Origin of the sequence: Burkholderia sp. AU44665 (genome assembly GCF_030504405.1) — a bacterium.
Taxonomy (GTDB): Bacteria; Pseudomonadota; Gammaproteobacteria; order Burkholderiales; family Burkholderiaceae; genus Burkholderia; species Burkholderia semiarida.
The window spans coordinates 1-57,671 of the sequence record NZ_JAUJRI010000003.1; the positions used below are offsets into that span (position 1 = coordinate 1).

The following is a 57,671-nucleotide window of genomic DNA, read 5'->3' on the forward strand; positions in this document are numbered from 1 at the left end:
CCACGTGCTTCAGCTGCGTCGCGTTCGTGCCGTCGCCCAGCGTCACCGAACGGTAGTTCGGCGTACCGTCCGTGTTGCGGTCGTACGTGACCGCGGCGATCGCCTTGCCGTCGTCGCCGATCAGGCCCGAGCCCTTCAGCTGGCTCACGTTCACCGCGTCCTTGTCCGCGACGCCGGCCTTCACGTTGGCCAGCGTCGTGCCGTCCGTGCCGCCGCCCAGCGTGACCTTGTCCTTCGTCGCGCTGTCGTACGTCACCGCCAGCGACGTCAGGTTACCGCTGCCGTCGTCGCCCACCAGGCCCGAGTCCTTCAGCTGACCGAGGTTCAGCGCGTCGCTGTCTTCGGTTGCGTTCGCCACGTGCTTCAGCTGCGTCGCGTTCGTGCCGTCGCCCAGCGTCACCGAACGGTAGTTCGGCGTACCGTCCGTGTTGCGGTCGTACGTGACCGCGGCGATCGCCTTGCCGTCGTCGCCGATCAGGCCAGAGCCCTTCAACTGGCTCACGTTTACCGCGTCCTTATCTGCAACGCCGGCCTTCACGTTGGCCAGCGTCGTGCCGGCCGTGCCGCCGCCCAGCGTGACCTTGTCCTTCGTCGCGCTGTCGTACGTCACCGCCAGCGACGTCAGGTTACCGCTGCCGTCGTCGCCCACCAGGCCCGAGTCCTTCAACTGACCGAGATTCAGTGCGTCGCTGTCTTCGGTTGCGTTCGCCACGTGCTTCAGTTGCGTCGGGTTCGTGCCATCGCCCAGCGTGACCGAACGGTAGTTCGGCGTACCGTCCGTGTTGCGGTCGTACGTGACCGCCGCGATCGACTTGCCGTCGTCGCCGATCAGGCCAGAGCCCTTCAACTGGCTCACGTTCACTGCGTCCTTGTCCGCAACACCGGCCTTCACGTTCGACAGCGTCGTGCCGGCCGTGCCGCCACCGAGCGTGACCGAACCGAGGTTCGGCGTGCCGTCAGCGTTACGGTCGTACGTGACCGCGGCGATCGACTTGCCGTCGTCGCCGATCAGCCCCGAGCCCTTCAACTGGCTCACGTTCACCGCGTCCTTATCTGCAACGCCGGCCTTCACGTTCGACAGCGTCGTGCCATTCGCGCCGCCGCCCAGCGTGACGGAACCGAGGTTCGGCGAGCCGTCCGCGTTACGGTCGTACGTGACCGCAGCGATCGACTTGCCATCGTCGCCGATCAGGCCCGAGCCCTTCAGCTGGCTCACGTTCACTGCGTCCTTGTCCGCAACGCCGGCCTTCACGTTCGACAGCGTCGTGCCGTCCGCGCCCTTGAGCGTGACCACTTCGAAGTTCGGCGTACCGTCGCCGTTCCTGCCATAGGTCACCGCCAGCGGATCGGTGCCGCCGCCCCCGCCGCCCAGATTGGCCAGCGCATCGAGCGCATCGCCCACGTTGCGATAGGTGGTGCCGCCGATCGTGTACGTCGGGTTCACGATGGAACCGTCCGCGCCCACCGATGCATTGCCGCCGAAGGCCGCCACCGCGTCCTTCAACTGGCTCACGTTCACCGCATCGGTGTTGGCCGTACCGCGCGCGACATAAATGATCTGACGCTGCTGCCCCGTCGAACCCACCGAAATCGAGTTCAGTCGATCGGCCACCGAGCTCGCGCCCAGCGCGACCGAGTTCAATGCCGTGCCGGTGACGCTGGACTGGCGGCCGATCGCAATTGAGTTCGTGGCGAGCGGATCGACCTGCGCGCTCGTGCCGAATGCCAGGGAGTCAGCCGCATTGGCCCGCGCCGTATTGCCGAGCGCAAGGGCGTTGACGCCCGCGGCTCGCGCGTTGAAGCCCGCGGCAACCGCGTTGTTGCCCGATGCGTTCGTGCCATTGCCCAGCGCGAGCGCGCTCGTACCGGTCGCGACGCCGCTTCCGAACGCGACAGCACCCGTACCCGTTGCCGATGCACCCGCACCGAGCGCGACCGAACCGGAGCCCGTCGAACGCGACTGTGCGCCGATCGCGATGGCCGTATCGCCGGTCGCGCTGGCTTCCGCGCCAATCGCCACGCCATACGTGCCCGCACGAACGGATGCGTTGTCGCTGCCGTCGCCGAGACCGTCGACCTGAACATACGGATCGGTGCCCGCGAGCGTGCCGATCGCATCCAGTCGGTTGTTCACGTCCTGAATGGCTTGCGTGGTCGTCGTGCTGACGTTGTCGATGGCCGCCTGCGCGTTCGTCGACGCAATACCCATCAGGTCGTTGACCTGACCGACGGTCGCCGCATCGCTGTCTGCCTCGCCGTTCTGCACGTTCGTAATGCGACGTTGCAGGCCCGTTGCGCTGTTACCTACGGAAACCGTGCGGATCTCGTCCGCGACCGAGCCGAGGCCCAGCGCGATGGCATTGAGGCCCGTCGCCTGCGCGGCGACACCCGTGCCGCGCCCGCCGATATACGGGTTGCCGTTGGCCACGGTCTGCTGCAACTGCTGCACGTTGACCGCGTCGGTCGCCGCGACACCCGTGGCCACGTTCGACAGCGTCACAGGGCCGGCCGACTTGCCGCCGCCCAACGTCACCGCGTTGTAGTTCGGCGTGCCGTCCGCGTTACGGTTGTACGTGACCGCGGCGATCGCCTTGCCGTCGTCGCCGACCAGGCCCGAGCCCTTCAACTGGCTCACGTTCACTGCGTCCGTGTCGGCAACGCCGGCCTTCACGTTGGCCAGCGTCGTGCCGTTCGTGCCCTTCAACTTCACTTCGTCGAAGTTCGCCGAGCCATCCGCGTTCTTGCCATACGTCACCGCGAGCGACGTCACACCCGCACCCGGGTTCGTCGGATCGACCGGCGCAACGAGGCCCGAATCCTGCAACTGACCGAGGTTCACAGCGTCATTGCGGTTCACACCGTCCGCCACGTTCGACAGCGTCACCGGGCCGGTCGACTTGCCGCCGCCCAGCGTCACCGCGTTGTAGTTCGGCGTGCCGTCCGCGTTGCGGTTGTACGTCACCGCGGCGATCGCGCTGCCGTCGTCGCCGACCAGGCCCGAGCCCTTCAACTGGCTCACGTTCACTGCGTCCTTGTCCGCCACGCCGGCCTTCACGTTCGACAGCGTCGTGCCGGCCGTGCCGCCGCCCAGCGTGACCTTGTCCTTCGCGGTGCCGTCGTACACCACCGCCAGCGATTCGCCCGTGACCGGGTCGATCACGCCACCCCTCGCGAGCGAATCTTCCAGCGAACCGACGCGCGTGTTCGTCGCGAACAGTTGCGCGCCGTTTACCGCGTCCTTGCTCGTGGCCGACAGCGCGCCTTCCGCGACGTTGACGATCTTGCGTTCGTTGCCGGCGCTACCGACCGATACCGTGTTGTCCTCACGCGCGACCGACCCGTTACCCAGCGCGACGGCGTTGTTGCCGACCGCCACCGAATCGGCACCCAATGCAACTGCATTCGACGCGGATCTCGCGTTATAGCCGAGCGACGCGGCGTTTTGGTCCGCCGACGAATTTGCACCGACCGAAACGCCCCTTGCATTCACGGTCGATGCGCCATGGCCGATCGCCGCACTGTCCGTCGAAGCGATCGCTGTGTTGCCGATCGCGATGCCGTTGTTCGCAGCGGCATCCGCATTGCTACCGATGGCAATCGAGCCGACGCCGGTGGCGCTGGCGTCATCGCTGCCGTCACCGGCGCCATTCACCTTGACGTACGGATTGCTGCCGCCGACGTTCGCGATCGCGGCGTTCAGTTGGGCGACGTTCACCGCGTCGGTCCCGGCCGTGCCGGCCGCGAGGTTCGTGATCTGGCGCTGCTGCGTGGCCGAACCGACGGAAACGGTGTTGTTCCGGTTCGCGACGGAATCCATGCCGAGCGCGACCGAGTTGTCCGCCTGCGCATTCGCACGGAAGCCGATGCCGACCGCCCCCAGGCCGGTCGCGGCACCGCTCTGGCCGAGCACGGTCGCGTTGTCGCCCGTCGCGCGGGCGTTGCTGCCGATCGCGGTGGTATTGATCGCGCTGCCGGAGGCCGTATTGCCGAGCGCCACGCTGTTGTTGTTCGTGGTCGTGGCCCGGTTGCCGATTGCAACCGAACCCGTGCCGGTAGCCGTGGCGTTCGGGCCCGTCGCGACCGACGAGCTGCCCGCGGCGGAGCTCCCCGAGCCCACTGCAACGCCGGCACCGCCGCCCAGCGCGCTGGCGTTGGAACCCAGAACCGTCGCCCCCGAACCGGTATGTCTCGCGTTGGTACCGATCGCGATCGTGCCCGTTCCACCGGCCGTCGCGCTATTACCGATCGCGATCGAGCCGGTCGCGCCGGTAATGTCGCCGTCGATGACTCGAGCGTTGGTACCGATGGCTACGCCGCTCGTCGGAACGAAACGGTTGCTCTGGGCAACCGCTGCGCCATCGCCGAGCGCCACGTTGCTGTCGCCGACCGTACTCGCCGACGCGCCGATCGCGACGGAGTGAAAGCCGCCGGCTGCCGTTGCCGATCCGAGCGCCACCGAGCTGGAGCCGCTGGACGTCACGTTTTGTCCGATGGCAACCGCATTGGCGCCCGTCGCGTTCGCGTGACTGGCGCTCGTGCTGTTGACCATGAAATACGGATCGCTCGCCGCAATCGCGGCGTTCAGCTGATTCACGTTGACCGCGTCCGTACCCACCGTGCCGGCCGCGACGTTCGTGATCTGCCGTTGGCCCGTCGCCGTGCCGACCGATACGGTATTTGCACGATCCGCAAGAGAATAACTCCCGAGCGCGACCGAATTCCCCGCAGTTGCCGCCGCACCACGCCCCAACGCCGACGAGTTCTGCCCGGTAACCGCCGCGCCTACGCCAACCGCTGTCGTTCCGATGGCGGTCGCGCGCGCGAGCGTCCCGATCGCTACCCCATTATCTGCGCTAGCCACCGTATTGCCGCCCAGCGCGACCGCCGACGTGCCGGTAGCGCTCGCGTTTGCGCCGATGGCGGTTGCACTGCTGGCAGCGCTGGCGGCTACGTCGGCCGCATACGTGCCCGTGCTGATGGACACATACTTGTCATCCGTCGCGGCGATCGCGGCATTCAGCTGATTCACGTTGACCGCATCCGTGCCCGCCGTACCGGCAGCCAGGTTCTGGATGCGGTTGCTCTGCATGTTCACGCTACTGGAAAAATCCGCCGGGCCGGTGATATGCACACCAGCGCCGCCATGCAACACGAGGTGGCCGTCCTTGCTACCGCTGATGCCCGCCAGAGTGGCGGGATTCGCGATCCCGACGGTAGACCCGATCGCGGAACTGTCGTTGGTCAGCGCGAACGCCATGGGGCGCCCCTGGTAGAGGGCGGAGGAGGATGTCCCGTTACATGCGGTCAACCGGTTAAAGCCGGTGGATCCCGAGCCGAGACTGATGCCGGTCGTCGCGCCGCACAGCGCCAACCCGCCATTCCCGTTCGCGGCTGCCTGCGCGCCTGCTTCGACCGCAAACCCGCTTCCGCCGACACCCGCCATGACCGCGACCGCGGCCGTGACCGACGAACGCATCGTCGAGTTCGATTTCTTTCGCGCGCGCGCCGTTTCGGCCGCCGCGACCCATGTACCCGTCGTCGGATTCCAGACGGTGCGGTATGTCTTGTTCACGTTGATTGCCTCTATACGAAAGTGTGAGACGAGATTCGAGCTACGTGAGCCAATATATTTTTCGCAACGCCTTTCGATAATCAGACAGCCAGACGCGACAAAACTTATTTACTCAGACTGGTCCGAATATGACGATGCCTGACACTTCCGCGAGGAAAACGCGACACGGCACGCTCAAGAAACGCGCGATCGTTTGACATGCGCGCCGCTCGCGCCGTATAAACGCAGCGCGCAGGCTCGCCTCGACAATTAGGACCAGTCCTACCGCCGTCGCCGAATTGCTTCGGACTGCCCTACATACCGGCGGCCCTGCCATCACGATAATTGGCTCGTTCCCCGAGCCGGCAGTGCAATTGCCTGCCATTCCACACGGCTTACGGATATCGCTACGCGCGCGGTTCGCCGACGGCTTTCGCCGCTCGTCTCGCGCGCGGCCCCGATTCGCGCATTGACTTCACGGTATTCGTCCCATGCCCATCCGAAACCTGTTCGCGTCCCCGGTGGACGCCAACGCGCCGTTCGCGTCGATCGACGGCGAAGCGCGCGACCTGAGCCTGCTGCACCGCTACCAGCGCTTCACGCTGTACGGCGGGGCCGCGGTGCTGTCGCTCGTGATCCTGTTCGCGACGAGCGTGCTGCTCGACGGCTCGGTGCGCGACTACATCGCGAAGCGGCGCGAGCTGTTCGCCACGCACAAGGCGCTCGTCGAACTCGAGATCGACGCGAAACAGGCGTCGGTGCGGCGCTCGGTGATCAACGCGGAGCTGCTGTGGAACAGCCATCCGCGCCATTCGCACAGCGCGGCCGAGGCGCTCGCGCGCGACGGCCACGTCGTGCTGTCGCCGTTGCGCAACGTGAGCGAAATCTTCGTCGCCGTGACGCCCGACGCGCTGGCCGGCAACGAAACCGACGAATACGTTCAACTGATGGAGCGGCTCACGATCTCGGTGGCGGCCGCCGAACGGCAATCGGGGATGCCGCTGTCGGGCTACGCGTACAGCCCAGACCGCAACGTGCTCGCGATCACGCCGCCGCCGTCGATGCCCTATCGCGACGTGCTCGAGCGCATCGGCGTGGCCGACACGCGCGCGCTGATCGACCGGCTCGCGTTCAACGTCGCCGACTGGTCGAACCCGGCCGTCGCGCGCTACTGGCGCGCGACGCGGCGCATCGCGTGGGAGCCGCCCGCGATCGACCCGCTCACCGGCAAGAAGGTGTTCCGCCTCGTCGAGCCGGCGTTCGACGGCCCGCGGCATTTCATGACCTTCGTCAGCGATCTCGACGTGAACGTGCTCGACGACCGGCTCAAGCAGGCACCGGAAGACGCGGTGGTGATGCTGGTCGACCAGGCCGGCCGCGTGCTGCTGGACGAGGACCGCACGCGCGCGTCGATCGACGGCGCCGCGCTGATGCGTCATGCGCTCGCCGAGAACGGCTGGCGGCGCGGCCTCGACCGCTTCGACGAAAGCTATCTGCACGGCGTGTTCACGATCAGCGACCGGATCGCCGACACGGGCTTCGCGATCGTCTACGCGTACTCGTGGCGCACGATCGCGATCGCGATCTGGCCGACGATCGTGCGCGAAACCGGCGTGGCCGCGCTGATCCTGGCCGTGCTGTGGGCGCTCGTGATCGCATTCGACCTGAAGGTGTTCGCGCCAGTGTTCCGCCGCTCGCGCCGCGTGTTCGAGACCGATGAAATGAGCCGCGCGATCATCGCGACGTCGCCGTTCGGCATCGTGCTCGTGTCGCTCGACACCGACGCGGTGCTGCTGCGCAACCGGATGCACGAGCTGTACGAAAGCGCGGCCGGCGCGCCGCCCCTGTACGAGCGCCTGCTCGCGCGCTACCGGCAGGGCGCGGGCAGCGCGCCGGTGCAGCTCGACGTGGAATTCCCGGTGACGCTCGACGACGGCCGTGCGCGCGACCTGCTCGTCAACTTCGTGCGCGTGCGCTACCGTGGCAAGGACACGCTGCTGTGCGGTTTCTCCGACATCACGACGCGCGCCGACACCGAGCGCGCGCTCGACAGCGCGAACCGCGCGAAATCGACGTTCCTGGCAACGATCAGCCACGAGATCCGCACGCCGCTGAACGCGATGCTCGGCAACCTCGAACTGCTCGACAAGGCGCCCGACCGCAATCGCGAGAAATCGCGGCTGCACGCGGTCACGTCGGCCGCGCGGATGCTGCTCGACATGCTGAACAACGTGCTCGACATGACGAAGATCGAAGCCGACCGGATGACGCTCGAGGCGACCAGCTTCCGCATCGACGAACTGGCGCGCGACATCGCCGAGCTGTTCGAGCCGGTCGCGCGTGCAAAGGGCGTCGCGCTGCGCGTGGACGTCGATGCGCAGGCGGCGCGGCCGTATGTTGGCGATCCGCTGCGGGTGCGGCAGATCGTCGTCAATCTCGTCAGCAATGCGATCAAGTTCACCGATCGCGGCGCGGTCGCGCTGTCCGTGACGGCGCCGGTGGCCGACGGCACGCCGGTGATGATCCGCGTCAGCGATTCCGGCATCGGCATGACGCCCGCGCAGCTCGAACGCGTGTTCGAGCCGTTCGCGCAGGCCGACGAATCGATCGCGCGCCGCTTCGGCGGCACGGGCATCGGCCTGCCGCTGAGCAACAAGCTCGCGGAATCTATGGGCGGGCGCATCGCCGTGGACAGCGTGCCGAACGTCGGCTCGACCTTCGTCGTGTCGCTGCCGCTGCCGCTCGATCATCAGCACGGGATGCAGCCGGCGCCGGCTGGCGGCGACACGCCGGACCTGCGCGTGCTGTTCGTCGACGACAACCCCGTCAACCGCTCGCTCGTGCACGATCAGCTCGACGTGCTCGGCTATCGCGCCGACGTCGCGTCGAGCGTGGCGCAGGCGCTCGATCTCGTCGAACGGCACGACTACGCGATCGTGATGACCGACCTCAACATGCCGGGCCTCGACGGCTATGCGCTCGCTCGAATGCTGCGCGAACGCGGCCGCGCGCTGCCGATCCTGGCCGTGACCGCGCACGCGGAGCCCGACGAGTTGCGGCTGTCGAAGGAAGCCGGCATCGACGAGATCGTCACGAAGCCGACGTCGCTGCGCTCGCTCGAACAGGCGATCGCGAAATACACGGGCCCGTGGCGGCCGGGCCGCGCGATCGCAGCGGCGCCCGCGAGCACGCGCGGGCCGCTGCCGCGCGACCTGTGCGCGGCGCTGGTCGATGCGACCAACCGGGCCAATGCCGCGATCGTGCGCGCGCTCGAATACGGCGACCTGAAGGCCGCGCGCGCGGAGATTCACAGCATGCGCGGCGCGTTCGCGATGATCGGCGAGCGCGACGTGTCGGGCCTCTGCGCGTCGCTGGAAGCGCTGGCGCTGGCCGGCGACGCGGTGGCGTTCGCGCGGGAGTTCGAGCAATACCGCGGTTGCGCGCAAGCCGCGCTCGCGCGGCGCGCCGGCGACCACGCGCAGCAGCGTGGCGATCCGCTCGCGGCCAGGGCAGCGGCGGCGGGCACGAAGCAGGGAGCATGAAGGAGGCGCGAAGCGGGAGGACGGCTCGCTTCGCGTGATCTGAACGATGAGCGGAGGACGTGCGCGGCTACCGCCGGCGGGGAATCGACGCTCGCATAAGGCAGCGTGAGGAGTAGTGCTACAACCAACGTAGCTTCGCGCAACGGCCGGGCCCAGCGACCGCCGTCGAATCCATGCCACGGCACCGCGCGAATCAAGCTTAACGTGGCCGGCCCCTGCATCCAATAGGACTGAACCGATTCGTGTTGGGATTTCTTCCCGTCGGTGAAAACGGTTCGTCAGGGTGCGTCGACGCGGTCGATCGACACGCTTTTCAACACATCGGTGAAGAAACGACGAATTGGCCGGCCGGCGCAGCCGCCGCTAAATCGTTGAGCAGCAAGGACGCGAGGCACTGGCCCGATGGTCAACGCGGCCGAAACCGCGCGCACCCCTTGCCCGCGGCCGTTCAATCTTGGCTAAAGTAGTTGCACGTTTTCGCCTGGATGAAGTAACGATCGACATCCGCCGCGTCAACGAGCGCGGCCTGCGGGTGGGTAAAACACCTGCAGGCCGCTGACCACCACCAACTCAACAGAGGAGTTGACCATGGCTGACGCGAATCATAGCGCACCCATTCGTTTCCGGGACTGCTTCGTCAACACGCAAACATCCATTCAATCTCGCCGCGTCGTTCCGCATGTCAGGCTCGCCGATAGGGCGCCGCTCGATGCCGCGCAGTGTTCGGCGATCACGGGAGAAGCACGATGAATTACGACGATCAGGATGACTACACCGGCGACGTGCCGGCCGATTTCGATTTCTACGACGTCGGGGAGCTGGAGGCCAAGTCCGTCCTAGCGCTGAAACTCAACGCGCTGATTGCGTCGCGCGGCCTGAGCGACGAAGAGGCCGCGGCGCTCGCGGAAATGGTCCGGCCGGTGGTCACGCCCGAGCAGCGCGAGCGGCTCAGGAACGTGTCGCTGGATCAGCTGATGCTGACGCTGGCCGCGTTTGGCCAGCATGTGGAAATCGTGGTCCGGGCCGCGGGGGAATCGGGCCCGGCCGGTATCACGGCGACGGTCTGACCGCGCGTCGCGCAACGACGAACGGGGCGGCAGCCGAAGCGTGCCGGTGCACGTACGAGGCAGGCGCCCCTTTCGATTCAACGTCGCCGGTTGTCGCGTCCGATCGGGTCAGGCCTGAATCGTCGACGTCTCGCGCGCATTCATCGTCACGGCGAGCGGCGGAAAGGTGGCCGCGCTACGCATCGCGCCGTAGAACTTGTTCATCACGATGTCGATGCCGTAGTTGTCGAGCGTGCGGCCCAGCCCGTACGAGTAGAGCGTCTCCGGCCGCAGCGGAAAGCAGCGATCGAGCAGGAAGCGCGCGCCGGCCGGCGAGATCGTGTACGCACAGATCCCGTAGAACTCGAGCAGGTTCATCACCAGCACCGGGCCGCGGTCGTTCCGGAAATCGCCGATCGCATCGTCGAGCGCCGCTTCATCGAAGCGCATCGTCACCGGCGCGCGGCTGTTGAAGATCGAACCGCGCAAGATCGAATCGAAGTTGTAGCCCCATGCGATGAAATCGTGCCGGCCGCGATCGTCACGCAGGAATTGCAGCGTGGCGTCGTGGAAATCGGGCCGAAAGATCGCATCGTCCTCCGCGACCGTTATCCGCTCGCGGCCCGAGGCGATGTCGCTCCACAGCCGATGCGTGGTCATCGCGATGCCGAACGCACCGCGCGTGTACGGCAACCCGGGCGCGAACAGGCCGGATGCGGCGATTGCGGCGTCCGAGAGCGTGTGTCCGTCGATCGCGTCGACGAATTCGAAATCCAGATGCGGGTTGTTCGCGCGGAACGCGTGCCGGCGCGCGTGGCTGCGGCGCAGCGAAATGACCTTGACGGTCGGGCGCACGGCCGGGTCCGCCGCAAGCAGGGTGGGCGCGTTCGTCGCCATCATTGCCAGCTCGTCACGACCGAAATGCCGAATACGATGCCGAGCACGATACCCACCGCACGGCCTTGCAGGATCGGCCTCAACGCCTCGGGCTCGAAGAACGGATCGATTGCGTCCATCCGGTTGCGCCATGCGGCGAACGCTGGCGGCACGAGCAGCACGAACGCCATCAGCACCGCCGAGATCAGCGTCACCGCCAGGCCGCCGGCGCTCCAGCGCGTGCCGGCCTCGATCACGAAGTGCACGAGCGCGACGGTCACCGCGCTCGCGATCGTGCCGACCACCGCGCCCTTGACCACATTATCTGCATCACTCATCGATTGTCCTCCATCGCCAGTTCATGCCGCTTGATATCGGCGGATGCTGCGTATTACAGGCGAGTCGGACGCGAATCTCTATCGGACGGGTCTTATTGTCCGGCGGCGGAGCGAAGGAATCGGACCAGGCCTACACGGCGTGCCGGAGCCTATGTGGCCTGCTTCCCGGCCGGCGGGCCGCCAAGCGTCATCTGTCGACGCTTTTAAGACTGGGCCGATTGAGTGGCCGACAGCGTGTCCATAAAGTGGAACGCGTCACGGCGCAAGGCTGTCCGCCGCAACCGGCATGACGCCCGCGACGCCCTCGCATCGGAAACGTCTCGACACGAACGTCCTGACGGCGCTTCCCCGAAGCAATGTCTTTTCCCAACCGCGGCATTCGCCGCACGCAATCGGACGACACCATCATGAAACAACGCGCCACCGTCCTGTGCCGGCGCGGCGACCGGGTTCTGCTGGTCGCCCGACCGCACGCCCGCTGGACACTACCCGGCGGCCTACCCAAACCGGGCGAATCGCTGAGCGACGCCGCGCGCCGCGAACTCGCGGAAGAAACCGGGCTCGTCTGCCGGAACCTGCGCTACCTGTTTCGCGCGGCCGGCAAGCACAAGCTGCATCACGTGTTCCTGGCGGATCTCGATGCGCACGCTCGAGCGCGTCCGTCCGCGGAAGTCGCGCACTGCGCGTGGTTCGACCGGATGGAGATGGCGTCGATCGATTGCAGCGGGCCGACGCCCGCGATCGTCGAACTCGCACTCGACGGGACGCGCGTCGCCGGGCCCGTGGCCTTCATGATTCACGTCGAAGCGGAGACCGCAGTGGGATGACGTCGTTGCGGTTGGCGCACGGCGCGGTTCCGGTGGCGGGAAAAAGGCGGCCGATTGCCGGCGAAACGACGCACGGAACAAAAAAGGCTCGGCGGGCTCACAGCCCGCCGAGCCTCGTTTTCTTCGGCGCCTGTTACTGCTCGATCGTCGCCTGCGCGGCCAGCTTGTCGACCAGCGCGGCCATCGCGTTTTGTCGCGCCTGCTGCTCCAGTTGCTGTCGCAGCACCGGCTTGGCCTTGTCGAAGCTCGGCACGACCACCGGGCGCTTGTCGGCGAGCTTCACGAACGCATACGCATTGCCGATCTGCACCGGGCCCGACACCGCGCCCGGCTTCAGCGACGTCATGGCCTGCGCGAGCGGCATCGGCAGCCCGGCCGTGTGGCCTTCGGCAAGCGGCGTCTTCAGTTCGCTCCACTCGGCCACGCCAGCGTTCGCGGTCGTGTTGTACTTCTTCGCGACCGCGTCGAAGGTCGCGCCCTGCTTCAGCTCGGCTGCCACCGCATTCGCCTTCGCGGCATCGGCCACGGCCACCACTTGCGCGCGGTATTCGAACTGCGCGGCATTCGCGACGATGTAGTCGTAGCGCGCCTTCACCTGCGCATCGGTCACGCGCTGCGCGCCCAACGCATCGCGCAGATACAGATCGGCCGCCGCGCTCGCACGCGCGCGCGACACGATGCCCTGGACTTCGGGCCGGCTGCCGTAGTTCGCCTTGTCGGCCGCCTGCTCGATCAGTTGCCGGACGATCAGGTCGCGCTTCACCGCATCGCGCAACGCCGGCGTATCGGGCTGGCCCGACGCCTTCACGATGGTGTCCACGTCGCTCTGTACGATCGGCGCGTTGTTCACGACCGCGACGATGCCTTTCGGCAGCGGCGCCGCGCCGGCTTCGGCGGCGACCGCGCCCGTCATGCCGGTGGCGCAGACGAGTGCGATCACGGCGGGAATGGCTTGAATACGAGTCTTCATGATGGAGTCCTTGATAATTGACCGCGCACGAAGGCTGCGCGTATGAACGATGAAACGCGATGGCGCCGACGGCGTCGCGCGCTCGAGGGTGTATCGAAATCGTCGACGACGTCGCGCGTATTCCCTGTCTGCCCGCGGCGCGCCATGTTCGTTGCCGTGCGTCGAACACGGAAAAAGGACGCCGCCCCACCTCGGGCGGCGTTCGGAACGAAGACGAGCTTCGGATACGAGGTATCGAACGGATCACCATGCAACCGTTCGACCGGCACATTGTGGGCAGACGCAGACGACGACACAATCGGCCTGGTCCTACATCGGCGCACGTTTGCGTCGCACGCTTGATCCGCACGATCCACACGAATCGCGACGTGCCGCATGAATGGCGCTTGAATCAGACGAGTCTGATTGGAACGCATCGGGCCGACACGAATAATGAATTGATCCCGGCTTTCGGTCGCGCATGCATCTCGCGCCGGCCGCGAGCGATTTCATTTCATCTTCCCGTATCGAGGATCCCGTTTGAATCATCGAATCAACCTGACGCAGGTCGTCACGGCAGTCCGGCGCGCGGCGCTGCCGCTGTTCGCCGCGGCAATCGCGAGCGGCGCGACCGCGGCCGCCGCCGCACCGACGCAGGACCCGCGCGACTTCGATTACGCGCATCAGCAGGCCTGGCAGATCGAGTCGGGCGATTCGCAATCGCCGATCGACATCCGGTCGGGCACCGTCGTGCAGGCCGAACGCATGCCCGGCGTGAACGACGCGATCGTCGTGCACGTCGCCACGGGCGGCGCGACCGTCGTGGACAACGGCCACACCGTGCAGGTCGTGCCGAAGCAAAGCGACGTGATCATCCGCGGCCGTCACTTCCGGCTGCTTCAGGCGCACTTCCACGCGCCGGCCGAGCACACGATCGACGGCCGGCGCTATCCGCTCGAAGGCCATTTCGTGTTCCGCGCGCAGGACGGCCGGCTTGCCGTCGTCGCGGTGCTGTATCGCGACGGCAACGAGAACGCGCAGTTCGCGTCGATCGTGCGCGCGGCGCGGCGCGGCGTCACGTCGCCGCTGGCGTCGTTCGACGTGGCGGCGCTTATGCCGGACGATCTCGACAGCTATTACCACTACCTCGGCTCGCTGACGACGCCCCCGCTCACCGAGAACGTCGAATGGTATGTGCTGCAGGACACGATGGAGCTGTCCGCGGCCGACATCGACGCGTTCACGCGGCACTACTCGCACAACGCGCGCGCCACGCAGCCGCTGAACGGACGCCCGCTGCTGAAGTACCAGCGGCACTGAACCCACGCAACATCGCTCATCCAAGGAGAATGTCCATGTCGAACCCATCGAAGTGCCCGTTCAACCACACCGCAGGCAGCGGCACGACGAACAAGGACTGGTGGCCGAATCAGCTGAACCTGAACGTACTGCACCGGCATTCGGCGCTGTCCGATCCGATGGACCCGGATTTCGACTACGCAGAAGCGTTCAAGAAGCTGGATCTCGCCGCGGTGAAGCAGGACCTGCACGCGCTGATGACGACCTCGCAGGACTGGTGGCCGGCCGACTTCGGCCACTACGGCGGCCTGTTCGTGCGCATGGCGTGGCATAGCGCCGGCACCTACCGCACGGCCGACGGCCGCGGCGGCGCCGGCGGCGGGCAGCAGCGCTTCGCGCCGCTCAACAGCTGGCCGGACAACGTCAGCCTCGACAAGGCTCGCCGCCTGCTGTGGCCGATCAAGCAGAAGTACGGCCGCAACATCTCGTGGGCCGACCTGCTGATCCTGACCGGCAACGTCGCGCTCGAATCGATGGGCTTCAAGACCTTCGGCTATGCCGGCGGCCGCGTCGACACGTGGGAGCCGGACGACGTCTACTGGGGCTCCGAAAAGATCTGGCTGGAACTGAGCGGCGGCCCCAACAGCCGCTACACCGGCAAGCGCGAGCTCGAAAGCCCGCTCGCCGCGGTGCAGATGGGCCTCATCTACGTGAACCCGGAGGGCCCGGACGGCAACCCCGACCCGGTCGCCGCCGCGCACGACATCCGCGAGACGTTCGCGCGCATGGCGATGAACGACGAGGAAACGGTCGCGCTGATCGCGGGCGGCCACACGTTCGGCAAGACGCACGGCGCCGGCCCGGCGTCGAACGTCGGCCCCGAGCCGGAAGCCGCGGGCCTCGAAGAGCAGGGGCTCGGCTGGAAGAGCACGTTCGGCACGGGCAAGGGCAAGGACACGATCACGAGCGGCCTCGAAGTCACGTGGACGTCGACGCCGACGCAGTGGAGCAACGATTTCTTCAAGCACCTGTTCAGCTACGAATGGGAGCTCACGAAGAGCCCGGCCGGCGCGCACCAGTGGGTCGCGAAGGATGCGGACGAAGTGATTCCCGATGCGTACGACGCGTCGAAGAAGCATCGCCCGACGATGCTGACGACCGACCTGTCGCTGCGTTTCGACCCGGCCTACGAAAAGATCTCGCGCCGCTTCTACGAGAACCCGGCCGAGTTCGCCGACGCGTTCGCACGCGCATGGTTCAAGCTCACGCACCGCGACATGGGCCCGCGCTCGCGCTATCTCGGCCCGGACGTGCCGGCGGAACACCTGCTGTGGCAGGACCCGATCCCGGCCGTCGATCACCCGCTGATCGACGCCGCCGATGTCGCCGCGCTGAAGACGAAGGTGCTGGCCACCGGCCTGTCGGTGTCGCAGCTCGTGTCGACCGCATGGGCGTCGGCGGCGACGTTCCGCGGCTCGGACAAGCGCGGCGGCGCGAACGGCGCGCGCATTCGTCTCGCGCCGCAGAAGGACTGGGAAGTGAACCAGCCGGCGGCGCTCGCGGCGGTGCTCGAAACGCTCGAAGGCGTGCAGAAGGCGTTCAACGATGCGCAGACGGGCGGCAAGAAGGTGTCGCTGGCCGACCTGATCGTGCTGGCCGGCGCGGCCGGCGTCGAGCAGGCGGCGAAGAACGCGGGTGTCGCGATCACGGTGCCGTTCGCGCCGGGCCGGATGGATGCGTCGCAGGAAGAAACCGACGTCGACGCGATGGCCGTGCTCGAGCCGGTGGCGGACGGGTTCCGCAACTACCTGAAGCACGCGTACAAGACGCCGGCCGAGGCGCTGCTGGTCGACAAGGCGCAGCTGCTGACGTTGACGGCGCCGGAGATGACCGTGCTGGTCGGCGGCCTGCGCGTGCTCGGCGCGAACGTCGGCGACTCGAAGCACGGCGTGTTCACCGATCGTCCGGGCACGCTGACGAACGATTTCTTCGCGAACCTGCTCGACATGGGTACGGAGTGGAAGCCGGTGTCGGGCGCGAACGACGTGTTCGAGGGGCGCGACCGTGCGACGGGCGCGGTCAAGTGGACGGGCACGCGCGTTGACCTGATCTTCGGCTCGCACTCGCAGTTGCGCGCGCTGGCCGAGGTGTACGGCAGCACGGATGCGAAGGAGAAGTTCGTGCGCGACTTCGTCGCCGCCTGGAACAAGGTGATGAACCTCGACCGCTTCGATCTCGCGTGACCGACGGCTTCACGCCGCTCGCGTAGCAAACGAAAACGGCCAGTCTCGCGACTGGCCGTTTTCGTCATGGGTTCAACCTTGCGTCAGTCCGCCAGCCGCGCAGCCAGCGCCTCGACGCGCTGCGGATCCGCATTGACCGCCAGCGCGATCCTGCGGCCGTACTCCGGATCGGCCTTCTGGAAATACGACAGCATCGTGTACTTGACGTTCTCGTCCTTCACCTGCCCGAGATCGCCCGCGAGATTCGCGATCAGATCCTTGCGCGCGTTCTCCGGCAGCGATCGATAGAACGCACCGGCCTGCGCGAAGTTCCGCGTCCGCGCGATCGGCGCCTGCTGCGTCGTGCCGGTCAGCGGCAGCCGGCTGTACTTGTACCGCGCATCCGCCGACAGATCCTTCGCCGCGCTCGGCTCGTAGTTCACGGTGCCCTTGGTCATACCGCCGTTCATCGCGCCGTCCTGGTTGTGGTTCGCCACATCGGCGCGCGGGCGATTCACCGGCATTTGCAGCCCGTTCACGCCTACCCGATGCAACTGCGTATCCGCATACGCGAACAGGCGGCCTTGCAGCAGCCGGTCTTCCGACGGCTCGATGCCCGGCACCAGATTCGACGGCGCCATCGCGGCCTGCTCCGTTTCCTGGAAGATGTTCGCCGGATTGCGGTCGAGCGTCATCGTGCCGATCTTGATCTCCGCAACGTCGGGCCAGATCTTCGTGGCGTCGAGCGGATCGAACTCGAAGCGCGCGAGCTGCTCGGGCTTCAGCACCTGGATATACAGATCCCATTTCGGGAAGTTGCCGGCGGCGATGGCCGCCTGCAAATCACGCGTCATGTGATTGAAGTCCTTGCCCTGAATGCGCTCGGCTTCCTTCGCGTCGAGATTGTGTTCGCCCTGCAAGCTCTTCCAGTGGAATTTCACGTAGTGCACGTCGCCGCGCGCGTTGACGAACTTGTACGCGTGCACGCTGTTGCCGTCCATCTCGCGATAGCTTCTCGGCGTGCCGTAGTCCGAATAAAGGCGCGTGAGCATGTGCGTCGCTTCGGGTTGATGCGAGAAGAAATCGAAGAAGCGGTTCGGATCCTGGATGTTCGTGTCCGGCGCCGGCTTCAGCGAATGGACCATGTCCGGGAACTTGATCGCGTCGCGGATGAAGAACACCGGCAGGTTGTTGCCCACCAGATCCCAGTTGCCTTCCGACGTATAGAACTTCGTCGCGAAGCCGCGCGGGTCGCGCAGCGTCTCCGGCGACGTGCCGCCGTGGATCACGCTCGAGAACCGGACGAACACCGGCGTGTCGGTGCCCGGCGCGAACACCTTCGCCTGCGTGTAGTCGGAAATGTCGCGGGTCGCGATGAAGTGTCCGTATGCGCCGGTGCCGCGCGCGTGCACGACGCGCTCCGGAATGCGCTCACGGTCGAAACGCTGCAGTTTCTGGATCAGGTTGACGTCCTGCAGCACCACGGGGCCGCCGGGGCCGGCCGTCTGCGAGTTCTGGTTGTCACCGACCGGCGCGCCGTTGTCGCGTGTCAGTGTCGATGCGCTCGCGTCGAAGGTCAGGACGGTCGCGCATACCAGCAAAGCGGTACGCCATGCGGCTTGCGTGTTGTACATCTGTCGACTCCATGTTTGAAATGGGGCCTCACTGTAATTCGCATGTAAGCCGGCCGTGAATTGACTTATTCATATCGGCTCGATTGGCGATCGCTATCGTCGTGGTTCGCGGCGGCACGATCGGCGAGTGAAAAAATATGCGCCGGCTCGGACCGGTCCGAGCACCGGCCGATTTTCAGACTGGGCCGATTCATTTCACGCAGCCGCGCATTCGACAATGCCTGCACCCTGCCCGATCCGCTTGCCGGTCCCGCCGGCCGGGAACTCGACCACTCAGGAGCAAGCACCATGAACGATGCAGGATCGCCCATCCGCCATGCCGCCGACGTCGCGGCCGATACGCCGCACGATGCCGGCGGCCACACGCTGCAACGCGGCCTCAGCTGGAAGGACGCGTTCTGGGTCACGAGCGGCGTGCCCGCCGGCGTGCTGTTCACGATCGGCGGCGTGTCCGCGACGATCGGCCACCCGGCGTGGGCCGTGTGGATCGCCGCGATCACGATGGGGCTGATTCAAAGCGCGACCTACGCGGAGATTTCCAGCCTGTTTCCGCATAAATCGGGCGGTGCGTCGGTGTACGGCGCGATCGGCTGGGTTCGTTACAGCAAGCTGATTGCGCCGGTATCCGTATGGTGCAACTGGCTCGCGTGGTCGCCGATGCTCGCGCTCGGCTGCGGCCTCGCGGCGAGCTACGCGCTCACAAGTCTCTTTCCCGCCAATGCGGCGGTGCTGCACTGGCAGCTCAAGGTTGCGGATCTCGGGTTCATCAAGCCCGGTCTGTCTTTGCGAATCAACGCGACGTTCATCATCGCGACGATTCTGCTTCTCATCACGTTCAAGCTTCAGCACAGCGGTGCGTCGAAGGCCGCGCGTACGCAGCGCATTCTCGGCATCGCGTCGCTCACGCCGCTCTTGATCGTCGGCATCGTGCCGTTCGTCACCGGCGACGTGCCGATGTCGAACCTGCTCCCGCTGCTGCCGCTCGGTCACGACGCGCAGGGCAACCTCACGGCCGCGACCTTCGGCGCGTGGAACGGGCAGGGCGTGACGATGGCGCTCGGCGCGATGTTCATGGCCGGCTGGGCGTCGTACGGTTTCGAGACGGCCGTCTGCTACACGCGTGAATTCCGCGATCCGCGGCGCGATACCGCGAAGGCGATCTTCTGGTCGGGCGCGCTGTGTCTCGTCGTGATGACGCTCGTGCCGATGGCGTTCCAGGGCGCGCTCGGCACGCAGGCGATGCTCGATCCGTCGATTCGCGACGGTACCGGCGTGGCGGCCGCGATGGCAAAGATCGTCGGCGGCGGCGCGTGGGTCGCGAATGCGGTCGTCGTGATGCTGATGCTGTCGATCCTGCTGATCGTGATGACGTCGATGATGGGTTCGTCGCGCACGCTGTACCAGGCATCGGTCGACGGCTGGCTGCCGAAGTACCTGTCGCACGTGAACGAGCACGGTTCGCCCACGCGCGCGATGTGGACCGACCTCGGCTTCAACCTCGTGTTGCTGATGATGTCGGACTACATGACGGTGCTGTCGATCTCGAACGTGTGCTACATGCTGTTCGTATTCCTGAATCTTCAGTCGGGCTGGATCCACCGGATGGATCGCGGCAACTGGGATCGGCCGTTCCGCTGCCCGACGTGGCTGCTCGTCGCGGGCTCGATCTGCGGCTACGCGAACCTCGTTTATGCGGGCGCGGGCGCCGATCTGCAAGGCGAAGGCACGCTGCGCAACGGGCTGATCGCGATGTTGCTGATCGTGCCGGTGTTCCTGTATCGCCATTACTGGCAGGACCGCGGCCGCTTCCCCGCGCAGATGCAGCGCGACATGGAGCTCGAGGTGCCGACGCGCAGCATGTGGCTGAATCTCGCGCCTTACGCGGCGCTGATCGGCGCGGTGCTGGCGGTCGCCGGTTCCCATTACTTCGCGTGGGGCCGTTGAGCATTCGCTGCCGGCTTCCGGCCGGCGGCGATACGCGCGGCCTGCCGGGCCGGCCTTCGCCGGGACAAGACCCGGGAGCGGGCGTTCGATGGTGGCCGGTGGGCGCGGCCACGTCACGATTCACATGCTGATCGTGCTGCATGCTCCAAAACGCTGCCAGATGCGAGCATCGAGCGCCCGCCCCCGGGTCCACACGCGCGGACGATACCGATCTCCGCACGATGCTGTTTCATCGCGACGGCACGACATGGCGAACTCGCCGCACAGAACAGGACCAGTCCGACCGGCAAACGCTGCCGATCTTCCCGTTGCCTGATGGTCCCGCGCATTCCTCGTCAATAGAATGAGTCGAACGAATCCGATTCGCACCACGAATCATTCGTCCGATCTCGAATAACTTGACGTGAACCACCCGAGGCGCCTCCACACGGGTATCTCCATGCGGGCCGCATGGGCAAAGCCGGCATGTCGTGAGGCGACGTGAAATGCTGAAAAAACTGCTCAGAAACCGCGCGCTCGCCGTGCTCGTCGCCGACATCGCGATGATCGTCACGATCGCGGTCGTGATGCTGGACGAAACGACCATGTCGCTCGCGGCGCTGCGAACGGAAACCGTACTCGTCGCGACGAGCGTGCTGTGCGCGACCTTCCTGCTGGGCCTGATCGACCGCGACCTGAGCGACAACGGCGTGCGCATCGCGCGTTATCTGCTTCGCGCGCTCGCGCTATGGCTGATCGCCCAGGGCAGCGTGTTCGTCATGATGATCGCGATGGCCGCGGTCAATGTCGCGTCGTTCGCGTGGTTCGTTCGCTGGACGCTGGGCGTCGCGGTGTCGCTGATCGCGTTTCGCATCGCGCTGTTCGTATGGCGGTGCCGCCGCGTGCGCGCGCCCAAGCGTTATCGCGCGATCGCGCTCGCGGGGACCGACGAGCGCATCGCGCAACTGACGTCCGCGGTGGAGCGCATGGCTTCGCCGTACCGGTTCGTCGCGATCTACCGGGTTTCGCCGGACGCCGGGGCGAGCGTCGGCGAGCTTCCGGTGCACCGCGACCTTGCGACGTTTGCGAGACACGCGCGGCAGCTTCGCGCGAGCGAGATCTGGATCGCGTTGCCGCTGAGCGAAGAGCGCGCGATCGTCGACGTGATCGAGGAATTCCGTCACGACTTCGTCGATCTGCGGCTGCTGCCCGACGTGAGCCAGCTCGCGCCGTTCGGCAGTCAGGCCGACGAAGTGCTCGGCCAGCCGGCCATCTCGCTCGCCGTGTCGCCGCTGACGCCGCGCGCGCGAATGCTGAAGGCGGCGTTCGACCGGACCTTTGCCGCGGTCGCGCTGATCGCGCTGATGCCGCTGCTGCTCGTCATCGGCGTCGCGGTGAAGCTGTCGTCGCCGGGGCCCGTGTTCTTTACGCAGAAGCGGCGCGGCGCCGACGGCGAAACCTTCGACATCTACAAGTTCCGCACGATGAAGCTGCACGTCGAGCGGGATGGCACGGTCGTGCAGGCGATGCGCAACGATCCGCGCGTCACGGCCGTCGGCGCGCTGTTGCGACGCACGAGCCTCGACGAGCTGCCGCAGTTCATCAACGTGCTGCTCGGCGACATGTCGGTGGTCGGCCCGCGCCCGCACGCGGTCGAGCACGACGCGCAGTACCGCACGATCGTCGACGGCTACATCCATCGCTACCGGATCAAGCCCGGCATCACCGGATGGGCGCAGGTCAACGGGCTGCGCGGCGCGACCGAACGCGTCGAAAGCATGCAGTCGCGCATCGAGCATGACCTGTACTACCTGCGCAACTGGTCGTTCGCGCTCGACCTGCGCATCATCGGCGCGACCGTGCTGAAAGGGATCGTGCATCCCAACGCCTACTGAGCGGCCGGCTGCGTTCACGTGACCGGCGAACGCGGCGCGCACTCACCCGAACCCCGCTCGCGCCCGGCTACCCCGGGCCGGGCGCGCGCGGCCGCCGCACCCCGGCGCCGCCATCAAGGAATGATCAGATGAAGACCTCGAACGTTTCGACCGCGGCCGGCGTACGCCGGCGTGCGGTACACGCGATACGCACGGCCTCGCTTGCAGCGCTGGCCGGCCTCGCGCTGTCCGCGTGCGCGCTCGCGCCCGGCATGCGAATGGGCGATCACCCGTTCGTCCAGGAACTGCGCGCGACGCGCGCGCCCGATGCGGCGCCGGGCATCGCGCGCGCGGACGCACCCGCGCATCCGGCCGACGACGGCGCACCCGCACGCGCGGACGCGTCGCCTGCGCGCCTGCCCGTGCCGATCGTGCAGATCGACCCGCAGCTGATCCAGCGCCAGCGCGCCGAGAAGGCGGCCGCGACGGCCGCGCTGTCGGCGCTCGACGCCCCCGCCGCTTCGCGCTATCGGATCGGCCCCGGCGACGTGCTGCAGATCACCGTCTGGGACCACCCGGAGCTGGCCGCCGCCCAGCCCGGCTCGCCGCAGACGCCGCCGCGCGCGGCCGATCCGGTTGCCGGGTTCGTCGTCGACGATCGCGGCAATCTGACGTTTCCGTATGCCGGCAAGCTGAAAGTGGCGGGCCTGAGCGCCGCCGACGCCCAGGCGCGCGTCACGCAGGCGCTCGCGCGCGTCTATCGCGACCCGCAGGTGACGCTGCGCGTCGCGTCGTACCGTTCGCAGCAGGTCTATATCGACGGCGAAGTGCATGCGCCGGGCGCGCAGGCGGTCAACGACGTGCCGATGACGCTCGCCGACGCGCTCGCCCGCGCCGGCGGCTTCACGCCGGCGGCCGACCAGAGCGACGTGACGCTCGTTCGCGACGGTGTGCCGGTGCGCATCGACGTCGCGAAGATGATTCGCGAGCACCGCAATCCGGCCGACATCGTGCTGCGCGGCGGCGATCTGCTGAAGATCGCCGCGCGCGACGACAACGGCGTATACGTGATGGGCGAAGTCAACCGCCCGCTGCGCGCGCTCCCGAAGCGCAACGGCCGCCTCACGCTCGGCGACGCGCTGCTGCAGGCCGGCAGCATCAACTCGAACACGGCGGATGCCGCGCAGATGTTCGTGATCCGCGGCGACGCGCGCGGCACGCCGACCGTATTCCATCTCGATGCGCGCTCGCCGGTCGCGATGGTGCTCGCGAACGAGTTCGAGCTGGAACCGAACGACACCGTCTACGTCGACGGCAACGGCCTCGTGCGCTTCAGCCGCGTGCTCGCGCTGCTGTTGCCGAGCGTCAACACGGGCGCCGCCGCCGCGCTGGCAACCAAATGAGCGCGCGCCCGTCCCTGCTCGTCGTGTGCGAAGGCAATCTGTGCCGCAGCCCGATCGCCGCCGCGCTGCTGGCGGCACGGCTGCCGCACGCGACGGTCCGCTCCGCCGGCCTCGCGCCGCGCACCGGCCATCCGGCCGATCCGCTCGCCCGCGCCGTCGCGCGCGAGCTCGGTCTCGATCTCGACGCGCACGTGGCCGGCCCCGTCACGGCCGACCTGTGCCGGTACGCGGACCTGATCCTCGTGATGGACCGCGCGCAGCAGCGCGATGTCGAAGCGCGCCACCTGTTCACGCGCGGCCGCGTGTTTCGCCTCGGCGAGCACGCGATCGCGCCCGGCGGCACGCGCGCCGGCTTCGACGTTCCCGATCCCTATCGCGGCACGCGCGCCGACTTCGTGCGCTGCGCATCGCTGATCGCCGCCGCCGTCGACGGCTGGCGCCCGCTCATCCTCGCGCGCTGGCCCGACCGGCCGGCCGCCCTTTCCCCGTCGACCTCATCATGACCGCATCGCCTTCCCGCGAACCCGCTGCCGAAAGCGAGTTCGATCTCGTTCACGCGCTCGACGTGCTCGGCGGCGCACGTTGGACCATCGCCGCCCTGACCGCCGCCGGGCTCGGCGTCGGCGCGCTGTACGCCTTCCTCGCGCCGCCGACCTATCAGGCCGACCTGATGATCCAGACCGACGACGGCGGCGACAGCGCGGCGAAGAACCTGCTCGGCGACGCCGCGTCGTTCTTCAACGTCAACGCGCCGGCCTCGGCCGAAGCGCAGATTCTGTCGTCCCGGCTCGTGGTGACGCGCGCCGTGGACGATCTGCGCAGCTACATCGTCGCGAAACCGAAGCGCTTTCCGCTGATCGGCGATTTCGTGTCGCGCCTGAACGACGGCGTCGTGCAGCCGGGCCTGCTCGGCATCGGCGGCTATGCATGGGGCCAGGAACGCGCGAACGTCACGCGCTTCGACGTGCCGAGGCGCGCGCAAGGCGACACGTTCAGCCTCACGCGCATCGATGCGCGGCGCTACCGGCTGTCCGGCCGGGATCTGCCCGACGACGCGATCGGCCATATCGGCCGCGCGGAAACCTTTGCCACGCGCTACGGCCCGCTGTCGATCGAGGTCGCCGGCTTCGACGCACTGCCCGGCACGCGCTTTCGCCTGATCCGCAACGGCCGCGCCGACACGATCGACGCGCTGCGCACCGCGCTCGACGTGCAGGAAAAGGTCAAGCAGTCGGGCGTGCTCGTCGCGACGCTGCGCGGCGACGATCCGGCCGCGCTGGGCGCCACGCTCAACGCGCTCGCGCAACGCTACGTCGAACAGAACGTCGAGCGCCGCTCCGCGGAGGCCGCGCACTCGCTGGCGTTCCTCCGTGACCAGTTGCCGACCGTCAAGCGGCAGCTCGAGGAGGCCGAGCAACGCTATGCGACGCTGCGCAGCAGCGGGCATTCGATCGACCTCGCCGAGGAAGGCAAGCTCGCGCTGCAGCAGGGCGCGGACCTGCAGACCCGCGTGCTCGAGCTGCAGCAAAAACGCGACGAGCTGTCGCGGCGGTTCCTGCCGTCGCATCCCGACATGGCCGCGCTCGACGCACAGCTCGCGACGCTGCGGCATCGGCAGGCCGCGCTCGACACGGATCTCGCGCGGCTGCCGCAGCGGCAGCGCGACGAAGTGCGCGCGCAACTCGACGTGAAGGTCGGCACCGATCTCTACACGGCGCTGCTGAACAACATCCAGCAGCTCGAACTGGTCAAGGCCGGCAAGACCGGCAACGTGCGCGTCGTCGATACGGCCGTCGCGCCGGACGATCCCGTGCGGCCGAACCGTCCGGTCGCGATCGGCGTGGGCGCGCTCGTCGGGCTCGCGCTCGGGATGCTGATCGCGTTCGCCCGCGACTTCCTCTATGGCGGCCTGCGCAGCGTCGACGAGATCGAGCGCCACGCCGGGCTGCCGGTGCTGGCGGTCGTGCCGTCCGCCGCCGGCCAGCGCGCGATGATGCGCGCGATCAAGCGTCAGGACGCGGGCCCGCACCTGCTCGCGCTCGCCGAGCCGTACGAGCCGGCGATCGAAAGCCTGCGCAGCCTGCAGACCGCGCTGCATTTCTCGCTTGCACAGGACGCGCGCCCGGTCGTGCTGATCACGGGGCCGGCGCCGGGCGCCGGCAAGTCGTTCGTCGCGGCGAATTTCGCAGCGGTGCAGGCGGCCGACGGCAAGCGGGTGCTGCTGATCGACGGCGATCTGCGCAAGGGGCGCCTGCATCAGTATTTCGGTGTCGCGCGCGACAACGGCCTTGCCGATGCGCTCGCGGCACACGCGGCGCACGACGGCATCGTGCATCGCGCGGTCGAACCGAATCTGGACTTCATCGCGACGGGCGCGTTGCCGCACGCGCCGGCCGCGCTGCTGCAGCGCGCGAGCGTCGGCGCGCTGATCGGGCAATGGCGCGCACAGTACGACATGGTCGTGATCGACGCGCCGCCGGTGCTTGCCGCCGCCGACGCCAGCTGGCTCGGCAAGCACGCCAGCGCGATCCTGCTGGTCGCGCGCGCCGGCCAGACCAAGGCCGGCGAACTCGCCGAAGCCGCGAAGCGTGTCGCGGGCCACGGCGGCGTGGCGCCCCGTGTCGTGCTGAACGGCATCGACGCGCGCGGCGGGCGCTGCGCGTACGGCACGAAATACGGCGGCTACCGCTACACCGAATACCGCTATGCGAACGAACCCGAGGACGCGTCCGCGCGCGGCTGGCGCGCGGCGCTGCGCCGCCTGACCGGGAGAGCCGCATGACGGTCGCCGATCTGGCCACGCCCCCCTCCCGACACGCGGCCGCCCATGCGCCCACGCGCGCACCCGAGCGCGCCGGGCCGCCATTGCGCATCGCGATGGTGGTCGAGGCGGCCGGCGGCGGCGTCGCCGTGCATCTCGTCGACCTGATCGCCGGCCTCCACGCGCGCGCGAACGTCGAGATCCATCTGATCGCGCCGCGCGGCGCGCGTTTCGACGAAGCCATCCTGGCCGACACGCCCCTGCGTTGCGCGTCGTTTCATCGGCTGCCGTTCCGCCGTTCGGTCGGCCTGCACGACGTCGGCGCCGCACGCGCGCTCGCCCGGCTGCTGCATGAGATTCGGCCGGACGTGGTCCACAGCCACAGTTCCAAAGCCGGCGCGCTCGCGCGCCTGTGCGGCGGGCCGTGGAAACAGATCTACACGCCGCACGCCGTGTATACGCTGAACCCGACGCTGTCGGCCGTGAAGCGCCGCGTCTACGGCGGCATCGAGCGCTGGCTCGGCAATCGCCGCTCCGACGCGGTGATCGCCGTCTCCGGCGACGAAGCCGACCACCTGCACGCCCTCGGCATCGCGCGCGACCGGATCCGCACGATCCCGAACGGCGTGACGCCGCCCGCGCTGCTGCCGCGCGAAGCCGCGCGCGCCGCGCTCGGCGTGCCGGACGACGCGTTCGTCATCGGCTTCGTCGGCCGCTTCGATGCGCAGAAGGGCGTCGACCGGCTGGTGCGCATCGCGCGCACGCTCGCCGCGCGCGACGACGGCCGGCTGCACATCGTCGCGATCGGCTCCGGCGACTTCAACCGCGCCGCGGGGGCCGAAGCGGACGACCTGCCGCTGAACCTGCGCGTCGCGGGGCGTATCGACAACGCGCGGCGCTACTTCTCCGCGTTCGACGTGTTCGCGCTGCCGAGCCGCTACGAAGGGTTCCCGTACGTATGCATCGAGGCCGTCGCCGCGCAGGTGCCGATCGTCGCGACCCGCGTCGCGGGCGCGGCCGAACTCGTCGACGGCCACCAGGTCGGCCTGAGCGTCGCCAACGACGACGACCCGCGCGAATTCGCCGCCGCCCTCGCGCATCTCGCCGGCTCTCCGGCACGGCTCGCGAGCATGCGCGAGCAGTGCGCGCTCGCCGCCCGTCATTACTCGGCGGACACGATGGTCGAGCGCACGCTCGCCGTCTACCGCGAACGCCTCGAGGAGGCCCCCCGATGAGCGCCCCCGTTCATGTCGCGCTGCTGCACGCATACAGCACGCGCAATTCCGGCGACGGCCTGCTCGTCGACCTGTCGATCGGCCTGCTGCGCGACGCGTTCGGCCCGCACGTGCGGGTCACCGTGGTCGCCGCCGATCCGGCATCGTTTGCGCATCTGCCCGACGTCCGTCCGGCTCCGGTGCTCGCGGCGCGCGGCGCGGCCCGCGTCGCGCAGGCAAGCGCGGCGCCGCTGCCGGTCGCGCTCAATCCTTCGCTCGGCGCGCTCGGCCACCTGCTGGACGGCGTCGACCTGATCGTCGGCGTGGGCGGCGGCTACCTGCGCGCGCGCACCGCGATCGAGGCGCTGAAGCTCGAAGCCGGCCACCTGCTGCAGATGCGCCTCGCGCGCGCCGCGCGCAAGCCGACCGTCTACCTGCCGCAAAGCATCGGGCCTGCGGCGAACCGGCCGTGGCTCGCCGCGCATCTGCGGACGATGCTCGGATCGTTCGACGACGTGTTCGTACGCGACGACCGGTCGGTCGCCTTCCTCGCCGGCAACGCGAACACGCGCCGCGCGCCGGACCTGGCGGTACTCGAGTTCGCGCGCCGCCACGCCGGCGTCGCCGCGCGTCGCCCGGCCGCGGACACACGGCCCGCGCACATCGCGATCGTGCTGCGCAAGCCGCCCGCGTGGAACGACGCGCAGCGCGCGCGCTATCACGCGTCGACCGTCGCGCTGATCGCGCTGCTGCGTCCCGCGTGCCGGCTGACGTTCGCGGTTCAGAGCACCGGCCGCGGCAACGACGACAGCGCGTACTACCGCACGCTCGGCATCGACGCGCCGAGTTCACTCAAGCATGTCCTCGCGCACGACACCCCCGACGCCGTCGTATCGGTGCGCCTGCACGGCGCGCTCGAATCGATCCTGCACGGCGTGCCGGCGTACCACCTGAGCTACGAGCGCAAGGGTTTCGGCGCATACGCCGATCTCGGCGTGGCCGACTGGGTCGCGAACGCGGCGGATTTCGACGCGGCGGCCGTCGCGCGAACGCTGCTCGCCCCCGGCGCGCTCGCGCGCTTTCGCGACGCGACGCACGGCGGACTGACGCGCCTGCAGTCGGCGCGCGACGCCCTCGTCGCGTCGCTGCGCGACGCCGTGTCCCGGCCGGCCGCGCGATGACGGCGCTCGGCTCCCGGCTCGCGCTGCGCATCGCCGCGCTCGCGATGAAGTTCGCGTTGACGCTCGCGGTCGCGCGCACGCTCGGCTTCGATGCCGTCGCCGCCTACGGCTTCGCCGTCGCCGTGTCGGTCGTCGCGTCGAAAGTGCTCGGGCTCGGCTTCAGCACCGAGCTGAACCGGCGGCTTTCAGGCGATGCGCCGGCGGACGCGATCCGCACCGCGACGCGCGTGTTCGCGCGCTACGGCGTCGTATATGCGGCGCTCTGCGCACCGCTCGCGGTGCCCGGCTGGGCGGCTCGCGTGCTGCACGTCGCGGCGCTGCCCGACCTGCCGCTCGTGCTCGTTGCATTCATCGCATGCGCCGAACACGCGGCGCTCGAAATCAATACCTATCTGTTTTCGCTGCATCGCGCCCGCGTCGCGTCGTGGCTGCTGTTCGTGCGGACCGGCGCGTGGGCCGGCGTCGCGATCGCGGCGCTCGCGGCCGGTGCGATCGGGTCGGTCGACGCGCTGTTCGTGCTGTGGCTGACGGCCGATGTCGCGGTGGTCGCCATCGGCTGGGCGGTCATCTCGCGCATCGCGCGCGCCCAGCCCGCGTCGCGCACCGCGGCCCGCCCGCCCGCGGGCAGCCTGGCGGCCGTGTGGCGCGACGGACTGCCGTTCTTCGTCGCATTGCTGCTGATGTCGGTCCTGCAATATCTGGAGCGCTTCGTCGCGGCCGGCGCGTTGCCGGCCGCCGAACTGGGCCGGTACGTGTTCGTCTGGTCGATCGCGAATGCGATCCAGACCGTCGCGGCGGCGACCGTCGTCGTGGTCGCCGCGCCGCGCTTCGTGAGCGCGCTCGGCGCGGCGCGCGCCGCGTTCCGACGCGAACTCGCCCGCTCGATCGGCGCATCGTTCGCGTTGACGGCCGCCGCCGCCGTCGCGATCGCCGCGCTGCACAGGCCGGTTTTCCAGCTCGCGCACCAGCGCGCCGGGACACTGCAGACGGCCGGCCTCGCGATCCTGTCGACGTCGTTCGTGCTGCGCGCGCTCGCCGACGTGCTGTGGGCGGCGGCCGTCGCGCTGCGCGCGGGCCGGCCGGTCGCGCTCGCGATGGCGGCGCTGACGCTCGCCTGCCTGCCGGTGTCGATCGCGCTGGTTCGCGGCCTCGGCGCGCTCGGCGCGGCGTACGCCCATCTCGCCGCGAGCGTCGCGATGACGGCCGCGCTCGCGTGCATCGTCGCGTCGCGCCGTGCCCGCACGGCCGGCGCGTTACCGGGAGCCGCCGATGCTTCGTAAGCTGATGGCAAGCGGGCCGCTGCTGAGCCGCCGGCTCGTCGATGCGATCGCCGCGTGCGTCGCGCTGCTCTATCTCGCGGTCTATGCGAACGCACGGGCGCTGCTGCCCGAGTTCATCTTCCGCGATGCCGACAAGATCGATACGCAGATCAGCGGCGGCGCGACCTACGACGGCACGTCGTTCGATGCGGTCGGTCGCTTCTATCGCACGCTCGGCGGCGCGGGCACCAGCGTGTTCGTCGCCGCGCTCGGCGTGCTGTTCATCTGGCTCGCGCTGCGGCAAACGCGTCGCGCCGGCTCGCTGTTCGCCAACCTCGTGCTGATCGCGCCCTGCCTGTTCTTCAACCTGTTCGTCGCCAGCAAGGACACGCTCGTCGTGCTGATCGCGGTGCTGGTCGCGCTCGCCGCGCGCCGGCTCGGCACGGTGCGCACGCTGGCCATCGCCGTCGTGCTGTATGCCGGCTACGCGGCGCTCATCCGCAGCTATTTCGCGCTGATCGTGCTGTGCGCGGGCAGCGCATGGGCGTTCCGCCGCGCGCCGTTGCCGCTGAAGGTCGTCGCGCTGCTGCTGGCCGGCGCGGCATTCGTCGCGCTGCCCGATTCGGTCTACACGCTGCTTCAGCACCCGCGCGACGTGGCGGTCGACTACCTCGTGTACGAATCGCCGTTCGGCGCGCGCACGAGCTTCTACAATCCGTATCCGCCCGATTCGTTCCTGCATTTCGTCGGCAACTACGCGTACTCGGTCGCGCGGCTCAACCTGCCGATCCTGTTCTCGTTCGACGTGAAAGGCATCGCGATGCAGGGCTTCATCGCGCTCGTGCTCGCATCCGCGTGGCCGCGCGTCGCATCGCCGGCCGACACGCGCGCCGCCTCGCTGCGCGGCGGCGACACGCTCGCGTGCCTGATACTCGCGCACGTCGCGGTGTCGATGCTGTTCGAACCCGATCTCGGCAGCTACACACGGCATCTGTCGAGCGTCGCGCTGTTCGCCGCCGTGCTGTGGCCGTTGCGCACGGCTCGCGCGGCGCCCCCGGCCGCGCCGCCGGCCGCGTCAGTCGGGCCCGCGTAGCGCGCCCCGGCGATCGCGCAGCGCCCGCGCCACCGCGTCGAGCGCCGGCTTGGGTGTCCCGTCCGCGCGGACGAGGCCGTAGTTCCGCTGCGCGGCATCCGGCCCGTTCGGCGTGTCGGCCCATTCGTAGATCGAGATCAGCGGCGTCATCGATTCATTCGATGCGGCGAGCACAGTCGTCAGGCGTTTCGCCTGGCGCGCGTCGCCGGCGGGGCCGACCGACGTCGCGCCGTCCTCGGTGATCGCAACCGGCAGCCCATAGCGCGCCTGCACGTCGCGCGCGGCCGCGCGAATCCGCGCCGGCGCCATGCCGTACGCGTGGTACGAAATCGCGTCGACGCATCCGGCCAGCGACGGCACGAGCGGCTTCAGCAGCCGATCCGGCACCGAGCCGGCGAACGGCGCGCGCGAGAATGCGAAGCCGATCACCGGCACATGTGGGCGGCGCTCGCGCAAACGCACGCAGACGGCCCGCATGAACGGCGCGAACGTCGAATCGACCTCGCCGGTGGGCCAGTATTTGTCGAGATCGGGCTCGTTCCACAGCTCGATGGCCAGCAGTTGCGCGCGGTATCGATCGGCAAGCCGCGTCACCGTGTCCGCCAGCGTCGCCCCCGCGTCGGCGAGCGCGACCATGCGCCGTTCGGCCGGCGCATCGCGCGGCGCGAGCGGTTCGAGCGTGCGGATGGTCAGCAGCACCGGCAATTGCGCGTCGTGCGCCGCCGCGATCGCGGCATCGACTGCACGGCGATATGCGGGCCGATCCAGCCGGTCGGTCCAGACGCCGATCCGCACGAAATCGAAGCCGATGACGCGGATGCGCCGGGCGTCATCCGCGGTGAACGACGGCAACTTGACCTGCACGCCCACGAGCGGCGCACCATCGTGCGACGGCGCCGGCCAACGCACGCGCGCGCCGGCGCACGCGCATCCGGCCGCCAGCGCGAGCGCGGCGATCAGCGGATAGCGAAAGACGGCATGCATGGATGTCCTGCGATGAAGCGCGACGTGCCGATGCACGAACACGCGGAAGCGGAAAAAAGGCGCGTCGCGGCGGCCGTCGCGAGCCCGGCGGCGAAGGCCGTCGGCGCCGCATGGATCGCGATCGGCTTCCAGGCGATCCGCCGCCTCGCGGCGAGATCGGACAGCGACATGATCGCGCACGCGAGCGACGCGAACGCGACCGGAATCACGCAGATCCGGATCAACGGAATGAAGAGGCCGCCGAGCGGCTGCGGCGCGGCGGCGTCGGCTCGGTACGGGTGGTGTCGTTGATCAAGCGTCCTTCTCGCGAAGAAACGGCCGCACGGCGGCGGCCATACGCGTCGAACGCGCACGCGCGAATGCCCGGTGCTCGCATCTGGCAGCGTGATTTTCCGAACGGCAGCCGACATGAAACCGGCTTGCGGCCGCGCCCACCGGCCGCCATGGGACACTCGCGCCTGCACACTCGTCGTGCCGGTGAAAAAAGGGGCCGCCCGTGACAGGCGGCCCAACCCAAATCACCCACCGGCGGCCCACTCGCCGCCGACGAATTCATTATTGCGTAACGGCCCGACGACGTGAATCAGCCAGGTCCTATTTCACGCGATGCCGTCGCTCAGAGCAGCAACAGCGCACCCGTCGCGACCAGCGTCGGCCCGATCGCCGCGGCGAGCAGGCCGGCCACGCTGACCGATTCGTCGGCGAAGCCGCGTCGCACGATCGCGAGCCCGGCGGGATTCGGCGCGTTGGCGATCACCGTCAGGCCGCCGCCCGCGACGGCGCCCGACACCAGCATGTATTTCGCGCCGTCGGGCATGCCGGCGATCAGCGAGCCGAGATAAGTGATCGCCGCGTTGTCCATCACGGCGGTCAGGCCGAGGGCGCCGGCATAGAGCGCGTACGCGTCCATCGATGCGACGATCGGCTGCAGCCACCACTGCTGCAGGCCGCCGAGCACGACGAGCCCGCCGAGGAAGAACGCGACGAGCAGGCTCTCGCGCAGCATCAGCGGCGACTGATGGCGCTCGTACGCGGCCGTGAAGCCGAGAAAGAACAGCAGCAGACCGACGAACACGACCGGATGATGCGCGCCGAGCACGACGCCGACCAGAAAACCGACGTGAACGAGCGTCACGCCCGCCGGCACCCGCTCGCCCTGCGCCGCCGACGCGGCCGCCGGCGCGCCGGCCAGCGCGCCGCGCATCAGCGCGACCAGCACCGTCGCGTTGACGAACACCGCGACCGCGGCCTTCCAGCCGAACTGCGCGGCCATGAACGCGCTGTCCCAGCCCCACGCGGCCGCCACCATCAGCACCGGCGGCGCCGCGTAGGCCGTCAGCGTGCCGCCGATCGACACGTTGACGAACAGCACGCCGAGCGACAGATACTTCCAGCGTTGCGCGAGCGGCGCGCGGAACAGCCGGTCGCGCAGGATCAGCGCGGCGAGCGTCATCGCGGCCGGTTCGGTCATGAACGAGCCGAGCAGCGGAATCAGCGTCAGCGACAGCCAGACCGCGGCGACGTTCGTATCGACCGGCAGCACGCGCGCGATGCGCTGCACGATCCCGGCGACGGCATCGAGAATCGGCCGGCTCGCCGCGATCACCATGATCGTGAACACGAACAGCGGCTCGGTGAATTCGCGCGATTGCGCATAGTCGAGCGCGAGCGCCGGGCCGGCCAGCACGGCCATCGCGATCAGCAGCACGAGCGCCCAGAAGCCGAACACGACTTCGACCTCGCCGAGGAGATGGAACAGGCCCGCATGGCGCGGATGACGATGCGCGAGCCGTTCGAAGCGCTTCGCGACGAAGGTGTGCAATAGCGCGAGCGCGAACACGATCGCGCCGGCAAGTTCGACGGTATGGGGCATGGCGGATTCCTGGAAGACCGGCGAGCGGCTGTGCCGGACAGTCAATGGTGGTAAGCGAACGGGCCGGCGCAATGCCGCCCGTTCGTCGACCTCCCAAGGCTATCGCGTGCACCATCGCGACTAAATCGGACCAGTCCGATTCCGCTGGCCGGGTTACACCCGATCATCGCGATGCCCGCGATCAGGAACGTATCGCTGTACGCCATCGGCAGCGCCTCGCGCATCACGCCCCACGCATCACGCGCCGATTCACGAGCCGGAGCGCACGCTCGTGCACGCCGGAAATTGCCCCGCCCGGCTGCACGTCCGCCCCTGCCGCGGTTACGCCACGGCCGTCACCGCGCGCTCCGCGTCGAAGAACGTTGCCCGCGCAACCTCATCCGCACGCGCATACGCGCGGTTCACGCCGCTGATCGCCGCACGGATCGACGCGGTCGTCAGGTTCGCGTCCACGCCGACGCCGAACGCGCTGCCGCGCACGCCCGTGCCGGCCAGCTCGGCGATCGCGATCGCCTTCGCATCGGCGCCCTGCGACAGCGCGCGTTCCTCGTAATGCTGGATCCGCAGCGGCGTGCGCAGCGCATGCATCAGCGCGTCGAGCGGGCCGTTGCCCTCGCCGCGCAGCACACGGCGCTCACCGTGCACATCCGCGGTCAGCACGATCGTCTCGCGGCCGTCGCGCTCGGTCAGCTCATGGCCGACATAGCACAGCGGCGTGGCGCTTTCGACGTATTCCTGCTGGAACAGCGACCAGATCTGCGCGCTCGTCACCTCGTGCCCGCTGTCGTCGGTCAGGCGCTGCACGGCCGCGCTGAAATCGACCTGCATGCGGCGCGGCAGCGCGACGCCGTAACCCTGTTCGAGCAGGTACGCGATACCGCCCTTGCCCGACTGGCTGTTCACGCGAATGATCGAATCGTACGTGCGGCCGAGGTCGCTCGGATCGATCGGCAGGTACGGCATTTCCCATACGGCGTCGGCGCGCTGTACCGCGAAGCCCTTCTTGATCGCGTCCTGGTGCGAACCGGAGAACGCGGTGAACACGAGATCGCCGACGTACGGATGGCGCGGGTGGATCGGCAACTGCGTACATTCCTCGGCCGTGCGCGCGACTTCGTTGATCTGCGAGAAATCGAGGCCCGGATCGACGCCCTGCGTGTACAGGTTCAGCGCGAGCGTCACGAGATCGACGTTGCCCGTGCGTTCGCCGTTGCCGAACAGGCAGCCCTCGATCCGGTCGGCGCCCGCCATCACCGCGAGCTCGGCCGCCGCGACCGCGGTGCCGCGGTCGTTGTGCGGATGCACGGACAGGACCAGCGAATCGCGGCGCGCGAGATTCCGGTGCATCCATTCGATCTGGTCCGCATAGTAATTCGGCGTGCCGATTTCCACCGTGGCCGGCAGGTTCACGATCGACTTGCGCTCGGGCGTCGGCTGCCATACGTCGAACACCGCATCGCAGACTTCCTTCGCGAAATCGAGTTCGGTCGCCGTAAACGTTTCCGGGCTGTACTGCAGCGTGAATTGCGTGTCGGTCGCCGCATCGGCGCACCGCTTGATCGTGCGCGCCGCGTTCACCGCGAGCTGCTTCACGCCGTCGCGGTCGAGGCCGAACACGATCTTGCGGAATTCCGGCGCGGTCGCGTTGTACAGATGGACGATCGCGCGCTTCGCGCCGCGCAGCGATGCGAAGGTGCGCTCGATCAGATCGTCGCGCGCCTGCGTCAGCACTTCGATCGTCACGTCGTCGGGAATGTGGCCGCCTTCGATCAGCTCGCGAACGAAGTTGAAATCGGTTTCCGACGCGGACGGGAACGCGACCTCGATCTCCTTGAAGCCGATTGCCACCAGCGTCTTGAACATCCGCATCTTGCGCGCGCCGTCCATCGGCTCGAACAGCGCCTGGTTGCCGTCGCGCAGGTCGGTGCTCATCCAGATCGGCGCCTGCGTGATCGTGCGCGACGGCCACGTGCGGTCGGGCAGGTTGACGGGCGTGAACGGTCGGTATTTCGTCGCGGGGTTCTTCAGCATCATGATGTCGGTCCTCGGTCTGTTCGTCGGTAAAGCGCGGCGCGGCGGCCATCGGCGTCAGGCGCCGGCTGCGCGCGCAGCGGTGAAAACGGCAGGAAAGCGGTAACAAAGCGGCACAACGGCAAAGCGGTACGGCAAACGACGGCCTTGACGGTTGAGCGACCGGGACGAAGCGGAGAGACGACGAAGGAAAGACGAACTCAGGCGCCGGTCGACAACCGGGGCCAGGTCGGTGATGCGGGGAAAATCTGGCGCTTCAGGAAAGAAGCAGATGGAAAGCGCGCAGCCGCGGACCCAGCCCGGAGAAGCGGGCTAGTAGTCGTAGCGGGAAGAGGAACTGGGCGGCGTGCATGACCGGCATCAAATCACAGGGCGGCCACGGCTGTCAACCGGGCGCAGAATCAGTCCAGTCCGATAGGCGCCGGCATCCTCCGTGGCTATGCTTCACGGGTGCGGCACCGGTGAAGTCCTATTCATGTTCGGAGTGAGTCGGTCCAGCCTCTTCGCCAGTCGCCGCACACTCCTCCCTTGCAATCGCGCTTCGGTGTGGGCGTTCGACGGTGGCCGGTGGGCGCGGCCACGACAGAGATACCGATGTTGAAACGAAACGCTGCCATATGCGAACGCCGAGCGTCTGCTCCGAAGCGCGATTGCTTCCCCCGCCGCCTCCCCGCTCGCGCATCGTTCACGAAAACGATATACGCATCGATATAGTTTCCCGAATATATCGAAATCGCGCTCATTAAAAACATTTCACGCAATCGATTAGCCTGCCTTTTCGATTTCCTGAACAATAACCATTCTCGTTCGAATATTTTTTTATTTATTTTTCGTCATGCTTTGTACGTCGCGTTTCAAACTGCAAACGTTTGCGCGACAAGGTTCAGGCCTTATCCAATACTTATCAGGAGGCAAGCATGGCCGATTCTCAAACGTCATCCAACCGCGCCGGCGAGTTTTCGATTCCACCGAATACCGATTTCCGCGCGATTTTCTTCGCGAATGCCGCCGAGCAACAGCACATCAAGCTGTTTATCGGCGACAGCAAGGAACCCGCCGCGTATCACAAGCTGACGACGCGCGACGGCCCGCGTGAAGCCACGCTGAATTCGGGCAACGGCAAGATCCGTTTCGAAGTGTCGGTGAACGGCAAGCCGTCGGCCACCGACGCGCGCCTCGCGCCGATCACCGGCAAGAAGTCGGACGGCTCGCCGTTCACGGTCAACTTCGGCATCGTCGTATCGGAAGACGGCCACGACAGCGACTACAACGACGGGATCGTCGTGCTCCAGTGGCCGATCGGCTGACCTGACGCACGATCGATGGCCGTCCCCGCCGGTGGCCTCCATGGCGGCCGGCGGGTTGCGCCGCGTTCAGCGGGCCCCGCCTGCTCCAGAACCCCTCATCACCGGAGACTCTCATGCCGCTCCTTTCGGCTTCGATCGTCAGCGCACCCGTCGCGACATCGGAGACTTACGTCGACATCCCGGGCCTCTACATCGACGTCGCGAAGGCCGGGATTCGCGACGGGAAACTGCAGGTCATCCTCAACGTGCCGACGCCTTATGCGACCGGCAACAACTTCCCCGGCATCTATTTCGCGATCGCGACGAACAAGGGCACCGTCGCGGACGGCTGCTTCACCTATTCGTCGAAGGTGCCGGAGGCAACCGGCCGCATGCCGTTCACGCTCGTCGCGACGATCGACGTCGGCAGCGGCGTCACGTTCGTGAAGGGCCAGTGGAAGAGCGTGCGCGGCAGCGCGATGCACATCGATTCGTACGCGAGCCTTTCCGCGATCGGGGAGACAGCCGCTCCCCCGTCGTCGCAAGGCGGCGGCAACCAGGGCGCCGAAACCGGGGGCACGGGGGCCGGCACCGTCGGCGGCGGCGGCGAGCGCGACGGCACGTTCAACCTGCCGCCGAACATCAAGTTCGGCGTCACCGCGCTCACCAACGCGGCGAACGACCAGACGATCGACATCTACATCGACGACAACCCGAAACCCGCCGCGACGTTCAAGGGCGCCGGCGTCCAGGACCAGAACCTCGGCACGAAGGTGCTCGATTCCGGCAACGGGCGCGTGCGCGTGATCGTGATGGCGAACGGCAGGCCGTCGCGGCTCGGCTCGCGACAGGTCGACATTTTCAAGAAGTCGTACTTCGGGATCGTCGGATCGGAAGACGGCGCCGACGACGATTACAACGACGGCATCGTGTTCCTGAACTGGCCGCTGGGTTGATCGGCGGCCGTCACGAACGATCGCAATGGCGACGGGGACGACCACGCATCGCGCATCGTTCGGGCAGTCATTTGCAGTCCCATGCTTTGCTCCGCGCGCGGCCCGGTGAAATCCGTTCACCGGGCCGCGCGATGCGAGACCTTCCATCGAGACGAGGACGACATGTCACAACCCTTTACCCACGACGACCTGTACGCACTGCTGCAACTCGCGGGCAACGACGCCACCGCCGTGCAGGCCAACGGCGATCAGGCCGTGCTCGACCGGATGCGCCAGTTCATGACCGCGCAGCTCGTCGAGAAACTGCCGCAATACGACGTGTTCGTCGATATCGCGACGATCCCGTACAGCTTCGACGTCGGCAGTTGGCAGAACAAGGTGAAAACCGATGCGGCAGGCCAGGTCGTCGCGTGCACGGTGACGTGGGCCGGCGCGCCGGGCGTGCTGCCCGGCGCCGCGGCGAAGTTCGGCGTCGGCGCGGTGGTCAATTACTTCTCGAAGGCGACGCCGCAACCCGTGCAGCCTGCGCCCGTGCCGACCGGCGGCGGCGAACGCGACGGCGTCTTCAACCTGCCGCCGAACATCGCGTTCGGCGTGACCGCGCTGGTCAATTCGTCGTCCCCGCAGACGATCGAGGTCTTCGTCGACGACAACCCGAAACCGGCCGCGACGTTCCAGGGCGCCGGCACGCAGGACGCGAACCTGAACACGCAGATCGTGAACTCGGGCAAGGGGAAGGTGCGGGTGGTCGTGACGGCGAACGGCAAGCCGTCGAAGATCGGCTCGCGTCAGGTCGACATCTTCAAGAAGACCTACTTCGGGCTGGTCGGATCGGAAGATGGCGGCGACGGCGACTACAACGACGGCATCGCGATCCTGAACTGGCCGCTGGGTTGAGTCGCGTCAGCCCGACGAGCATCGCCACGCCGCCCGGCGTGGCGATGGGAAACGTTCCCGGGACGGGCCTGCCCCGTCCCGGTTCTTGAAGTTGTTGGTTATCAGCAGAGCCGTTTCGCGAAACCGTGCCGCCTTGCGCTATCTCGATCGCCGCGCCTCGTCGTCACCACGCCCACCGCACGCCCGCATTCCCGGTGATCGTGCGCTGATGCTCGCCGCCGAGATTCGTCAAATAGCTGACCGTCGCATACACGCTGCCGCGCTTCGTCAGCTGTGCGACGAGCCCCGCGCCGATCTGCCCGGCCGTCTGCCCGACCTGCGTGCCGATCGCCGTCGAGCCGCCGAACGTCGTCTTGTCGTCGGCGCCGAACGCGCGCAGCACGTTCACGCGCAGGTACGGCTTCCAGTGCACGCCGCTCGCGTCGAACGCGTATTGCAGCCGCGCGCCGATCCGGCCGAGGAACGTGTTGCCGTTGTTCCACGCGACGCTCGACACGCCGTCGTCGAAGCGATCGAGCGACAGCCATTGCCACACGAGCTGCGCCTGCGGCTCGAGCGTCAGTCCGTTGCCGAGCGCGATCGGCAGCCCGGCTTCGATGGAGCCCGTGAACGCGTTGCCGTTCGTCGAGCCGTTCACGTTGTCGTTCGAATGCGAGCGCACGGTCAGCGCGCTGCCCATCAGCACGGCGTCCGTGTACCAGCCGCCCGGGCCGACGTGCGTCCAGTAGCCGCCGAGGTTGTACGCATTGACCTGCAGCGAGCCCACGCCCAGATCGGGCTGCGCGAGCGCGAAGCCGTTCACGTCGCCGACCGCGCGCGAGAAGCCGAGGAAGAAGCCGTAGTGATTGCGATGGCCGCTGGCGGTCGTATCGGCGTAAAGATCCTGGCCCACCTGCATCCCCCATACGGCGCCGTCGAACGACGGCGTCGCGTCGCCCTTCTGCTTGATGTTGCCGTGGCCGCCCCACACGCGGGCCCACGACGCGGGCACCGAACCGTTTTCGGCCAGCAAGCCCTGCTCGCCCTGCCGGTCATGGAACGTGTCGATCTGCAGCAAGCCGAGCTGGCGCGCGATGGCCGGTGCTTCCGCGTACAGCGGCACTTCCGGGCGGTAGATCGGTTCCGGATTGCCGCCGGCGCCCGCATGGTCGACCGCTTCGACGATCGATTCCGGCGTGCCTTCGGCGGCCGTAATCGGCGGCTCGGCGGGCGGCGTCGGCTGGCCGGGATGAACGACGGGCGATTGCGGCTTCGGCGGCACCGTGTTGCGCAGGTACCAGTTGTCGCCCGTGCCGGTCGATGCACCGCCCTTCGCGAGGAAATACGTATAGGCGCCCGCGCTGACCGTCCCGCCGGACAACGAGAACGCGCCCGCGCTCGTCGTCGCGCCGTTCGCGGCCTGCACGACCTGGATGCCGTCGCCCGTCGTCTGCGCGCCCGCGCCGCCGACGTTCGTCACCTTCAGCGTGCTCGCGCCGCTCGCCGTGCCGCCGCTGACGACGAGTTTGTCCGACGGCGCGCCATCGCCGGCAAGCGTCGTGTTGAGCGCGAGCGTCGCGTTCTGGCCGACGTAATTGCCCGCGACCGTCAGCGTGTTGCCCACGCCGCTGCCGCCGAGCTGCACGAGCCCCGCGTTGGTCAGGTTGCCGTTGATCCGGAAATTGCCGGTCGCGCCGCCGCCCAGGCTCGCCAGCGCGTTCGCGACCGACAGCGTGCCGTTGTTCGTCATGTTGCCCGTCACGCTGCCGTAGCCGCCGAGCGCGGCGCCCGCCGCCACGATCACCGGCCCGCCGCCGCCCAGCGTCGCCGACGCGCTCGTCGCGTCACCGACGATCACGGTGCCCGCATTGACGTTCGTGCCGCCCGTGTAGCCGTTCGTGCCGTTCATCGTCAGCGTGCCGCTGCCGAGCTTCGTCAGCGAGCCCGCACCCGTGACGCCCTGCGTCAGCGTCGAGTTGAAGCCCTGCGTATCGATCGTGCCATTGTTCGCCGTGACCGATACCGCCCGGCTCGAAGCGACGTTGAACGCGCTGCCGAGTTGCAGCGTGCCGCCATTGAACGCGAGCCCGCCCGACGCCGCGCCGAGCGCAGTGTCCGCGGCCACCGACAGCGTGCCCTGCGTGATCGTCGTGCCGCCCGAATAGGTGTTGCCGTCGGCCGATGAAGGCGCCATCGTCAGCGTGCCCGCACCGGTTTTCTCCACCGCGCCCGAACCGCCGATCGTGCCCGTGTACGCGCCAGCGCCGTCCTGCTGGAAGCGCACGAGCCCGTTGTCGGTGACGGACAGCGGCAGGTTCGACGCATTCGCCTGTAGCGTCGCGCCCGCGTCGACGGTCGCGACGACCGATGCCGTCGTCGTGCCGAGCGTGCCCGTGAGGTTCAGCGTGCCGCTTTGCACGAGCGCCGTCGAGAACGTACCGGTGCCGGCCCACGTCCAGTCGGTGCCGGCCATCGTCAGGCCCTGGAAATTCACGAACGCGTTCGATGCGGCGCCCGTGCCTTGCAACGTCACGGTGTTGGCGCCCGCGCCGCCGTTGGCCGTGCCGACGATCTGCGAGCCCGTCTGCAGGATCAGCGTCACGTTGCCGTTGCCGCCCTGGATCGCGGTGCCGCCACCGCCCTGGATCAGCCCCGCGTTGGTGATCGTCGTCGCGCCGTTGGTCGAGCGCACGCCGATCCCGTTGTTGCTGATGATCCTGCCGCCGGCCTGGTTCGTGATCGTCGCGGTGAACGAGCCGCCGAGCGTGTTCGACACGACCGCGTCGACGCTGCCGCCGCTCGTCGCGGTGCCCGTCGTCTGGATCGTGCCGCTGTTGACCAGCGTGTCGTTGTTGCCCTGCATGTAGACGGCCGGCGCATCGCGGCCATTCGACGTCAGCGTGCCGCTGTTGGTGATCGTGCCGTTGCCGCCGAGCAGCGACGCCGCACGCGCGTTGTTGCCGGACGTCGTCACCGTGCCCGTGTTGACGATCCGATTGCCCGACGCGCCCGGATTGCTTTGCCCCCATGCGGCCGTCATCCCGTACGCGTTGTTGCCGGTGGTCGTGATCGTGCCGTTGTTGACGAGCGTGTTGTCGTTGCCGTTCGCGGCCATCCCGTCGTTGTAGGTGCCCGACGTCGAAATCACGCCGGTCGCGCCGTTGGTGAGCGTGTTGCCGTTGTTCACGCCGAGCAGCACCGCGCCGCGGTTCGCGACGCCCGTGCCGTTGCCCGACATCGACAGGTTGCCGTTGTTGGTGATCGCGCTCGATGTGTCGACGGAGAACGGGGTCGGCGCGGACGTCAGCACGTAGCCGCCTGTCACGGTCGAATCGAGGTTGATCGTCACGTTGGTGCTGCCGCCCGTGGCCACGACCGACGGTGCGTTCGCGCCGGTACACGTGACCGTCGTTCCGCTGCCCGGCGCGGTAGCCGAGCACGCCGCATACGCACTGACCGGCACCGCGCCGCTCAGGATCGCCATTCCGCCCAAACCCAGATTCCACGCCTTTCTTTTCATTTTTCCGCTCGCATTTATTGGTGACGTTATTGCTGCAAATCGGTGCGTGGAACGGGTTATAGCACCTGTCTTGAAACAATCGCAAGATCAGAATGCGTGATACCGGCAATCACGCCGCGAATCATTTCGCATCGGGAAATAAATGGAGTGGAATTGCCGCCATGCAGCATGCGAAGCCGCAGCCGGGCGTGGGCGGCTTGGCGAGACGAGAAGTCGGTTTAATTTACCGACATTCGCTTAGCCATACTCATCGAACGTGATGCAATCCGAATCAATCGGAAAATTTGACGCGATTCGATGAATGACGGAAGGCGCGGACTATTGCGCGCCATTTGACGATGTTGCTTCGCACGATCGCGCGCCGTTCAAACACGGCCACATTGCCGGATAGCCGCGCGTCGACGAAAAATGCGCCCCACCGATACGATGCCGACCACCGCGGCCGGCATCCGGCGAACGATCAACCCGCCTGCGGCGGGACAGCCTTCGACATCGCGACCGGTTGCGCGAACGTGGCCGACGCGAGCTGCGTGCGCGCATCGCGCGCCACGCGGTTGAACGCCATACGTTGCGCGCCCTTCAGCCTCGCCGCCTTGGCCGCATGAACGAGTTCGATCGGATCGACGAGGCGGGCATGCCGGCGTACCTCGAAGTGCAGATGCGGGCCGGTCGCGGTCCCCGTGCTGCCGACCGCGCCGACACGCTGGCCGCGCATGACGCGCGCGCCGGTTCGCAGCGTCGGCTCGAACGCCGACAGATGCGCGTAGTACGACGCGTAGCCGCCGTCATGCCGAATCACCACGTATTTGCCGTAGCCGCGCGGCTCGTTGCCGATGAACGTCACGACGCCGCGCTCCGACGCATGAACGGCGCGGCCTGCCGGCGCTGCCAGATCGACGCCCGAATGCACATGGCGCACGCCGGTGACCGGATGCACGCGTGTGCCGAAGCGCGAGCTGATCCGCTTCGCGTTGACCGGCATCGCAAACCGCGCGCCGGCGAGCGGCATGCCGTCGAAGTCGTAATAGGCGCCCGGCGCGCCCGCCTTCGGCGCGAACCACACGCCCGAGACGCGCTGGCCGCGAAAACGGACGTCGAGCGCCGTCACGCGCATGCGGCCAGGCCGCCCGGCACTGTCGTCGCGTTCGAAGGCGACGCGGAAGGTATCGCCGGCCGCGGCGCGCTGCTTCGGATCGATGCGCCCGGCCAGCATGCGGGTGATCTGCGCAGCGACGCCGGCCGGCAGATCGGCGCGCGCCAGCGACGCGCGCAGGTTGCCGACGATCGCACCGGCGCGCGTGCCGCGATCCGGCTCCGCGAGCGTGAACGGCTCGGCCGACGCCAGATCGACGGTGCCCCGCTCGGCCGCCGGCTGCGCGTCCATCGCGGGCAACGCCGACGCCAGACCGTAATCGAACCGCGACGCATAGCCGCGTTCGACCGCGTCCCGCGCCGCTTCGCACAGCACGCGGTAAGCCACGCACGCGCCGAATCGAACGGCGAGATCGTCGCGATCGGCGCCCGCCGACAGGCCCGACGCATGCGCGGCGTACGCGACGTCGAGCGGCACCGCCGCCGATGCGCGCAAGCCGCCCCATGTCGTCCGGGCGGGATTGAAAAAAGGCACGTCGACAAGGTCGGGCGTTGCAGCCGTCACGGGCGCAACGGGCGCCGCGGTGTGAGTCGCCTGTGCCACCATGCCGTGCGTACCCGCCATGCAGGCCGTCACGACGGCACCGCGCAACAGCGCGCGGCTAATCGGGAAACACGGGACACCGCGCCGGGCGGATTGACCTTGTTCGCGTGCGAGACGGAAACGCAGGTTCAACCGCATGACGTCGTCACTCGCTATCGATGAAAAATCGGGAAAAGCCGGGTATCGCGGAAGAACGACCGTCACGATCCGGCAACCTGGAAGCGAGTGTATCGGCGCACGCAAAATGACCAAATAGGCCTTGTCCTATTTGGATGGACATACGCTTCGTACACGGACGAAATCGCAATTTCGCCGCGGCCCGTATTCGACCCCTTCATTCGCGCGAACCACCCGGCGCCGTGTACTGTCGAACGCTGCCGGCGGGTGAGCACAGCCACGCGCCGAACGATCTGTCTTCAACACGGAATCCCGTCATGTTTCTCGAACATCTTCATCCGGAACGCTGGACGTTCCTGTGGAATGCATTGTCCACGCTCTCCATCAAGCTGGCTGCCGGCCTGGCGCTGCTCGTCGCCGGCTGGTGGCTGTCCAAACGCGTCGGCAACTGGCTGAACCGGCTGCTCTCGAACAAGGAGCGCGTCGACGACACGCTGCGGCCGATCCTGTGCGACGTCGCCGTGTGGGGCATCCGCATCGTCGCGATCGTCGGCGCGCTGTCGCAGCTCGGCATCGAAACCGCGAGCATCGTCGCGGTGCTCGGCGCGGCCGGCCTGGCGATCGGGCTCGCGCTGCAGGGCACGATGCAGAACATCGCGGCCGGCATCATGCTTCTGCTGCTGCGGCCGTTCAAGGTCGGCGACTACATCGACGGCGGCACGGGCGTCGCGGGCACCGTCGAAGAGGTCGGGCTCTTCATGACGCGCCTCACGAAGCCGGACGGCATCTGCGAGTACGTGCCGAACAGCGCGCTGTGGGGCAGCTCGATCCGCAACTACACGCGCAACCCGACGCGCCGCCTCGATCTCGAAGTGGAAGTGTCCGTGCATGACGATATCGATCGCGCGCTCGATGCGCTGCACGCGCTGGCCGCGGCCGACCCCGACGTGCTGCAGGATCCCGCGCCGGACGTAATGGTGATGCGCTTCGACGACAGCACGGCCGTCGCGAACATGCGCGTGTGGACGCACACCGACAAGTTCTGGGCGATGCGCTGGCGCCTCGCCCGCCAGGTCCGCAAGACGCTCGCCGATGCGGATTGCGCGCTGCCGATCCGCACGCGAGAGCTGCACATCGTGCACGACGCGGAGCGCCGCGCGGACGGCGCGCGCATGCGCGTGTCGTAAGGCAGCGCACCGCCCGCGACGTTATATCCTGACGATGTCGAGCAACGCCTTCGTGCCGCTCCTTTACGTGAACTCCGACATCGCGCCGTGTTTCAGGTCGCCCTGCGGCGTGAAGCTCGTTTCCCCGTCATGCCGCGATAGACTCTGGCCGGCATCGCGACCGGCGCCGTCGCGGGTTCGCCGAGCGCGTGCCGACGAAGCGGGCCGGCGTGTCGTCGATCCAGTCGGGGCTTGTGAACAGTACTGCCGGAACGGCGGAGCGAAATGAAGTGAAGTGATGTGATGCGAGTAAACGGGTCGCGGTGCAACGCCGCGATCCGATGACGTTCGGGCCTGGTGCATGGCATACCCGTCGCACGCATTCGCCCCTGCCGATCCCCCTTCGATTTTCCCCCGTCGCGCACCGTCATTCCGGAAACCCGGACGCACAAAAAACCCCACGAAAACAAGGATATTCGGCGTCTGCGACACAGTGTCCGAGTTCGGTTATATTACGCGCCCCTTGCCACCCCGCCCCCGCAAAACACGTCGCGCGCGGCCTCTTTCAACGCAGTCTGAAGCGCCGTCCGCTCGGGCTTGCCGTCAGGGCCCCGGCGCGTGGCGCACCGTCGCGACGCAGGCGCTTGCTTGCTCGCGGGAAGCCGATCCGAAGGTGTCCTTCCGAATGGCTTCCGTGCGCAAATGCAACGGCGCACGGCGCCGATCCGGAATTCCGGATTCGCGGTCCGGATCTCCGGACCCGTGTTTCCGCGCCACGGAACCGCGCGCCGGGCGGCATGGCAAACCGATGCATTCAAGTTGAAAAAGGGATCTCTGCTGTGATCAAAACGTTACGGGTAATACTGTCGGCGCTCGCGCTGTGCGTCGCGACATCGTCCGCGCAGGCCGCCGACACGAAGAAGGTCGACGTCCTGCTGGTGGGCGGCGGCATCATGAGCTCGACGCTCGGCGTCTGGCTGCACGAACTCCAGCCGGACTGGTCGATGACGATGGTCGAGCGCCTCGACGGCGTCGCGCTGGAAAGCTCGAACGGCTGGAACAACGCCGGCACCGGCCACTCGGCGCTCGCCGAGCTGAACTACACGCCGGAAAAGGCGGACGGCAAGATCGACATCTCGAAGGCGATCGAGATCAACGAGTCGTTCCAGATCTCGCGCCAGTTCTGGGCGTGGCAGGTGAAGCAAGGCGTGCTGAAGAACCCGCGCGCGTTCATCAACTCGACGCCGCACATGAGCTTCGTGTGGGGCGACGACAACGTCCGCTTCCTGAAGAAGCGCTACGAAGCGCTGCAGGCGAGCCCGCTGTTCCGCGGGATGCAGTATTCGGAAGACTACGACCAGATCAAGCAGTGGGTGCCGCTGATGATGGAAGGCCGCGACCGCAACCAGAAGGTCGCCGCGACGTGGACGCCGATCGGCACCGACGTGAACTTCGGCGAGATCACGCGCCAGTTCGTCGGCTACCTGAAGACGCAGCCGAACTTCACGCTGTCGCTGTCGAGCGAAGTGCGCGAGATCTCGCGCAACGCCGACGGCACGTGGCACGTGTCGTGGGTCAAGCTGCACTCGGATGAGCCGCCGCAATCGGTCGACGCGAAGTTCGTGTTCATCGGCGCGGGCGGCGGCGCGCTGCACCTGCTGCAGGCGTCGGGCATCCCCGAAGCGAAGGACTACGGCGCATTCCCGGTCGGCGGCTCGTTCCTCGTGACCGACAACCCCGAGGTCGTGAAGCAGCACCTCGCGAAGGCCTACGGCAAGGCGTCGGTCGGCTCGCCGCCGATGTCGGTGCCGCACCTCGACACGCGGATCATCGACGGCAAGAAGATCATCCTGTTCGGGCCGTTCGCGACGTTCTCGACCAAGTTCCTGAAGAACGGCTCGTACTTCGACCTCGCGAAGAGCACCAACCTGCACAACGTCGCGCCGATGATGCGCGTGGGCGTCGACGAATTCCCGCTGGTGCAGTACCTCGCCGGCCAGCTAATGCTGTCCGACGACGACCGCTTCAACGCGCTGAAGGAGTACTTCCCGAACGCGAAGAAGGAAGACTGGCGCCTGTGGCAGGCCGGCCAGCGCGTGCAGATCATCAAGCGCGACCCGGTCAAGGGCGGCGTGCTGAAGCTCGGCACCGAAATCGTCGCGTCGCAGGACGGCAGCATCGCGGGCCTGCTCGGTGCGTCGCCGGGTGCATCGACCGCCGCGCCGATCATGCTGAACCTGCTGAAGAAAGTGTTCAAGGACAAGGTCGCGACGCCCGAGTGGCAGCAGAAGATCCGCCAGATCGTGCCGAGCTACGGCACGAAGCTGAACGACAGCCCGGCGAAGGTCGTCGAGGAATGGACCTACACGAGCGACGTGCTGCAGCTGTCGCCGCCGCCGAAGATCGACCTCGGCGCGCCGTCGCAGGCGACCGGCACCGCGCCGGCCCGCCCGGCGAAGGCGTCGGCCGACATGGCGCTGTAACGCGCGCGACGCCGCGCACGACCCGCGCACGACCCGCGCAGAACCTGCGCGGCACCCGCGGCACGCATTACGCCGCCCGACACGGCCGCCCTCTCCGGGGCGGCCGTTTTTCCTGGCGCGCGCCGGGCGCAGGCGCCGGCTTCCGCTAGAATTGCGGCACGCGCGACCCCGTCGCCGCCCGATCCATCACCCGCATCGACACAACCCGAGCGACCGCCGGTGCGGCCCGCGCCCGAGCCGCGCGGGCGCCGCCCGCCGTGGCCGCGCCCGGCCGGGCGCGCCATCAACCGAATTCAGCTGGAGAAAGACCGTGTTTACCTGCCGAAACCAGAGCTGCGGCACGCAGTGGGAGCAGTCCGATGTCGTCATCAAGGACGAAGGCCAGGGGCTGCTGTTCCGCTGCCCGCTGTGCGGCGCCCGCAACTATCTCGAACGCTTCGAGGACGACGAAGGCAACGTCGTCTACGAGCAGATGGAAGGCCGCCCCTACCTCGGAGACCTGTCTTGACCCAACCGACCGCCACGCCGTTCAGCGCGCTGCCGCTGACGCCCGCCACGCTCGCGAATCTCGCGCAGCTCGGCTATGTCGACATGACGCCGATCCAGGCCGCGAGCCTGCCGATCGCGCTGGCCGGCCAGGACCTGATCGCGCAGGCGAAGACGGGCAGCGGCAAGACCGCCGCGTTCTCGCTCGCGCTGCTCGCGCGTCTCGACGCGCGCCGCTTCGACGTGCAGGCGATGATCCTGTGCCCGACCCGCGAGCTCGCCGACCAGGTCGCGCAGGAAGTGCGCCGCCTCGCGCGCGCCGAGGAGAACGTGAAGGTGCTGACGCTGTGCGGCGGCACGCCGATGCGTCCGCAGGCGCAGAGCCTCGAGCACGGCGCGCATATCGTCGTCGGCACGCCGGGCCGCATCATGGATCACCTCGATCGCGGCAACCTGAAGCTCGATGCGCTGAACACGCTGGTGCTCGACGAAGCCGACCGGATGCTCGACATGGGCTTCTTCGACGACATCGCGAAGGTCGCGCGCATGTGCCCGACGACGCGCCAGACGCTGCTGTTCTCCGCGACCTATCCGGACGGCATCGCGAAGCTGAGCCAGCAGTTCCTGCGCAATCCGAAGGAAATCAAGCTCGCGGAACGCCACGACGACAGCAAGATCCGCCAGCGCTTCTATGAAGTGACCGAGGACGAGCGGCTGCATGCGGTCGGCCAGCTGCTGAATCACTACCGGCCGGTGAGCACGATCGCGTTCTGCAACACCAAGCAGCAGTGCCGCGACCTGCTCGACGTGCTGCACGCGCAGGGCTTCCACGCGCTCGCGCTGCACGGCGAGCTCGACCAGCGCGAGCGCGACCAGGTGCTGATCCAGTTCGCGAACCGCAGCTGCTCGGTGCTGGTCGCGACCGACGTCGCCGCGCGTGGGCTCGACATCGCGCAGCTCGAAGCGGTGATCAACGTCGACGTGACGCCCGACCCCGAAGTGCACGTGCACCGGATCGGCCGCACGGGTCGCGCGGATCAGGACGGCTGGGCGCTGAGCCTCGCGAGCATGGACGAGATGGGCCGCGTCGGCGCGATCGAACAGGCGCAGAAGCGCGAGGTCGAATGGCATCCGCTCGCCGAACTGAAGCCGGCGGACGACAGCGTGCTGCTGCCGCCGATGGAAACGCTGCAGATCCTCGGCGGGCGCAAGGACAAGATCCGTCCGGGCGACGTGCTCGGCGCGCTGACCGGCGACGCCGGGTTCGACGGCAAGCAGATCGGCAAGATCAACGTGACCGAGTTCTCGACCTATGTCGCGATCGAGCGCGGCGTCGCGCGCGACGCACTGCGCAAGCTCAATGCGGGGAAGATCAAGGGCAAGCGGGTCAAGGTCCGGCTGATGGACGACGAGTAAGCGGGCCGCGGCGCGGGCGGTCGCAGTACCGCCGCGCGCCGCCCCGTACGTCACCCGAGTTCGGGATAGCCGTGCGCGGCGGCTTCCCGCTCGAACCGCGCAATCGTGTCGTAGTCGGCCGGCGACAGCCGGTCGAATCCCCTCAGCCGCAGCACGCGCGCCCGCTCCGCATCGGCGGCCACCGCGCGATCGAGCGCATCCCGCAACGCGCCGACCTGCGTATCCGCCAGCGCCCGCGACGCGACGAACGGCAATCCCGGCGCGGGTGCGGTCGTGCCGATCACGCGAACATCCTCCAGCAGCCCGGGCAGCGCGTCGCGCACATACGCGAACGTCACGCAGTCGATCGCCGCGCAATCGGCTTCTCCCGACGCCAGCGCTCGCAGCACGTTCAGGTGCGAACCGAACGGCGTGACCGAGCCGAAGAACCGCCCGTCGTGCGCATGCGGCGCGACCGCGTGCCGGAATGCATTCATCCCGCTGTGCGAATCCTCGCCGTTGAAGGCCGCCCGCAACCCGCGGCATGCGGCGAGCGTCGTCGCACCGCCCGCATGCACGCGCGCCGACACGACCAGCACGCTGCGGTAGCGCGCACCGTCGCAGCCGTCCGCATCGAAAACGGGGGTCGCAATCAATCGCACGACGTCGCGCAAGCCGAGCATCCGGTACGGGTAGCCGCAGGTCTGCGACAGCAGAAGATCGTCGCGCCGCCACAGTGCCTGCAGGTCGTCGGGCACGTCGGGCAGCGCGACGCCGGCCGGCCCGCCCGCGTTCGCGAACGCATCGAGCGCGTCGCGCAGCAGCGCGCGCCACAGCGCTGCGTGGCGCGGCGTCACGTTGTACATCGGCAGGACTGCAATCCAGGCGTTCATGCGGGCATTCTACGCATCGGCAGCGGTCAGGAAGCTTATGGGCCGCGACACGATAAGCAAATGCGAATCGATTGGTTGGCGTGGGCGTGCCGCCCCGGTACCGTTCGAAGGCCTGCCGGCGCCGCCACCGTGCGATGCCGGGCCAGCCGACCGTGATCCGCGAGACACCAGCGCACCCGGGGCGAGCGCACCGGTTCCATCGCTCGTTCCCCGCACTGCCCGATCCATCCGCCTCAACGCCATGGCCGAATACTTCGACGTCGACCACGCGCGCGCGATCGCCGCGCTCCACGCCCGTTTCACCGCCCGCACCGAGTGGCCGACCTGGCTGCTCGTCGTCGTGATCTACGGCGGCTGGCTCGCCGTGCTACTGCTCGTGCGCGACGGGCACCTGTCGCGCGCCGCCGCGACGCCGCCGCTGATCCTGCTCGGCGCGTGGCACCTGTCGCTGCAGCACGAACTGCTGCACGGCCATCCGACGCGTTCCGCCCTGGTGAACAAGCTGCTCGGCTATCCGCCGCTGACGGTCTGGTATCCGTACACGCTGTATCGCGACACGCATCTCGAGCATCATCGCGACGAGGACCTGACCGTGCCAGGCGTCGATCCCGAAACGAACTACGTGACGCGTGAACGCTGGGCGCGGCTGCCGCGCTGGCGCCGGGCGCTGACGGTCGCGCGCAAGACTTTCCTCGGACGCCTCGTCGTCGGGCCGCCGCTCGCCATCGCCACGACGCTGCGCGATGCGTTCGCCGCGTTCCGGCGCGGCGACTTCCGTTATCTGCCGATGTGGTTGGCTCACGTCGCCTGCGTGGCCGCGCTGCTCGCGTGGCTGCACTGGGCGATCGGCGTGCCGTGGTGGTACTACCTGCTGGCCGTCACGTGGCCCGCGCTGTCGCTCGCGATGATCCGCTCGCTGTACGAGCATCGCGCCGCGCCGCATCCGAAGGCGCGCATCACGATCAACGAAGCCGGCTTCGCGATGCGGCTGCTGTACCTGAACAACAACTATCATCTCGTCCATCACGACCTGCCGAAGCTGCCGTGGTACGACCTGCCGCGTGCGTACCGGATGCGGCGCGACGCGTATGCGGAGAAATGCGGCGGCTTCGTGATCCGCGGCGGGTATCGCGCGCTGCTCGCGCGCCATGCGTGGACGCCGACCGATTCGCCCGTGCATCCGTTCGACGAGGGCACGGCTTCGCTGTCGACGGGCAGCGGGATCAAGGTGGCGGTGGTCGACAGGGTGCTGCAGATCAGTACGTGATGTCGGCCCGCGCGTTTCGGCACCCATCCTTACGAAAAGCCGACAGCGCGGTTCGCCGCCCGTGAATTGCCAATTGCGTCGGCAATGCCCAGAATGGCCGCTCATCCGGCGCTTCCGACGACCATTCGCCCGGCTCCGCCGCACAGCCGCGCGCCGCATTTCCCCGACGACGATGCAACCGAACCCCCCACCCGGCGCGATCCGCGCGATCGGCAACGACTGGTCCGTTTCCGCGATCACCGCGGGTTTTCTCGCGGTCCTGATTTCATACGCGGGCCCGCTCGCGATCTTCTTCCAGGCGTCGCAGGCCGCGCATGCGTCCAACGACATGGTGTCGTCATGGGTCTGGGCGATCTCGATCGGCGCCGGTGCATCGGGCCTGTTCGCGAGCTGGAAGCTGAAGGTGCCGGTCGTCACCGCATGGTCGGCGCCCGGCACCGCGCTGCTCGTCGGCCTTTTTCCGCAACTGACGCTCAACCAGGCCGTCGGCGCGTACATCACGGCCGCGCTGATCATCCTCGTCATCGGCATCACCGGCTATTTCGACCGGCTCGTGCGCCACATCCCGCGCGGCATCGCCTGCGGCATGATGGCCGGCATCCTGCTGCCGTTCGGCATGCATGCGTTCTCCGCGGCGACCGCGCAGCCGCTGCTCGGTTTCGGGATGATCGCGGCCTACGTGATCTTCAGGCGCCTGCTGCCGCGCTACAGCATCGTGCTCGTGCTGCTCGCCGGCGCCGCACTCGCGACGCTGCTCGGGATGACGCATCTCGGCAACGTGTCGCCGAGCCTCGCGCGGCCGATCTTCATCGCCCCCGAATGGACGCTCGGCACGACGCTCAGCCTCGCGCTGCCGCTCGTCGTCGTCAGCCTCACGGGCCAGTTCCTGCCGGGAATGACGATCCTTCGTGTTTCGGGCTATCACACCAGCGCACGGCCGATCATCACGGCGACCAGCGTGATGTCGCTGGTCGTCGCATGCTTTGGCGGAATCACGATCGTGCTCGCGGCGATCACCGCGGCGCTGTGCACCGGCAAGGACGCGCACGAAGATCCGGACCGGCGCTATATCGCGGGCATCGCGAACGGCGTGATCTATCTGATCGGCGGACTCTTCGCGGGGACGATCGTCACGCTGTTCTTCGCGCTGCCGAAGGCGTTCGTCGCGATTCTGGCCGGGCTCGCGTTGATCGGCGCGATCAGCGCGAACGTGCACGGGATTTTCGAGGACGACGATCATCGCGAGGCGTCGGTGATCACCTTCCTCGCAACCGCGTCGGGGATGACGTGGCTCGGGCTCGGGTCCGCGTTCTGGGGGATCGTGATCGGGTCGGCGGCGTATGTGGTGTTGAACAGGGTGCGGCAGCCTGCATGATGCGCCCCCTGCGCGGCCACTTCCCTTACCGCGCCGGCTGGCGCACCAGTTGCGCGAACGCATCGGCCAGCGTCGTCGTACCGTAGGCCCGCTCGGACACATCGGCCTCGACATCGATCCGCCCCGCGTTATGCACGTCGTACAGATCGACGATCAGCTGTGCATGGCGTTCGCTGAGCCCGGCGCGCAGCAGCGTCGCGCTCCACGTGTCGCGCGGCAGTTCGTGCGCGACGATCGCGCGGCCCGCCGCCGCGCCCAACGTATCCGCGATCGCGGCCACGCTCACGCGCCGCGGCCCTTCGACGCTGACGATGCGCGGCCCGCGTCCGCCCTCCGGCGCATCGCGCAGCAGCCGCGCCGCAACGACGCCGACATCGGGCGCCCAGACCGTCGGAAACACCTTGCCGACCGGATGGTGGAAGCTCGGCAGCACGCCGGTGCCGAGCGCGACCGGCAGCACGCGCGCCCAGTTCTGCAGATGCTCGGCCGAGCGCAGCAGCGTCAACTGCGTGGGGATCGTCTTCAACCGTTCCTCGAAGTCATGGAACAGGCGCGTGATACCCGTATTGCCTTCGAGCTCCGCGCCATAGTCCGACAACGCGAGCAGCGCGGGCGGCGGGTTCGCGGCGAGCGCGGCGGCCGCCACATCGATCGTCCGCGTCATCGTCGCGGCCGGATCGGCGTCGGCCGTCGGCACCGGGCACAGTATCTGCACGGCCCGCGCGCCGTCGATCGCCGCGGCGATCGCGTGCGCGTCGGTCAGGTCCGCGATCGCGACATCGCAGCCGAGCTGCGCGAAACGTTCACGATGACTTGCGTCGCGCAGCACCGCGCGCACGGAATGGCCTGCGTGGCGCAAGGTCGTCACGGTCGACAGGCCGACGTTGCCGGATGCTCCGAAGATCACGAACACGGTTCGCTCCTGGGGGGATGAAGGTGACGTGATTGTCGGGCCGCTCGGCGCGGACGGCGAGCAGGAAGAGATGAACAGCGCAGGAAACGATGATGGATCGGGTTGCGGCTGCAATGCGAGTCGTTCGCGGCTTCCCTTGTCGCTTCGAATCGTACGGTCTGCCCCCGGACGGGGGCGCACGCGGCAATCGTCCAACAGCCTGTTGGACGGTCACTCCGGGATCCGATGCGGCAACTCATACCCGGTGCGAAGTCATCGCTCCGTCATGCCGGGCGCCCCCTTCTCCCCGTCATAAGCCAGCCGCAACCCACCGCGCATACCCGACCGCGCAATCTCCGTCGGCGTCGCACCGAGCACGCGGTTCATCCAGTTCGCCATGTGGCTCTGATGCGCAAAGCCCGCCTCCAGCGCGATCTGACTGATGCTGAGCCGGCCTTCGAGCAGCAGCGCCTTCGCGCGCTCCACCCGGCGCCGCACGACGTACTGGTGCACGGGCATCCCCAGCGTTTCACGGAACAGCACCTTGAAATGCGGCACGCTGATCGACACCAGCGCCGCGAGCTCGGCCAGCGTCATGCGCCGGTCGAGATTCGCCTCGACATAGTCGATCACGCGCGCCGCCGCCTTCGGCGCCAGCGTGCGCCGACGTTCGCGAAACGCCGGCTGGCCGTCGACCAGCCGCGCGACGAGCGCTGTGCACAGGCTTTCCGCGTACAGCGGATCCGATGCGTCTTCCGCTTCGAGTTCGGCGGCCATCGCCCACGCGATGTGCTGCAGCCGAGGGTCGCGCACCTGCAGCCGCCGGCGAATCTGCGCGTGCGACGGCTTCAGTTCGAGCTGTTCGACCGTGCGCCGCACGAACGTATCGCCGAGCGCGATGTGCAGGATCCGGCAGTCGGCGCTGTCGGTCCACTGGCCGGGCAAGCCGGCCGGAATCACGTCGACGTCGCCGTGCGCCTGGATGCGCGACACGCGCTCGCCGTCGCACACGCAGTCGGCGCGCACCGGCGCGCCGATATGCACGCCGATCCGGTGATGCTCGGCCGCCGGAATCCGGTACGTGCCGGCACGGATTTGCAGCAGCGACGCGCCGAAGCCGCGCCAGCCCCGCCCGCGGCTGGAGCGCAGGCTGACCGGAACGCCGTTGTCCGCCGGCGCGGCAAGAATCGGATCGCTCATTGAGGGTCTCCACCAGATCGGGTGCCGAACGCACATTGTGACGCGTTTCGGGCCGGCGCGCCGGCCCTGCGTGGCCGCCGTCGAGTCGAGCATAAAAAAGATCATCCGTTTCTGCTCGGGACGATCCTTGCGTGCGCGCCGGCTGGCGCCGCGAAGCCTACGATGGCCTCATCCGACACCTACGGAGCCCCGTCATGCCCCATGACTGCCCGCTACGCGCGGCGTTCATCGCGCCCTTGCCTTCCACCGCTCGCGCTTCATCCGCCCCCGGCTCCCGCCACCGCCGCACCGCCATCGCCGCGTGGTGCCTGCGCGTGGTCGGCTGGTACGGGCTCGAACGGCTGCTCGCGTCGATTCCCGACAGCAACGACGACTTCGCGCTCGTCTGACCGGCCGGTCGACACCCCGCCTACTTGCGCCGCCGCTCGTGCGGCGCGGCCGACGCCCCGTCGATCACCGGCGCGCCCTGCTTGATCAGGAAGTCGCGGAACAGCCCCGTCACCTGCGAGATCCGCCGGTCGGCGAGCGTCACCACATACCATTCGCGCTCGATCGGGTTGCCGGGAAACGGCAGTTGCCCGAGCAGCCCCGTGCGCAATTCGAGCGCGCACGCATGCAACGACAGGAACGCGACGCCGAGCCCCGCTTCGGCCATCTGCTTGATCGCCTCGTTGCTCGACAGTTCGGAGCCCACATGAAAGCGGTAGCCCGCGTTCTTGAACAGGCTCTCGACGGTCGAGCGCGTGCCCGCGCCGCGTTCGCGCACGAGCAGGTGCGCGGATTCGAGATCCTTCAGCGCGACGCGCTTGCGCTGCATCAGCGGATGACCGGGCGCCGCGACGAACACCATCGGATGCTTCGCGAATTCGACCGCGTGCGTACGCAGCTCCTTCGGCGCGCTGCCCATCACCGCGAGATCGATTTCATGCGTCGCGAGCATGCGGATGATGTCGTCGCGGTTGCCGACCTTGAAATACGTCTTCACGTGCGGGCGCGTCGCGGTGAATTTGACGAGCAGCGGCGGGATCAGGTATTCGGCCGTCGTGATCGCGCCGATCCGCAGCGTGCCGCCGAGATCGCCCGTCAGCGCGGCCACTTCGTCGCCGGCCTCGCTCCACAGATGCAGGATCTCGCGCGCGTAGCGCGCCACGATCTCGCCGGCCGCGGTCAATTGCACGCCGCGCCCGACCCGCTGCAGCAACGCGGCGCCCACGGCCTCCTCGAGCAGGCGAACCTGCAGCGACACGGCCGGCTGCGTCAGGTTCAGCTCCTCGGCCGCGCGCGACACGCTGCCGAGCCGCGCGATCATGTCCAGCGCCTTCAACTGCCGGAACGTCGCGGTCTTTCCTATAAGTGAATACATATGAGTCGCTTATAAACATTAAATTGTTCGACTGGGTACGAAACTATATCGTCGGCTCTTGAGCAATGTCATGCGAATCGTCATTCAGCGGGAGCCCACCATGGACAACACCACGCCCAACCTTGCAACGGACCGCGCACCGCGCCTGCCGCGCATCGTGATCGTCGGCGGCGGCGCCGGCGGCCTGCAGCTCGCCACGCGTCTCGGCGATACGGTCGGACGCCGCGGGCAAGCCGAAGTCGTGCTCGTCGACCGCTATCCGACGCACTTCTGGAAGCCGCTGTTGCATGAAGCCGCGTCGGGCCATCGCGATCCGGCTTCCCACACGATCGAATACGCGGCGCAGGCGAAGCGCCACGGCTTTCGCTTCGTGCAGGGCGCGCTGCAGCGGGTCGACCGCGCGGCACGCACGGCGACGATCGCAGCCGTGCAGGATGCGGACGGCACGGAGGTCCTGCCGCAGCGGACGCTCGACTATGACGATCTCGTGCTGGCGGTCGGCAGCGTGACGAACTTCTTCAACGTGCCGGGCGCCGAGCGTCATGCGCTGCCGCTCGAAAACCTCGACCAGGCCGAGGATTTCCGCCGCAAGTTCCTCGCTGCGTGCACGAAGGCGAACCATCTGGCCGAGCAGCAGCCCGCGCGGCGCGCGGCGCCGATCTCCATCAACGTGATCGGCGCGGGCGCGACCGGCGTCGAGCTGGCCGCCGCGCTGCGGCACGCGATCCAGCAACTGACGACGTACCGCTTCAAGGCGCTGGTGTCCGCGCGCGACGTGCACATCCGGCTGATCGAAGGCGGCCCGCGCATCCTGCCGGCG

General features: G+C 68.1%; 40 protein-coding genes (1 of these 40 running past the window's edge). 25 read left to right on the plus strand and 15 right to left on the minus strand.

Annotated elements, in window-relative coordinates; translation table 11 throughout:
• Positions 1-5,572 (minus strand): ESPR-type extended signal peptide-containing protein (locus QZM15_RS08565; RefSeq protein WP_302106183.1); only part of this gene is annotated, 5,572 nt, incomplete at its 3' end.
• A 470-nt stretch (positions 5,573-6,042) separates the two neighbouring features.
• Between QZM15_RS08565 and QZM15_RS08570 the strand changes: the two genes are divergently transcribed.
• Together QZM15_RS08570 and QZM15_RS08575 are read left to right on the plus strand one after the other, a co-directional pair.
• Positions 6,043-9,093: an ATP-binding protein gene (locus QZM15_RS08570; RefSeq protein ID WP_302106184.1), complete on the plus strand. Its 3,051-nt coding sequence runs from the start codon at positions 6,043-6,045 to the stop codon at positions 9,091-9,093.
• Positions 9,094-9,839: 746 nt separating this feature from the next.
• Positions 9,840-10,160, plus strand: a complete 321-nt coding sequence (locus QZM15_RS08575; RefSeq protein WP_302106185.1) for a helix-turn-helix domain-containing protein — start codon at positions 9,840-9,842, stop codon at positions 10,158-10,160.
• 108 nt (positions 10,161-10,268) lie between these two features.
• Here the strand turns inward: QZM15_RS08575 and QZM15_RS08580 are convergent, their stop codons facing one another.
• Together QZM15_RS08580 and QZM15_RS08585 are read right to left on the minus strand one after the other, a co-directional pair.
• Positions 10,269-11,039 (minus strand): glycosyltransferase family 25 protein, encoded by a 771-nt coding sequence (locus QZM15_RS08580; protein WP_302106186.1) that lies wholly within the window; start codon positions 11,037-11,039, stop codon positions 10,269-10,271.
• A complete protein-coding gene (locus tag QZM15_RS08585; RefSeq protein WP_302106187.1) occupies positions 11,036-11,353 on the minus strand; it encodes a hypothetical protein in 318 nt (105 codons plus the stop codon). Before QZM15_RS08585 ends, QZM15_RS08580 begins: the two co-directional genes overlap by 4 nt.
• A 407-nt stretch (positions 11,354-11,760) precedes the next feature.
• Here QZM15_RS08585 and QZM15_RS08590 point away from each other — a divergent pair, with 407 nt between their 5' ends.
• Positions 11,761-12,180 (plus strand): NUDIX hydrolase, encoded by a 420-nt coding sequence (locus QZM15_RS08590; protein ID WP_302106188.1) that lies wholly within the window; start codon positions 11,761-11,763, stop codon positions 12,178-12,180.
• Positions 12,181-12,313: 133 nt separating this feature from the next.
• Here QZM15_RS08590 and QZM15_RS08595 read toward each other — a convergent pair whose 3' ends face one another.
• Positions 12,314-13,150 carry a peptidyl-prolyl cis-trans isomerase gene (locus QZM15_RS08595; RefSeq protein WP_226226246.1) on the minus strand — a complete coding sequence of 279 codons (837 nt, stop codon included), beginning with the start codon at positions 13,148-13,150 and terminating at the stop codon, positions 12,314-12,316.
• 519 nt (positions 13,151-13,669) lie between these two features.
• Between QZM15_RS08595 and QZM15_RS08600 the strand changes: the two genes are divergently transcribed.
• Together QZM15_RS08600 and katG are read left to right on the plus strand one after the other, a co-directional pair.
• Positions 13,670-14,449, plus strand: coding sequence for a carbonic anhydrase (locus tag QZM15_RS08600; protein WP_302106189.1), 780 nt, complete (start codon positions 13,670-13,672; stop codon positions 14,447-14,449).
• Between the two features lie 35 nt (positions 14,450-14,484).
• Positions 14,485-16,671 carry a catalase/peroxidase HPI gene (katG, locus tag QZM15_RS08605; protein ID WP_302106190.1) on the plus strand — a complete coding sequence of 729 codons (2,187 nt, stop codon included), beginning with the start codon at positions 14,485-14,487 and terminating at the stop codon, positions 16,669-16,671.
• An 83-nt stretch (positions 16,672-16,754) separates the two neighbouring features.
• Here the strand turns inward: katG and QZM15_RS08610 are convergent, their stop codons facing one another.
• Positions 16,755-18,284 (minus strand): catalase, encoded by a 1,530-nt coding sequence (locus tag QZM15_RS08610; protein WP_302106191.1) that lies wholly within the window; start codon positions 18,282-18,284, stop codon positions 16,755-16,757.
• Between the two features lie 288 nt (positions 18,285-18,572).
• Between QZM15_RS08610 and QZM15_RS08615 the strand changes: the two genes are divergently transcribed.
• The 9 genes from QZM15_RS08615 to QZM15_RS08655 all read left to right on the plus strand — a co-directional run bounded on the left by QZM15_RS08615 (position 18,573) and on the right by QZM15_RS08655 (position 30,992).
• The gene (locus QZM15_RS08615; RefSeq protein WP_302106192.1) at positions 18,573-20,228 is read left to right on the plus strand and encodes an APC family permease; all 1,656 of its coding nucleotides are present in this window, start codon (positions 18,573-18,575) and stop codon (positions 20,226-20,228) included.
• 485 nt (positions 20,229-20,713) lie between these two features.
• Positions 20,714-22,102, plus strand: coding sequence for an undecaprenyl-phosphate glucose phosphotransferase (locus QZM15_RS08620; RefSeq protein ID WP_302106193.1), 1,389 nt, complete (start codon positions 20,714-20,716; stop codon positions 22,100-22,102).
• Between the two features lie 128 nt (positions 22,103-22,230).
• On the plus strand, positions 22,231-23,484 hold the full coding sequence (locus tag QZM15_RS08625) for a polysaccharide biosynthesis/export family protein (RefSeq protein ID WP_302106194.1): 1,254 nt from the start codon (positions 22,231-22,233) through the stop codon (positions 23,482-23,484).
• A complete protein-coding gene (locus QZM15_RS08630) occupies positions 23,481-23,987 on the plus strand; it encodes a low molecular weight protein-tyrosine-phosphatase (protein ID WP_060968055.1) in 507 nt (168 codons plus the stop codon). Before QZM15_RS08625 ends, QZM15_RS08630 begins: the two co-directional genes overlap by 4 nt.
• On the plus strand, positions 23,984-26,266 hold the full coding sequence (locus QZM15_RS08635) for a polysaccharide biosynthesis tyrosine autokinase (protein WP_302106195.1): 2,283 nt from the start codon (positions 23,984-23,986) through the stop codon (positions 26,264-26,266). Before QZM15_RS08630 ends, QZM15_RS08635 begins: the two co-directional genes overlap by 4 nt.
• On the plus strand, positions 26,263-27,480 hold the full coding sequence (locus QZM15_RS08640; protein ID WP_302106196.1) for a glycosyltransferase: 1,218 nt from the start codon (positions 26,263-26,265) through the stop codon (positions 27,478-27,480). The genes QZM15_RS08635 and QZM15_RS08640 overlap by 4 nt, the downstream gene beginning before the upstream one ends.
• Complete coding sequence (locus QZM15_RS08645) at positions 27,477-28,640, plus strand: polysaccharide pyruvyl transferase family protein (RefSeq protein ID WP_302106197.1); 1,164 nt, start codon at positions 27,477-27,479, stop codon at positions 28,638-28,640. Before QZM15_RS08640 ends, QZM15_RS08645 begins: the two co-directional genes overlap by 4 nt.
• Positions 28,637-29,920 carry a polysaccharide biosynthesis protein gene (locus tag QZM15_RS08650; protein WP_302106198.1) on the plus strand — a complete coding sequence of 428 codons (1,284 nt, stop codon included), beginning with the start codon at positions 28,637-28,639 and terminating at the stop codon, positions 29,918-29,920. Before QZM15_RS08645 ends, QZM15_RS08650 begins: the two co-directional genes overlap by 4 nt.
• Complete coding sequence (locus QZM15_RS08655; protein WP_302106199.1) at positions 29,910-30,992, plus strand: hypothetical protein; 1,083 nt, start codon at positions 29,910-29,912, stop codon at positions 30,990-30,992. The genes QZM15_RS08650 and QZM15_RS08655 overlap by 11 nt, the downstream gene beginning before the upstream one ends.
• On the opposite strand, the gene QZM15_RS08660 is transcribed toward QZM15_RS08655, so the two are convergent.
• The 4 genes from QZM15_RS08660 to leuA form a co-directional block, all read right to left on the minus strand.
• Entirely contained in the window at positions 30,975-31,976 is a 1,002-nt protein-coding gene (locus QZM15_RS08660) for a beta-xylosidase (protein ID WP_302106200.1), read from the minus strand. The genes QZM15_RS08655 and QZM15_RS08660 overlap by 18 nt on opposite strands.
• Positions 31,949-32,386 carry a cation:dicarboxylase symporter family transporter gene (locus tag QZM15_RS33970; protein ID WP_367033696.1) on the minus strand — a complete coding sequence of 146 codons (438 nt, stop codon included), beginning with the start codon at positions 32,384-32,386 and terminating at the stop codon, positions 31,949-31,951. Before QZM15_RS33970 ends, QZM15_RS08660 begins: the two co-directional genes overlap by 28 nt.
• A gap of 206 nt (positions 32,387-32,592) precedes the next feature.
• Positions 32,593-33,849, minus strand: a complete 1,257-nt coding sequence (locus tag QZM15_RS08670; protein WP_302106202.1) for a putative Na+/H+ antiporter — start codon at positions 33,847-33,849, stop codon at positions 32,593-32,595.
• A gap of 321 nt (positions 33,850-34,170) precedes the next feature.
• A complete protein-coding gene (gene leuA, locus QZM15_RS08675; protein WP_302106362.1) occupies positions 34,171-35,880 on the minus strand; it encodes a 2-isopropylmalate synthase in 1,710 nt (569 codons plus the stop codon).
• Positions 35,881-36,797: 917 nt separating this feature from the next.
• On the opposite strand from leuA, the gene QZM15_RS08680 reads away from it, so the two are divergent.
• The 3 genes from QZM15_RS08680 to QZM15_RS08690 all read left to right on the plus strand — a co-directional run bounded on the left by QZM15_RS08680 (position 36,798) and on the right by QZM15_RS08690 (position 39,019).
• Positions 36,798-37,187: a fucose-binding lectin II gene (locus tag QZM15_RS08680; RefSeq protein WP_059574709.1), complete on the plus strand. Its 390-nt coding sequence runs from the start codon at positions 36,798-36,800 to the stop codon at positions 37,185-37,187.
• A 113-nt stretch (positions 37,188-37,300) separates the two neighbouring features.
• Positions 37,301-38,122 carry a fucose-binding lectin II gene (locus QZM15_RS08685; protein ID WP_302106203.1) on the plus strand — a complete coding sequence of 274 codons (822 nt, stop codon included), beginning with the start codon at positions 37,301-37,303 and terminating at the stop codon, positions 38,120-38,122.
• Positions 38,123-38,284: 162 nt separating this feature from the next.
• Positions 38,285-39,019 (plus strand): fucose-binding lectin II, encoded by a 735-nt coding sequence (locus tag QZM15_RS08690; RefSeq protein ID WP_099318190.1) that lies wholly within the window; start codon positions 38,285-38,287, stop codon positions 39,017-39,019.
• Between the two features lie 163 nt (positions 39,020-39,182).
• Here QZM15_RS08690 and QZM15_RS08695 read toward each other — a convergent pair whose 3' ends face one another.
• Both QZM15_RS08695 and QZM15_RS08700 read right to left on the minus strand, forming a co-directional pair.
• Positions 39,183-42,482, minus strand: a complete 3,300-nt coding sequence (locus tag QZM15_RS08695; RefSeq protein ID WP_367033702.1) for an autotransporter outer membrane beta-barrel domain-containing protein — start codon at positions 42,480-42,482, stop codon at positions 39,183-39,185.
• A 496-nt stretch (positions 42,483-42,978) separates the two neighbouring features.
• On the minus strand, positions 42,979-44,352 hold the full coding sequence (locus QZM15_RS08700) for a M23 family metallopeptidase (protein WP_302106205.1): 1,374 nt from the start codon (positions 44,350-44,352) through the stop codon (positions 42,979-42,981).
• A gap of 296 nt (positions 44,353-44,648) precedes the next feature.
• On the opposite strand from QZM15_RS08700, the gene QZM15_RS08705 reads away from it, so the two are divergent.
• From QZM15_RS08705 to dbpA, 4 genes are all read left to right on the plus strand, one after another.
• Positions 44,649-45,518, plus strand: coding sequence for a mechanosensitive ion channel family protein (locus tag QZM15_RS08705; protein ID WP_059645234.1), 870 nt, complete (start codon positions 44,649-44,651; stop codon positions 45,516-45,518).
• A 776-nt stretch (positions 45,519-46,294) separates the two neighbouring features.
• Complete coding sequence (gene mqo, locus QZM15_RS08710) at positions 46,295-47,980, plus strand: malate dehydrogenase (quinone) (RefSeq protein ID WP_302106206.1); 1,686 nt, start codon at positions 46,295-46,297, stop codon at positions 47,978-47,980.
• Between the two features lie 310 nt (positions 47,981-48,290).
• Entirely contained in the window at positions 48,291-48,488 is a 198-nt protein-coding gene (locus QZM15_RS08715; protein ID WP_006483193.1) for a hypothetical protein, read from the plus strand.
• The gene (gene dbpA / locus QZM15_RS08720) at positions 48,485-49,882 is read left to right on the plus strand and encodes an ATP-dependent RNA helicase DbpA (RefSeq protein ID WP_060314736.1); all 1,398 of its coding nucleotides are present in this window, start codon (positions 48,485-48,487) and stop codon (positions 49,880-49,882) included. The genes QZM15_RS08715 and dbpA overlap by 4 nt, the downstream gene beginning before the upstream one ends.
• A gap of 50 nt (positions 49,883-49,932) precedes the next feature.
• On the opposite strand, the gene QZM15_RS08725 is transcribed toward dbpA, so the two are convergent.
• Positions 49,933-50,754 carry a phosphate/phosphite/phosphonate ABC transporter substrate-binding protein gene (locus QZM15_RS08725; protein ID WP_302106207.1) on the minus strand — a complete coding sequence of 274 codons (822 nt, stop codon included), beginning with the start codon at positions 50,752-50,754 and terminating at the stop codon, positions 49,933-49,935.
• A 241-nt stretch (positions 50,755-50,995) separates the two neighbouring features.
• Here QZM15_RS08725 and QZM15_RS08730 point away from each other — a divergent pair, with 241 nt between their 5' ends.
• Both QZM15_RS08730 and QZM15_RS08735 read left to right on the plus strand, forming a co-directional pair.
• Positions 50,996-52,021 (plus strand): fatty acid desaturase, encoded by a 1,026-nt coding sequence (locus QZM15_RS08730; RefSeq protein ID WP_124862268.1) that lies wholly within the window; start codon positions 50,996-50,998, stop codon positions 52,019-52,021.
• Positions 52,022-52,193: 172 nt separating this feature from the next.
• Complete coding sequence (locus QZM15_RS08735) at positions 52,194-53,396, plus strand: benzoate/H(+) symporter BenE family transporter (RefSeq protein ID WP_302106208.1); 1,203 nt, start codon at positions 52,194-52,196, stop codon at positions 53,394-53,396.
• A 25-nt stretch (positions 53,397-53,421) separates the two neighbouring features.
• On the opposite strand, the gene QZM15_RS08740 is transcribed toward QZM15_RS08735, so the two are convergent.
• Positions 53,422-54,309: an NAD(P)H-binding protein gene (locus QZM15_RS08740; protein WP_302106209.1), complete on the minus strand. Its 888-nt coding sequence runs from the start codon at positions 54,307-54,309 to the stop codon at positions 53,422-53,424.
• Between the two features lie 252 nt (positions 54,310-54,561).
• Positions 54,562-55,488: an AraC family transcriptional regulator gene (locus QZM15_RS08745; protein ID WP_275905524.1), complete on the minus strand. Its 927-nt coding sequence runs from the start codon at positions 55,486-55,488 to the stop codon at positions 54,562-54,564.
• A gap of 194 nt (positions 55,489-55,682) precedes the next feature.
• Between QZM15_RS08745 and QZM15_RS08750 the strand changes: the two genes are divergently transcribed.
• A complete protein-coding gene (locus QZM15_RS08750; RefSeq protein WP_089465918.1) occupies positions 55,683-55,877 on the plus strand; it encodes a hypothetical protein in 195 nt (64 codons plus the stop codon).
• 20 nt (positions 55,878-55,897) lie between these two features.
• Here QZM15_RS08750 and QZM15_RS08755 read toward each other — a convergent pair whose 3' ends face one another.
• Positions 55,898-56,851 carry a LysR family transcriptional regulator gene (locus QZM15_RS08755; RefSeq protein ID WP_059574736.1) on the minus strand — a complete coding sequence of 318 codons (954 nt, stop codon included), beginning with the start codon at positions 56,849-56,851 and terminating at the stop codon, positions 55,898-55,900.
• A gap of 100 nt (positions 56,852-56,951) precedes the next feature.
• Here QZM15_RS08755 and QZM15_RS08760 point away from each other — a divergent pair, with 100 nt between their 5' ends.
• A protein-coding gene (locus tag QZM15_RS08760) for an NAD(P)/FAD-dependent oxidoreductase (protein WP_275905301.1) crosses the window boundary here: on the plus strand, positions 56,952-57,671 show its 5' portion. 639 nt of this gene lie beyond the right edge of the window; 720 of the gene's 1,359 nt are visible here — the first part of the coding sequence; the start codon lies at positions 56,952-56,954; its stop codon lies beyond the right edge, outside the window.

Bases quoted from the DNA above. Each gene is read 5' to 3' on its own strand.
- QZM15_RS08570 (WP_302106184.1), top strand. From the start codon at position 6,043: ATGCCCATCCGAAACCTGTTCGCGTCCCCGGTGGACGCCAACGCGCCG.
- QZM15_RS08575 (WP_302106185.1), top strand. From the start codon at position 9,840: ATGAATTACGACGATCAGGATGACTACACCGGCGACGTGCCGGCCGAT.
- QZM15_RS08580 (WP_302106186.1), bottom strand. From the start codon at position 11,039: ATGATGGCGACGAACGCGCCCACCCTGCTTGCGGCGGACCCGGCCGTG.
- QZM15_RS08585 (WP_302106187.1), bottom strand. From the start codon at position 11,353: ATGAGTGATGCAGATAATGTGGTCAAGGGCGCGGTGGTCGGCACGATC.
- QZM15_RS08590 (WP_302106188.1), top strand. From the start codon at position 11,761: ATGAAACAACGCGCCACCGTCCTGTGCCGGCGCGGCGACCGGGTTCTG.
- QZM15_RS08595 (WP_226226246.1), bottom strand. From the start codon at position 13,150: ATGAAGACTCGTATTCAAGCCATTCCCGCCGTGATCGCACTCGTCTGC.
- katG (WP_302106190.1), top strand. From the start codon at position 14,485: ATGTCGAACCCATCGAAGTGCCCGTTCAACCACACCGCAGGCAGCGGC.
- QZM15_RS08610 (WP_302106191.1), bottom strand. From the start codon at position 18,284: ATGTACAACACGCAAGCCGCATGGCGTACCGCTTTGCTGGTATGCGCG.
- QZM15_RS08615 (WP_302106192.1), top strand. From the start codon at position 18,573: ATGAACGATGCAGGATCGCCCATCCGCCATGCCGCCGACGTCGCGGCC.
- QZM15_RS08620 (WP_302106193.1), top strand. From the start codon at position 20,714: ATGCTGAAAAAACTGCTCAGAAACCGCGCGCTCGCCGTGCTCGTCGCC.
- QZM15_RS08625 (WP_302106194.1), top strand. From the start codon at position 22,231: ATGAAGACCTCGAACGTTTCGACCGCGGCCGGCGTACGCCGGCGTGCG.
- QZM15_RS08630 (WP_060968055.1), top strand. From the start codon at position 23,481: ATGAGCGCGCGCCCGTCCCTGCTCGTCGTGTGCGAAGGCAATCTGTGC.
- QZM15_RS08635 (WP_302106195.1), top strand. From the start codon at position 23,984: ATGACCGCATCGCCTTCCCGCGAACCCGCTGCCGAAAGCGAGTTCGAT.
- QZM15_RS08640 (WP_302106196.1), top strand. From the start codon at position 26,263: ATGACGGTCGCCGATCTGGCCACGCCCCCCTCCCGACACGCGGCCGCC.
- QZM15_RS08645 (WP_302106197.1), top strand. From the start codon at position 27,477: ATGAGCGCCCCCGTTCATGTCGCGCTGCTGCACGCATACAGCACGCGC.
- QZM15_RS08650 (WP_302106198.1), top strand. From the start codon at position 28,637: ATGACGGCGCTCGGCTCCCGGCTCGCGCTGCGCATCGCCGCGCTCGCG.
- QZM15_RS08655 (WP_302106199.1), top strand. From the start codon at position 29,910: ATGCTTCGTAAGCTGATGGCAAGCGGGCCGCTGCTGAGCCGCCGGCTC.
- QZM15_RS08660 (WP_302106200.1), bottom strand. From the start codon at position 31,976: ATGCATGCCGTCTTTCGCTATCCGCTGATCGCCGCGCTCGCGCTGGCG.
- QZM15_RS33970 (WP_367033696.1), bottom strand. From the start codon at position 32,386: ATGTCGGCTGCCGTTCGGAAAATCACGCTGCCAGATGCGAGCACCGGG.
- QZM15_RS08670 (WP_302106202.1), bottom strand. From the start codon at position 33,849: ATGCCCCATACCGTCGAACTTGCCGGCGCGATCGTGTTCGCGCTCGCG.
- leuA (WP_302106362.1), bottom strand. From the start codon at position 35,880: ATGCTGAAGAACCCCGCGACGAAATACCGACCGTTCACGCCCGTCAAC.
- QZM15_RS08680 (WP_059574709.1), top strand. From the start codon at position 36,798: ATGGCCGATTCTCAAACGTCATCCAACCGCGCCGGCGAGTTTTCGATT.
- QZM15_RS08685 (WP_302106203.1), top strand. From the start codon at position 37,301: ATGCCGCTCCTTTCGGCTTCGATCGTCAGCGCACCCGTCGCGACATCG.
- QZM15_RS08690 (WP_099318190.1), top strand. From the start codon at position 38,285: ATGTCACAACCCTTTACCCACGACGACCTGTACGCACTGCTGCAACTC.
- QZM15_RS08695 (WP_367033702.1), bottom strand. From the start codon at position 42,482: ATGGCGATCCTGAGCGGCGCGGTGCCGGTCAGTGCGTATGCGGCGTGC.
- QZM15_RS08700 (WP_302106205.1), bottom strand. From the start codon at position 44,352: ATGCGGTTGAACCTGCGTTTCCGTCTCGCACGCGAACAAGGTCAATCC.
- QZM15_RS08705 (WP_059645234.1), top strand. From the start codon at position 44,649: ATGTTTCTCGAACATCTTCATCCGGAACGCTGGACGTTCCTGTGGAAT.
- mqo (WP_302106206.1), top strand. From the start codon at position 46,295: ATGGCAAACCGATGCATTCAAGTTGAAAAAGGGATCTCTGCTGTGATC.
- QZM15_RS08725 (WP_302106207.1), bottom strand. From the start codon at position 50,754: ATGAACGCCTGGATTGCAGTCCTGCCGATGTACAACGTGACGCCGCGC.
- QZM15_RS08730 (WP_124862268.1), top strand. From the start codon at position 50,996: ATGGCCGAATACTTCGACGTCGACCACGCGCGCGCGATCGCCGCGCTC.
- QZM15_RS08735 (WP_302106208.1), top strand. From the start codon at position 52,194: ATGCAACCGAACCCCCCACCCGGCGCGATCCGCGCGATCGGCAACGAC.
- QZM15_RS08745 (WP_275905524.1), bottom strand. From the start codon at position 55,488: ATGAGCGATCCGATTCTTGCCGCGCCGGCGGACAACGGCGTTCCGGTC.
- QZM15_RS08750 (WP_089465918.1), top strand. From the start codon at position 55,683: ATGCCCCATGACTGCCCGCTACGCGCGGCGTTCATCGCGCCCTTGCCT.
- QZM15_RS08755 (WP_059574736.1), bottom strand. From the start codon at position 56,851: ATGTATTCACTTATAGGAAAGACCGCGACGTTCCGGCAGTTGAAGGCG.